General features: G+C 36.2%; 51 protein-coding genes and 4 tRNA genes (1 of these 55 cut by a window edge). 44 read left to right on the top strand and 11 right to left on the bottom strand.

Annotated features, from left to right (window positions below; genetic code table 11):
* Positions 1–81: 81 nt before the first annotated feature.
* The 24 genes from tnpA to I6U49_RS08085 all read left to right on the top strand — a co-directional run bounded on the left by tnpA (position 82) and on the right by I6U49_RS08085 (position 28,192).
* The gene (tnpA, locus tag I6U49_RS08200) at positions 82–513 is read left to right on the top strand and encodes an IS200/IS605 family transposase (protein ID WP_150314237.1); all 432 of its coding nucleotides are present in this window, start codon (positions 82–84) and stop codon (positions 511–513) included.
* A gap of 176 nt (positions 514–689) precedes the next feature.
* On the top strand, positions 690–1,652 hold the full coding sequence (locus I6U49_RS08195) for a glycosyltransferase family 2 protein (protein ID WP_198628291.1): 963 nt from the start codon (positions 690–692) through the stop codon (positions 1,650–1,652).
* Between the two features lie 107 nt (positions 1,653–1,759).
* Entirely contained in the window at positions 1,760–2,701 is a 942-nt protein-coding gene (locus I6U49_RS08190) for a glycosyltransferase family 2 protein (protein ID WP_198628290.1), read from the top strand.
* Between the two features lie 5 nt (positions 2,702–2,706).
* Positions 2,707–3,504, top strand: coding sequence for a glycosyltransferase family 32 protein (locus I6U49_RS08185; protein ID WP_198628289.1), 798 nt, complete (start codon positions 2,707–2,709; stop codon positions 3,502–3,504).
* A gap of 102 nt (positions 3,505–3,606) precedes the next feature.
* Positions 3,607–4,515: a glycosyltransferase family 2 protein gene (locus I6U49_RS08180; protein WP_198628288.1), complete on the top strand. Its 909-nt coding sequence runs from the start codon at positions 3,607–3,609 to the stop codon at positions 4,513–4,515.
* Positions 4,512–5,618, top strand: coding sequence for a non-hydrolyzing UDP-N-acetylglucosamine 2-epimerase (wecB, locus tag I6U49_RS08175; RefSeq protein WP_198628287.1), 1,107 nt, complete (start codon positions 4,512–4,514; stop codon positions 5,616–5,618). Before I6U49_RS08180 ends, wecB begins: the two co-directional genes overlap by 4 nt.
* Positions 5,619–5,977: 359 nt before the next feature.
* Positions 5,978–6,964: a glycosyltransferase family protein gene (locus I6U49_RS08170; RefSeq protein WP_198628286.1), complete on the top strand. Its 987-nt coding sequence runs from the start codon at positions 5,978–5,980 to the stop codon at positions 6,962–6,964.
* A gap of 159 nt (positions 6,965–7,123) precedes the next feature.
* The gene (locus tag I6U49_RS08165) at positions 7,124–8,368 is read left to right on the top strand and encodes a glycosyltransferase family protein (protein ID WP_232804668.1); all 1,245 of its coding nucleotides are present in this window, start codon (positions 7,124–7,126) and stop codon (positions 8,366–8,368) included.
* A complete protein-coding gene (locus tag I6U49_RS08160; protein ID WP_232804667.1) occupies positions 8,369–9,514 on the top strand; it encodes a glycosyltransferase family 4 protein in 1,146 nt (381 codons plus the stop codon).
* Positions 9,514–10,602: a glycosyltransferase family 2 protein gene (locus I6U49_RS08155; RefSeq protein WP_198628285.1), complete on the top strand. Its 1,089-nt coding sequence runs from the start codon at positions 9,514–9,516 to the stop codon at positions 10,600–10,602. The genes I6U49_RS08160 and I6U49_RS08155 overlap by 1 nt, the downstream gene beginning before the upstream one ends.
* Positions 10,599–11,219, top strand: coding sequence for a class I SAM-dependent methyltransferase (locus tag I6U49_RS08150; protein WP_198628284.1), 621 nt, complete (start codon positions 10,599–10,601; stop codon positions 11,217–11,219). Before I6U49_RS08155 ends, I6U49_RS08150 begins: the two co-directional genes overlap by 4 nt.
* A 60-nt stretch (positions 11,220–11,279) precedes the next feature.
* Positions 11,280–12,149, top strand: coding sequence for a methyltransferase domain-containing protein (locus I6U49_RS08145; protein ID WP_198628283.1), 870 nt, complete (start codon positions 11,280–11,282; stop codon positions 12,147–12,149).
* A gap of 346 nt (positions 12,150–12,495) precedes the next feature.
* Positions 12,496–13,500, top strand: coding sequence for an N-acetylneuraminate synthase family protein (locus tag I6U49_RS08140; protein ID WP_198628282.1), 1,005 nt, complete (start codon positions 12,496–12,498; stop codon positions 13,498–13,500).
* A 246-nt stretch (positions 13,501–13,746) separates the two neighbouring features.
* The gene (locus I6U49_RS08135; protein WP_198628281.1) at positions 13,747–15,282 is read left to right on the top strand and encodes a glycosyltransferase family 2 protein; all 1,536 of its coding nucleotides are present in this window, start codon (positions 13,747–13,749) and stop codon (positions 15,280–15,282) included.
* A gap of 7 nt (positions 15,283–15,289) precedes the next feature.
* A complete protein-coding gene (locus I6U49_RS08130; RefSeq protein WP_198628280.1) occupies positions 15,290–17,137 on the top strand; it encodes an asparagine synthetase B family protein in 1,848 nt (615 codons plus the stop codon).
* Positions 17,127–18,104 (top strand): glycosyltransferase family 2 protein, encoded by a 978-nt coding sequence (locus tag I6U49_RS08125; RefSeq protein ID WP_198628279.1) that lies wholly within the window; start codon positions 17,127–17,129, stop codon positions 18,102–18,104. The genes I6U49_RS08130 and I6U49_RS08125 overlap by 11 nt, the downstream gene beginning before the upstream one ends.
* Positions 18,105–18,144: 40 nt before the next feature.
* Positions 18,145–18,879, top strand: a complete 735-nt coding sequence (locus I6U49_RS08120) for a hypothetical protein (protein ID WP_193710476.1) — start codon at positions 18,145–18,147, stop codon at positions 18,877–18,879.
* Between the two features lie 28 nt (positions 18,880–18,907).
* Positions 18,908–19,975 (top strand): glycosyltransferase family 4 protein, encoded by a 1,068-nt coding sequence (locus I6U49_RS08115; RefSeq protein ID WP_198628278.1) that lies wholly within the window; start codon positions 18,908–18,910, stop codon positions 19,973–19,975.
* 13 nt (positions 19,976–19,988) lie between these two features.
* Positions 19,989–20,798, top strand: a complete 810-nt coding sequence (locus I6U49_RS08110) for a class I SAM-dependent methyltransferase (RefSeq protein WP_198628277.1) — start codon at positions 19,989–19,991, stop codon at positions 20,796–20,798.
* Positions 20,795–23,323 carry a glycosyltransferase gene (locus I6U49_RS08105; protein WP_198628276.1) on the top strand — a complete coding sequence of 843 codons (2,529 nt, stop codon included), beginning with the start codon at positions 20,795–20,797 and terminating at the stop codon, positions 23,321–23,323. The genes I6U49_RS08110 and I6U49_RS08105 overlap by 4 nt, the downstream gene beginning before the upstream one ends.
* Entirely contained in the window at positions 23,307–24,671 is a 1,365-nt protein-coding gene (locus tag I6U49_RS08100) for an O-antigen ligase family protein (protein ID WP_198628275.1), read from the top strand. The genes I6U49_RS08105 and I6U49_RS08100 overlap by 17 nt, the downstream gene beginning before the upstream one ends.
* Complete coding sequence (locus tag I6U49_RS08095) at positions 24,625–25,641, top strand: glycosyltransferase family 4 protein (RefSeq protein WP_193710483.1); 1,017 nt, start codon at positions 24,625–24,627, stop codon at positions 25,639–25,641. Before I6U49_RS08100 ends, I6U49_RS08095 begins: the two co-directional genes overlap by 47 nt.
* Positions 25,638–26,648 (top strand): glycosyltransferase family 4 protein, encoded by a 1,011-nt coding sequence (locus I6U49_RS08090; protein WP_198628274.1) that lies wholly within the window; start codon positions 25,638–25,640, stop codon positions 26,646–26,648. The genes I6U49_RS08095 and I6U49_RS08090 overlap by 4 nt, the downstream gene beginning before the upstream one ends.
* A 149-nt stretch (positions 26,649–26,797) precedes the next feature.
* A complete protein-coding gene (locus I6U49_RS08085; RefSeq protein ID WP_198628273.1) occupies positions 26,798–28,192 on the top strand; it encodes an exopolysaccharide biosynthesis polyprenyl glycosylphosphotransferase in 1,395 nt (464 codons plus the stop codon).
* A gap of 304 nt (positions 28,193–28,496) precedes the next feature.
* Here the strand turns inward: I6U49_RS08085 and lnt are convergent, their stop codons facing one another.
* On the bottom strand, positions 28,497–30,089 hold the full coding sequence (gene lnt / locus I6U49_RS08080) for an apolipoprotein N-acyltransferase (RefSeq protein WP_198628272.1): 1,593 nt from the start codon (positions 30,087–30,089) through the stop codon (positions 28,497–28,499).
* Between the two features lie 159 nt (positions 30,090–30,248).
* Between lnt and I6U49_RS08075 the strand changes: the two genes are divergently transcribed.
* Positions 30,249–31,001, top strand: coding sequence for a CDP-alcohol phosphatidyltransferase family protein (locus I6U49_RS08075; protein ID WP_198628271.1), 753 nt, complete (start codon positions 30,249–30,251; stop codon positions 30,999–31,001).
* Positions 31,002–31,409: 408 nt separating this feature from the next.
* Here the strand turns inward: I6U49_RS08075 and lptB are convergent, their stop codons facing one another.
* From lptB to I6U49_RS08055, 4 genes are read right to left on the bottom strand one after another with little or no spacing between them, the layout of a single operon-like run.
* Positions 31,410–32,150 carry an LPS export ABC transporter ATP-binding protein gene (gene lptB / locus I6U49_RS08070; protein WP_193710488.1) on the bottom strand — a complete coding sequence of 247 codons (741 nt, stop codon included), beginning with the start codon at positions 32,148–32,150 and terminating at the stop codon, positions 31,410–31,412.
* A gap of 43 nt (positions 32,151–32,193) precedes the next feature.
* Complete coding sequence (locus I6U49_RS08065; RefSeq protein WP_193710489.1) at positions 32,194–32,547, bottom strand: carboxymuconolactone decarboxylase family protein; 354 nt, start codon at positions 32,545–32,547, stop codon at positions 32,194–32,196.
* A 2-nt stretch (positions 32,548–32,549) separates the two neighbouring features.
* Positions 32,550–33,377 (bottom strand): twin-arginine translocase subunit TatC, encoded by an 828-nt coding sequence (gene tatC, locus I6U49_RS08060; protein WP_193710490.1) that lies wholly within the window; start codon positions 33,375–33,377, stop codon positions 32,550–32,552.
* Complete coding sequence (locus tag I6U49_RS08055) at positions 33,377–34,342, bottom strand: KpsF/GutQ family sugar-phosphate isomerase (protein ID WP_198628270.1); 966 nt, start codon at positions 34,340–34,342, stop codon at positions 33,377–33,379. The genes tatC and I6U49_RS08055 overlap by 1 nt, the downstream gene beginning before the upstream one ends.
* 84 nt (positions 34,343–34,426) lie before the next feature.
* On the opposite strand from I6U49_RS08055, the gene recQ reads away from it, so the two are divergent.
* Positions 34,427–36,622: a DNA helicase RecQ gene (gene recQ / locus I6U49_RS08050; RefSeq protein ID WP_193710492.1), complete on the top strand. Its 2,196-nt coding sequence runs from the start codon at positions 34,427–34,429 to the stop codon at positions 36,620–36,622.
* Between the two features lie 131 nt (positions 36,623–36,753).
* On the opposite strand, the gene I6U49_RS08045 is transcribed toward recQ, so the two are convergent.
* Both I6U49_RS08045 and I6U49_RS08040 read right to left on the bottom strand, forming a co-directional pair.
* On the bottom strand, positions 36,754–37,533 hold the full coding sequence (locus tag I6U49_RS08045) for a zinc metalloprotease (RefSeq protein WP_198628269.1): 780 nt from the start codon (positions 37,531–37,533) through the stop codon (positions 36,754–36,756).
* A gap of 30 nt (positions 37,534–37,563) precedes the next feature.
* Entirely contained in the window at positions 37,564–38,298 is a 735-nt protein-coding gene (locus I6U49_RS08040; RefSeq protein ID WP_198628268.1) for a class I SAM-dependent methyltransferase, read from the bottom strand.
* Between the two features lie 35 nt (positions 38,299–38,333).
* On the opposite strand from I6U49_RS08040, the gene I6U49_RS08035 reads away from it, so the two are divergent.
* A complete protein-coding gene (locus I6U49_RS08035) occupies positions 38,334–38,828 on the top strand; it encodes a YkgJ family cysteine cluster protein (RefSeq protein WP_198628267.1) in 495 nt (164 codons plus the stop codon).
* Here I6U49_RS08035 and I6U49_RS17280 read toward each other — a convergent pair.
* Together I6U49_RS17280 and I6U49_RS08025 are read right to left on the bottom strand one after the other, a co-directional pair.
* Positions 38,825–39,010, bottom strand: a complete 186-nt coding sequence (locus I6U49_RS17280; protein WP_353956832.1) for a PLDc N-terminal domain-containing protein — start codon at positions 39,008–39,010, stop codon at positions 38,825–38,827. The genes I6U49_RS08035 and I6U49_RS17280 overlap by 4 nt on opposite strands.
* Positions 39,011–39,191: 181 nt before the next feature.
* A complete protein-coding gene (locus I6U49_RS08025) occupies positions 39,192–40,421 on the bottom strand; it encodes an exo-beta-N-acetylmuramidase NamZ family protein (protein ID WP_198628265.1) in 1,230 nt (409 codons plus the stop codon).
* Between the two features lie 9 nt (positions 40,422–40,430).
* Between I6U49_RS08025 and I6U49_RS08020 the strand changes: the two genes are divergently transcribed.
* From I6U49_RS08020 to I6U49_RS08010, 3 genes are all read left to right on the top strand, one after another.
* Complete coding sequence (locus tag I6U49_RS08020) at positions 40,431–41,663, top strand: ABC transporter permease (protein ID WP_193710498.1); 1,233 nt, start codon at positions 40,431–40,433, stop codon at positions 41,661–41,663.
* Between the two features lie 80 nt (positions 41,664–41,743).
* A complete protein-coding gene (locus I6U49_RS08015) occupies positions 41,744–42,724 on the top strand; it encodes a PLP-dependent cysteine synthase family protein (protein WP_198628264.1) in 981 nt (326 codons plus the stop codon).
* Positions 42,725–42,821: 97 nt separating this feature from the next.
* The gene (locus tag I6U49_RS08010) at positions 42,822–44,927 is read left to right on the top strand and encodes an amino acid carrier protein (protein ID WP_198628263.1); all 2,106 of its coding nucleotides are present in this window, start codon (positions 42,822–42,824) and stop codon (positions 44,925–44,927) included.
* Positions 44,928–44,986: 59 nt separating this feature from the next.
* Here the strand turns inward: I6U49_RS08010 and I6U49_RS08005 are convergent, their stop codons facing one another.
* Both I6U49_RS08005 and I6U49_RS08000 read right to left on the bottom strand, forming a co-directional pair.
* Positions 44,987–45,334 (bottom strand): hypothetical protein, encoded by a 348-nt coding sequence (locus tag I6U49_RS08005; protein WP_193710501.1) that lies wholly within the window; start codon positions 45,332–45,334, stop codon positions 44,987–44,989.
* 279 nt (positions 45,335–45,613) lie between these two features.
* Complete coding sequence (locus I6U49_RS08000) at positions 45,614–46,171, bottom strand: hypothetical protein (RefSeq protein ID WP_198628262.1); 558 nt, start codon at positions 46,169–46,171, stop codon at positions 45,614–45,616.
* A gap of 59 nt (positions 46,172–46,230) precedes the next feature.
* Here I6U49_RS08000 and I6U49_RS07995 point away from each other — a divergent pair, with 59 nt between their 5' ends.
* The 14 genes from I6U49_RS07995 to tuf form a co-directional block, all read left to right on the top strand.
* Positions 46,231–46,935: an SGNH/GDSL hydrolase family protein gene (locus tag I6U49_RS07995; RefSeq protein WP_198628261.1), complete on the top strand. Its 705-nt coding sequence runs from the start codon at positions 46,231–46,233 to the stop codon at positions 46,933–46,935.
* Positions 46,936–46,978: 43 nt separating this feature from the next.
* A complete protein-coding gene (locus tag I6U49_RS07990) occupies positions 46,979–48,259 on the top strand; it encodes a DUF2851 family protein (protein ID WP_198628260.1) in 1,281 nt (426 codons plus the stop codon).
* Between the two features lie 18 nt (positions 48,260–48,277).
* Positions 48,278–48,508 (top strand): PspC domain-containing protein, encoded by a 231-nt coding sequence (locus I6U49_RS07985; RefSeq protein ID WP_193710505.1) that lies wholly within the window; start codon positions 48,278–48,280, stop codon positions 48,506–48,508.
* A gap of 170 nt (positions 48,509–48,678) precedes the next feature.
* Positions 48,679–50,757 (top strand): amino acid carrier protein, encoded by a 2,079-nt coding sequence (locus tag I6U49_RS07980; protein WP_198628259.1) that lies wholly within the window; start codon positions 48,679–48,681, stop codon positions 50,755–50,757.
* A gap of 14 nt (positions 50,758–50,771) precedes the next feature.
* Positions 50,772–51,638 (top strand): ComEA family DNA-binding protein, encoded by an 867-nt coding sequence (locus I6U49_RS07975; protein WP_198628258.1) that lies wholly within the window; start codon positions 50,772–50,774, stop codon positions 51,636–51,638.
* Between the two features lie 118 nt (positions 51,639–51,756).
* Entirely contained in the window at positions 51,757–52,926 is a 1,170-nt protein-coding gene (locus I6U49_RS07970; protein WP_198628257.1) for an acyl-CoA dehydrogenase family protein, read from the top strand.
* Between the two features lie 165 nt (positions 52,927–53,091).
* Complete coding sequence (gene rpsU, locus I6U49_RS07965) at positions 53,092–53,286, top strand: 30S ribosomal protein S21 (RefSeq protein WP_070055026.1); 195 nt, start codon at positions 53,092–53,094, stop codon at positions 53,284–53,286.
* Positions 53,287–53,386: 100 nt separating this feature from the next.
* On the top strand, positions 53,387–54,280 hold the full coding sequence (locus I6U49_RS07960; RefSeq protein WP_198628256.1) for a tyrosine-type recombinase/integrase: 894 nt from the start codon (positions 53,387–53,389) through the stop codon (positions 54,278–54,280).
* 29 nt (positions 54,281–54,309) lie between these two features.
* Entirely contained in the window at positions 54,310–54,612 is a 303-nt protein-coding gene (gene hpf, locus I6U49_RS07955) for a ribosome hibernation-promoting factor, HPF/YfiA family (RefSeq protein ID WP_193710510.1), read from the top strand.
* 100 nt (positions 54,613–54,712) lie between these two features.
* Positions 54,713–54,786: transfer RNA gene (locus I6U49_RS07950), tRNA-Thr, on the top strand.
* A 200-nt stretch (positions 54,787–54,986) separates the two neighbouring features.
* A tRNA-Tyr gene (locus I6U49_RS07945) sits at positions 54,987–55,069 on the top strand.
* Between the two features lie 75 nt (positions 55,070–55,144).
* A tRNA-Gly gene (locus tag I6U49_RS07940) sits at positions 55,145–55,217 on the top strand.
* A 138-nt stretch (positions 55,218–55,355) separates the two neighbouring features.
* Positions 55,356–55,427: transfer RNA gene (locus I6U49_RS07935), tRNA-Thr, on the top strand.
* Positions 55,428–55,483: 56 nt separating this feature from the next.
* Positions 55,484–56,234, top strand: the 5' portion of a protein-coding gene (tuf, locus tag I6U49_RS07930; protein ID WP_193710511.1) for an elongation factor Tu. 437 nt of this gene lie beyond the right edge of the window; only the first 751 of its 1,188 coding nucleotides appear in the window; the start codon lies at positions 55,484–55,486; the stop codon falls past the right edge of the window.

The raw sequence follows: 56,234 nt of genomic DNA, 5'->3' as shown, positions 1-56,234 counted from the left end.
ATTGGTCTCAAAAAAGGGATTTAAACCCTGCAATTTTATTGCAGTACTTTAGTAGTGCGAAAAAATCTATATTTTGGTACTATGAGTTATCAAAGAAAAGGCTCTCATACGGTAAGTTATTTAACGTGCCATATTGTTTGGGTTACAAAATATCGGTACAAGGTACTTCGAGGAGATGTTCAAACTCGTTGTCGTGAACTTTTAATCCAAATATGTGAAGCTGAAGGTATAGAGATACTGAAAGGAGTAGTGAGTTCGGATCACGTTCATATGCACATTGAATATACTCCAAAATTGAATGTAAGTAGCATATTGAAAAAACTCAAAGGACGAACTTCAAGGAAACTTCAACAAGAGTTTCCAAAACTGAAAGAGCGTTATTGGGGGCAACATTTTTGGGCAAGCGGTTATGGAGTTTGGAGTACTGGGAATATTACGGATAAAATGGTCAATGAATATTTGGAACATCACCGTCGAGATTCGAGTGATAATTCCAATTTTATATTGGAATAGTAAAAGGGGACTTTCAGTCCCCAGTATTAATAAACCTCTGCACTTTTAGTGCAGAGTTGTTTAGTTTAGAAAATTAATAAAGGCTTATGTTCAATTTTAAATGATGATTTTTTGAAAATTCATTGAAGCGTAAAAAAATGTTTCCACATAATATTACTACCTAATTTAAATATATAATGATTAGCCTGACTTCTATAGTCATCCCAAACTTTAACAGGGCACATTTAATTGGAGAGACTTTAGATTCTATTATTTCGCAAACTTACCAAAACTGGGAATGTATTGTAGTAGATGATGGCTCTACTGATTATACCGATGAACTGATGGAATTTTATTGCAATAAAGATCATAGAATCCAATACCATCATCGACCCGAAAATCGCCCCAAAGGAGCCAATGCCTGTAGAAATTATGGCTTTGAATTAAGTAAAGGAGACTTTATTCAATGGTTTGATAGTGATGATTTGATGGCTCGGGATAATCTTCTGGAAAAAATAAATTTTTTGTTATCCAGTCCCAAGTACGATTTTTGTATCAGTAAGCTAATTAAATTTGAAGGAAATTTTAGAAGTAAAAAATTTGTTGCTAATGAAGCCCAAATAAGGCTTCCAAATAACCTATATGAGGCTTATATTACCGGGAGAATCTCTATCTTAAATGTTAACCCGCTTTGGCGGAGAGAAGTTTTTAATGTTAACGAGCTTTATGATGAAAAAATTCTTCAATTCCAGGACCTTGAGCTGTATTCCCGGGTAATTTATAAAAATAATCGAATGGGTGTTATCAATAAAAACCTTGTTTTTGTAAGACGCATGAACGATTCGATTAGCACTAAAGATAATGGATTTGTTCTGAATGTAGATTCTTTTTTAAAGGTTAAAAAAAGAATTATGGATCGAACCCCTAACAATAAAGTAATAGGGGAATATATAGTTAGGGACTTGTTATGGGCTATGCGATGGTATATGGCCAAAAAGGAATATGTAAATGCAAAACGATGCTTAAGCTTAGCCTTAAAATATAAAGGTTTTTTACCTGCCAATCTCCAACAAAATCTTTTAAAGGTTGCCGTTTTTTTTAAATTATTTAAGACTATAAAAAGAGGAGATACACGTTTTAGAAAATTTTTAAAATTATAAGTTCTTGGATAAAATAAACTTATACTGTATTTATAAGAGGAAGTCTACTATCATATTGCCTAAATCTAAAAAAAGATGCTTACTTTACCCATATAAAAAGAATTTTTATGAAACCTTTGGTTTCCATTATTATTCCCACTTATAATCGTTCCCACTTAATAGGTGAAACTTTAAATTCAATACTGGCGCAAACCTATCCTAATTGGGAATGTATTGTGGTAGATGACGGTTCCAGTGATTATACCGAAGAATTATTAGAGTTTTATTGTGAAAAGGATTCTAGAATAACTTTTTTCAAAAGACCAGAACATTACAAACCAGGGCCAAATGCCTGCAGGAATTTTGGTTTTAAGAAAAGCAAAGGAGACTGGGTGAAATTTTTTGATAGTGACGATATTTTGGTTCCCGAAGCTTTAAGTCTTCATGTAGAAAAACTTAAAGGAAAGGATGTAATAATTACAAAGGTGAAGTATATTGATGGAAAAGGACATGCATTACATTTTGAACACAATTATTTGTCTAAAAAAAACCTTATTGAGGATTACTTTGTAGGTCGTCTTACCTATTATACTTTTGGACCTTTATGGAATAGGAATTTTTTACAAAAGCAACCATTTCTTTTCGATGAAAAAATCAGGAATTTTGATGACTGGGATTTTAATATGAGAATGCTTTATAAAAAACCTAGAATGGTTTACATTCATGAAGCGCTTATATTGTATAGGTTACATGAAGATTCATTATCACGGGAACTAATAAAATTAAATTATGAGGAAGTGAAATCAGAGTTTTATGCCAGGAAAAAACATCTGAATATTCTCAAAAAGGATCTACAAGTAGATGTTTTATCGTTAAGGAATTATGATAAAAATAGATGTAAAGCTCAATTAAAAAAAGCTCTGATTTTAAACCATAAAAAAAAGTTTGCCTTGTACTGTATGTTGAGTAAAAGACAATACGAACTTTTTGAGATGAAAGAATTTATTAAAACCACAATTGGTTATCTTTCATATTCTTTATTTGGTAAGGGAGAGAGATTTTTTAGATAGGTTATATGGTAGAAAAACAAGACATACCAATTCCTAAAATTCTTCATTATTGCTGGTTTGGTCAAAAGAAGATGGATAACATCCATAAAAGATGTTTAAAATCCTGGAAAAAAAATCTGCCAGGTTTTAAAATTATGCGATGGGATGAGACCAATATTGATATTTCTGAAAACCCTTTTCTAGAATCTGCATTTACCTTAAGAAAATGGGCCTTCGTATCAGACTACATAAGGCTAAAAAAGCTTTATGAATATGGCGGCATTTATTTAGATACGGACATGTTACTTTTAAAGCCACTGAATGAAATTCTAACCCAGAAAACATTTTTTGGTGCGGAGAACTCAAAATTTATAAATGCTGCTGTAATAGGTACACAGCACAAAAATCACTTTATAAAAAGATGTTTATTAAAATACGATAAAGTTATAGTAAACGAAAATACTAATTTTGCTCAAATATCTATTCCTCAGATTATTACCTCTGAATTTCGTTCGGTATTTAATTATCAAGGAGACTTTTCTAAGATTGTGAATGAATCTGGAATATTAATTTTTCCTCCAAGTTACTTTTATAGTTTACCTTATAGAGAACGCCATACGGTAAACAAAAAGAAATATGTAAGTGAAGATTCATTTGGACTCCACCTGTGGGATGAATCCTGGAAGGAGCTTAGTGAATTTAGTTACCTAAGAAAGGGTCAATATTTAAAAGGCTTTAAAAGAATTTTTAAGAACAAGGGATCAGACGGTATATTCAAATACTTTAAAAAAATTATAGGAGCCATAATAAAATCTAGATTTTGAGGGTATGGATTTAAGTTATTTTGTAGTACCATTTTTAGTCGATTTTTTAAAGAGAATTATGAAGTGAATTTCAATGAAAAGCAAATAAGGATAAGCATAATTATGGCTACCTACAATAGGGGTCATTTGATTAAGGAAAGTTTAGAATCTATTCAAAATCAAACTTTTTCAAATTGGGAGTGCCTAATTATCGATGATGGGAGTGAGGATAATACAGCTAATGTTGTTGATAAGTATACTTCCAAGGATTTGCGCTTTACTTATCTTCCCAGATCACAAGATTATAAAAAAGGTTTGCCGGGGTGCAGGAACCAGGGCTTAGACCTGGCTAAGGGAGAATATATTATCTTCTTTGATGATGATGATATTGTTCATCCGGAGAATCTTCAAACCTGTTATAATTTGTTAAAAGGAAATGATTTTCAATTTTGCCGTTATGAGAAAAAGCCTTTTTGGAAGACTACCGATGAAATTGATTTTAAGCCCATTAAAGATCCAGAATTTAAAATTTTCAAATGTAGCGACCTGGATAAAATGATTATTGGAAAAATTCCCTTTGCCTCTTGTTGTGTTCTTTGGGATAAAAAGTGTTTTGAAAATATAAGGTTTAACGAAAACCTGATGTATGCTGAAGAATGGGAATGCTATAGTCGAATCCTTTCAACAGCATATAAAGGGCTTTTAATAGATGAGGTGTTATATTATAATAGGAAACATCGAAGTTCAAATACGGGAGAGTTTCAAAATAGAGAACCTATTAGAGTTGATTCACAGCGTAAAGCTGCTTTTTTAATAATTCAAACATTAATATCAAAAGGACGATTTAGCAATTCTTTAAAAAAGTATTTTCTCCGCCTGGGATTTGAGATAAAATCTTATAAAATAATTAAATTAACTTTAAAAGCTGCTAATGCCGGACTAATGGAAAAATGGAAATATAAAATAGGTTACCATATTTACCCGGTTTTAAAACCCATTTTTTATCTTAAGGGCAAAATTTTAAAAGATTGAAAACCCTCCTCTGTTTTGGTACCCGGCCGGAAGCCATAAAAATGGCTCCAGTAATTTCAGCATTAAAAAATAATCATCTCGACTACGAGGTTTATGTTACCGGGCAACATCGGGAAATGCTAGACCAGGTTCTGGAATTTTTTGAGATCAAGCCCGATTATGATTTAAACCTTATGCAGAAGGAACAAAGTTTAAACTCCCTTAGTGCATTAATTCTTGAAAAAACAAATGTAGTTCTACAGGAAGCTAAGCCTGATCTTATCCTGGTACAGGGAGATACTACTACTGCATTCATTGCTGCCCTTGCTGCTTTTAACCGCGGAATAAAAGTAGGGCATATTGAAGCTGGTCTGCGTACCCAAAATTTACAATCACCATTCCCCGAAGAAGCTAACCGCCAATTGCTTAGTAGAATAGCTGATTTTCATTTTGTTCCCACCCCTTCTAATAAAGTTAACCTTTTAAAGGAGGGAGTTTCTGTAGATAAAATTTTTATCACCGGTAATACGGTAATCGATGCCCTTAAAATGGCGGAGAAGAAACTTAATAGTGGATTTGAAAATGATGAGTTGATTAAGCTTAAAAAATTGTTGATTAAAAATAAAAAATTACTTTTAGTTACCGGGCATCGTAGGGAGAGTTTCGGTGGCGGACTCGACAAGGTATGTAAAGGCCTACAGAAGTTCGCCGAAAGGAATGATGTTCAAATCATCTTCCCGGTGCATTTAAACCCCGAGGTTCGTAGAAAGGTTTTTAAAATATTAGATAATCATCCAAACATTCATCTCATCGAACCTGTGAGCTACCCCAGCTTTGTTTGGTTGATGATGCAGGCAAGTGCCATTATTTCAGATTCGGGTGGTGTACAGGAAGAAGCTCCATTTTTAAAAAAACCTGTTTTGGTGACCCGGGAATTTACCGAGCGGGAGGAGACAGTGATTGCAGGGTTTTCAACGTTGGTGGGTACTTCGGGAGAAATGCTTTTAAAGAAATTAAAGGGAATTCTGGAAAATCCTCCGAATTTTACAGGAATTCAAAACCCATATGGAGATGGTGTTGCAGCCCAAAAGATTATAGAAATCATAAAATGCCAAAATGCCTGAAGCTATAAAAAAATACTGATCGTTGTCGAGTCGATTTTTAAAGAATTACTAAGATATTATGGATTTTTGTAAAAAAGGATAATTCTTAATGAAATTATAGAAAAAAAAGTAAAGTGTGTAGGATTTTTTGATAGGTTTCCGGTGGAATGGAGTTATATTTCCTAAAAGGAATTTAAACTCCACGTAAATATCCGTATTAAGAAGTTAGGATTATAAATAGTTTTATATTTCATTTAAAAATGAAGAAAACCAATGAACAAAAATAAGATAAACCTTTTAAGATTATTTTTCTCTCTTGCTAATAATAATTAGCTTTTATGTTGAAAAAATAGAATTTATTTTTCCTAAATTATTTAGTTATGAAAATTCTCTATATCAATGCAAGTCTAATGGATTATCTGCAAGATATAATTTATGGAGGGCTGGTTAAAATACTCGGTACCAACAACGTGCATCCAGTCCCTTTCAATTATTCATTTTACTTTAATTTAAGAAAATACCCTAAAAATATAGGTTATCACAAGTGTGGTTTATTTGCCTATTTGAAAAATCGATTTTTAAGTTTCAATTATGATTGTGTAATAGTTTCCTCAACAAAGCATCAATCTTTTGATTTCTATTCCAAAATTCTAGATATAATCCCAGATTCTTGTCCTATAGCCTTTCTTGATGGTGGAGATTGGGCTGAAATAGGAGGTGATTTAGCTAGATTGGGTTATCCTAACCTTTACCAAAATACCATAAAAAAAAGGCCTTTTGACCTGATTTTTAAGAGAGAAATGCTTAAAAATGTTGATTATCCATCAAATGTTTATCCTTGTCCTTTCGCCTTTAATATGGATAGTATTAAAAATACTAAAAAGGTTACGGCAAAAAAATATGATGTTTCTTTTTGGGCAAATGAATCACATATATCAAGAACGAAAATATTTTCTCTACTCAAAGGAAAATATGATTGTGAGGAGAATGGAACTTCCAGGGAATGTTCTTTTGGGTCTTTTAATAGGAAAGGGAATTTTTATTTTGAGGAACTTAAAAGATGTAAAATAGTTCTAAATGTAAGAGGTATGGGATGGGATACTTTACGATTTTGGGAAGTGCCTGCTCTTGGTACGTTCATGTTATCTCAAAAACCCAGTATAGTGATTCCGGATGATTTCACAGATAAAATGAATATAGCTTACTTTGAAAATGATTTTTCAGATCTTTATGAAAAAATAGATTATTATCTGCAAAATGATAGCGTTAGAGAAAAAATAGCATCTGCTGGGTACGAACACCTTTGTAAATATCATACAGACATTGCCAGGGCTAAATCAATTATCAAAAGGATAAATAACCTGTAGAATATAATCTTGAACAAAGATATTAAAGTGTGATCTTTAAGAGGGTGATTATAGGATTTAGAGGGTGTGTTTGAGGCTCTCTTGGATTTTATAATGGTTCTAAACCGCGCTGTAGATGAGGCTATAGCATAAAAGATTACGGATTTACAAAAAGAGGAAATGTCTAATTTGATAAAAAAAATACTGGTCGTTGTCGAGTCAATTGATATTGATGACAGTAGCGGCTCTAAAGCCAACGTAGCCCTTATAAAGAATTTATATAAAGCCGGCTTTAAACTGCAGGTATATCATTATACACGAAAGAACATTGAGCTGGAGAATATTCCCTGCCATGCGATTAAAGAGAACCGAAGAAGTTTGCTGTTTTTTTTAAGTAGGTTAGAACGCTATTTGCGCTATTGGTTTAACCTAAAAGTTTATAAACAGATAGAACAGGCATTCGGATTTTCTTTTACCCTTTTTAATGATAGAAACAGTATTGTTAGGGCATTAAATAAAATAACTGATTTTGATCCAGACCTGGTATTAACTTTAAGTAAAGGAGGAAGTTATCGCCCACATCATGCCCTGTTAAAGCTTCCCGGGTGGCATTCTAAGTGGGTAGCTTATATTCATGATCCTTATCCTTTTGCTTGCTACCCAAGACCTTATGACTGGGTGGAGCCGGGTTACTTAAAAAAGAGGAAGTTTTTTTTGAAGCTTGGGGAAAAGGCTAGCCATATGGCTTACCCCAGTAAGTTATTGGCAGAGTTGATGGAAAGTTACTACGCTCCTATGCGGGGAAAAAGGCTGATAATTCCGCATCAAACTTTTGAAAGTGACACCACAGCTATAAATTTACCTGCTTATTTTAAAAATAATGCATTTTCATTGGTACATGCGGGAACCTTGCTTGGTCCAAGAAATCCGCGTAGTTTAATTAAGGCTTTTCAAAAGTTTATTCAGGAAAATCCGGAAGCAGCAGATCATAGCCAATTAATTTTCATTGGTAGGAAATCCAAATATTCAAAAGAGTTTAAGGAAGTAATGCAAGTATTTCCGCAGTTTTATAGTAGTGAGGCGTATATTCCATTTTCTAAGGTACTGGCTATTCAAAATAATGCCGCGGTAAATATAATCCTTGAGGCAAAAAGCTCTATAAGTCCTTTTCTGCCGGGAAAATTTCCTCACTGTATTCAGGTAGGTAAACCAATTTTGTTATTGGGCCCTTATTACAGCGAGTCTAAAAGATTACTGGGAAATGATTATCCCTGGTGGAGTGAGATTGATGATGAGGATAAAATATTTGCTATGATAGAAGAACTGTATAGTAATTGGAAATCAAATAATAGTCAATGCGATTACCATAGCCTGGGTAAATATCTTTCAGAAATTTATCTAAGCGATCAAATTTCAAGCTTATAAATGAAAATCCTAATGCTCTCTATCTTCGCTCCGCATTTTTTTAACTGGACCAAACAGTTGGAAGATTCGGGGCATGAGGTTTATTGGCTGGATGTTTTCGATTCTAATACCAAAGTTAGGCAGATAGATTTCGTAGAGCAGATCACTGGCTGGCGTTATAAATGGGATTTCCCCGGAAGGTATTTTCTTAAAAGCAATGCACCCAGTATTACCCGATTTATTAATATTTTTAATGAAAGAAATTTTGAGAAACAACTGCAAAAAGAAATTAGAAGGATAAGACCCGATGTGGTGCATAGTTTTGTGATGTACCTTGCCGGCGTGCCGGCCTTGCCGGTAATGCAGGAGTTTTCCCGAATAAAATGGGCCTATACCGCCTGGGGTAGCGATATGTATTATTACAGGAATCAACCTAAACACCTGGCCGGAATAAAAAAAACACTGCCGAAAATAGATTATATGTTTGCTGATTGCAATAGGGATTATAGTATTGCAAAGGAACTTGGCTTTAAAGGAAAGTTTCTAGGAGTTTTTCCCGGCGGAGGTGGTTTTGATTTCAGTAAAATGGATACATTTATTCGCGAAACCGATAAAAGAAATATTATCCTTATAAAAGGCTATCAGGGCTTGCATGGTAAATGTATTGAGGTATTAAAGGCCATTCAAACAGCAGAAAAACACTTAAAAGATTACAGGTTGGTAGTGTTTGGGGCAGCTCCGGAAGTTTTTGATTTTGTAAAAAATTCCTCTCTTAAAGAATTTGGGAATCTGGAGATATATGGAAAATTAAACTATCAGGATCTTATGAAATTGATGGGCCAGGCTTTAATTTATATAGGAAACAGTAGTTCAGACGGAATGCCTAATACTCTATTAGAAGCAATTGTGATGGGAGCTTTTCCCATTCAATCCAATCCCGGTGGAGCTACAGCAGAAATATTGGAGCATGCAAAAAATGGATTTTTAATTGAAGAACCTGAGGATACTAAGGAAATTAGTAGCTTGTTGCTGGAATCTTTAAATAATTCAGAATTAATAGAAAAGGCCGTTTGCTGGAATTCACGAAACATCAAACCTAAGCTGGAGAGGGAACGGGTTAAGGAACGGGTTTTACAAGCTTATAAATTAATAGAAAAAGATCTGTAATGGAGCAGGTAATTTCAATTCTATATGCCCATCGTAACCGCGACACCAAAAGAATAAAAATATCTTTTGAGTTTTTGCAAAGGCAGGAGTTGCAAAATTTTGAGGTGATCTTTGTAGATTATGGAAGCAAAAAGGCACTTGTAGAGGAACTGAAAGTGCTTGCCGCCGAATTTCCGTTTGTTCGTTTTTTTCATTTGCCTGTACCCCAGCTTTTATGGAATAAAAGTAAAGCCCTTAACTATGGGATTTTAAAGGCAAAAGGAGATTATGTCTTTATCGCCGATATCGATCTTGTTTTTCATCGGCAAACAACTGTTTTATGGAATAAGCTATTGAATCCCGATAGGTTTTATTTGTTTCAGTTGGGATATTTAGAAAAAGAAGAATCAGAAAAACTTTTTGGGAATAATGAATTCGATGCTTTAAAACCGGGCAGAACAGGAACGGTAAACGGCATGATCTTAACTTCCCGCGAAAGCCTTCTCGAGGTGAGAGGTTTGGACGAATTTTTTCATTTCTATGGGTCTGAAGATGAAGATTTATTCGCCCGATTGGAAAATGCGGGCTATCACAGAGAACTAAGAAAGGAAGCATATGTTTACCACAATTGGCATCAAAGTTTTTCAGGTTCAGAAGATAAGCTGCTTACAGGGAATCCACGGGTAAAAAATATTATGCGTATTAATCAAAGGCATTTTCAACGTAATAGAGATCGGGGTATAATAAAACCATTACAGCAGGAAAAAATAGGGGAATTTATAACTATCGAAAGATCTGCAGTTTTAAATAATCCAGATATAATACTTGAAATTCCCAACATACTTGCCAGGGTAGAGCATTTTTTAAGAGAAGAGCTGCCTTCCCGAAAAGGAGAGGTGGTAAAGGCTGTATTTTTTGAGGAAGATTACTATAAGTCTACCAAATACAAATTAAAGTTAAGATTAGGAAAGCAAACACAGCCCTATATCTCTATGAAACAGGTGAATGATATGATCTTAAAAGAGATTTTATATAATTATAGAGATCATAATTATTCTTTTCGGGTAGATGAAGAATTGAAAAATATTATATTTTGCCTTGAATCATGAATCAGAAAAACTTAGTTCTTAAATCCTATAAAAAGTTTTGTCAGGCTGAGGGCAACGAGCATATTGCCAGTGAATTTGCTGTTTTGAAAATACAGGAATTAATAGAAAAATTTGATATTAAAAGTATTTTGGAAATAGGTTTAGGTATTGGTGCAATTGCTGGTAGTATTTTATCAGTCGATAGAAATTTAATCTATGCCGGAACGGAGAATAATGAGTTTTGTCTTGCGGCTTTAAAGAAAAATCTTGGCACAAAATTTCAGAATTTAAAGGTTTTCTATGAACTTTCGGAAGTACCTATAAGTAATTATGATTTGATCATAATCGACGGAAAAGACCCCGAGCTATCAAAAATTAAACACTTATTAAACTCATCGGGAATTATTGTTATAGAAGGCGACAGGCTTCCACAGCAAAGGCTACTTAAAAAGTATATTCCGGCTCATAAATTTGTTCACGCAATAAGTAATAAAAAGAATGCTATTTACAGTCCATTTTCACAAGCGCATTGGCAAGGGGGGGTGAAGATTATTTTTGCAGACCCTGGTTTTAATCAGTTAATATGGTGGGGAAAAGAAAAATTTAAAACTAAACTGAAATATTATTTTAGAAAATGAGGTTTCGTAAATTTTTAAAAACGGAGTTAAGATTTTAAATCTTAGAATAACCAATTGAGTATGTCCCTAAAGTTAAAATTTAAAGAAAGCTTATTTCACCTATTGGAGCTGCTGCCCGCGAAACAGGGCTATTATGCTTATCATACAATTCAAAACCTCGCTAACAGGCAGAATATGTTAGATCGGCTAAAAACCAACACTTTCAGTTTTCGTGGTCTGCAAAGATTGTTACAGGAAAATAAGCTATCCTTAGAAGGGAAAAATGTTTTAGAAATCGGTTCGGGATGGGCACCTGTTATGCCTTACCTGATGCTTTACAAGGGGAAAGCAAAATCGGTTTCCAGTTTCGACCTAAACCGGCATTTTAGCAGGAAACGGATTCGCGAATTGAACGAGGTTTTTCTATCGGAATATGGTATTAATGTTAGCGCCGCGCCTAAAAGCGAATGGGATTTACCAAAAGAGATTGCGTATTATCCCAATACCAACCTAATAAATATAGAATTGCCGGAAACAGACCTGATATTTTCCCGGTTTGTTCTGGAACACGTAAAGCCGGAAGATCTTTGGTTAATGCACCAAAAATTTAAAGCCGATTTAAAGCCGGGGAGCATAATAGTACATTTAATTTCTCCAAGCGATCACCGTGCCTATGTAGATAAAAAATTGAGTCTGCAGGACTTCTTGCAATACAGCGAAGCCCAGTGGCGAAAGAAACAAACCAGATTTGATTATCATAATCGATTAAGGCTTCCACAATATAAAGCTATTTTTAAAGCCGCAGGCTTGGAGCTGTTGCATATTGAGTATGATCAACCCGGTGTCGACTCTTTTAAGAGGTTCAAATCTTTAAACATACATACAGATTTTAAAAAATTTACAGATAAAGAATTGACGGCAGGATCCATTAATGTGGTTTTGAGGGTGTAAGGGGAAATAAAACCTGTTCCTTTCTCCAGGTAACCGGTGTATCAAAACTAATTCCGTTCTAACAAGAATTTCTATAATTACCAGGCACTTCAACTTTCAACTCCTGCGTCGTCGACTCAGTGTGACAGCGCGTTTTAATAATTAGAGCAATGTCAGGCTGAGCGCAACTGAAAGGAGGATTGCTATCACCAACCAACGAATCCCGAATTAACTAATCACGAATCAACCAATCACCAATTAACGAATCCCGAATTAACGAATCACGAATCAACCAATCACCAATTAACTAGTTAACTAAATAACCAATCAAATTAATTAACTTGCTTCTAAAATTTGAAAACTATTTATGTTTATAATCGCTGAAATTGGGCAGGCCCACGAAGGAAGTCTTGGAATGGCTTTATCTTATATAGATGCACTGGCAGAAACCGGGGTAGACGCCGTTAAATTCCAGGTGCATATGGCAGCGGCCGAAAGCAGTGAGTTCGAGCCTTTCCGTGTAAAGTTTAGCCAGCAGGACAAAACCCGTCTCAATTATTGGAAACGTATGGAGTTTTCCCCGGAAGAATGGAAGCTATTAAAGCAAAAATGCGAAGAAAAAGCAGTGGAGTTCCTTGCTTCACCTTTTAGTAATGCTGCCGTAGATCTTTTAGAGGAACTAGGGGTAAAAAGATATAAGCTTGGTTCTGGAGAAGTGAATAATTTTTTGTTACTGGAAAAAATAGCCGGAACCGGGAAGCCAGTAATTCTTTCCTCTGGGATGAGCTCTCTAAAAGAATTGGATAAAACGGTAGAATTTCTTAAAAGTCGGAATGTTGAATTTTCTGTGCTTCAATGCACCACGGCTTATCCTACTACAGCTCAAAATTATGGGCTCAATGTGATTAGGGAATTAAAAGAGCGGTATGATGTGCCAATTGGTTATTCCGATCATTCTGCGAAAATAGAAACCTGTATTGCCGCTACGGTCCTTGGTGCTGAAATTCTTGAATTTCACGCAGTTTTTGATAGGCGTAGCTTTGGACCCGACGCAACTTCTTCACTTGAAATTGATGAGGTAAAAACCCTGGTACAAGCCGTAAATAACATTCAAACTTCTTTGCGTTGTAGGGTAGATAAAACAGACAACTCTCAGTATAAAGAACTGAAAAATATTTTTGAAAAATCCCTGGCTGTAAATAAGCATTTACCTGCTGGCCATAAATTAACTTTTAATGATCTGGAAGCAAAAAAACCAAAAGGCTATGGTATAGATGCTTCAAAATTTGAACAGATATTAGGCAAAGAATTAAATAAAGAAAAGAGGCAATGGGAATTTTTAAATTGGGAAGATGTTGGGGGTAGTCTATAGTCTTTAGAAGATGATTTTTTGTGACAGCGCGTTTTAATAATTAGAGGAATGTCAGGCTGAGCCCGACTGAAAGGAGGATTGCTATCACCAATCAACCAATCACCAATCAACCAATCACCAATTAACCAATCACCAATTAACTATTCTCCACGCTCTCCACTCTTTTCTATAAAGCCAAAAACTATAGTCGCAGTCTACCGACTACCGACTAATTTATTTACATTTGTTTGAACCTGAAAATCACCTATGCTTCAAATTGTTCACCAGCGTGCTGAAAAGATTATCTGTGTAAATTATAAAGGAACGCCTTTGGAGATTGAAGAAACGAATCTTTGTAAGGCTTTTTGGGTTTTAGCCGAAAACTATCCCGATGAGTTGATTTGCTGGTGTGAAGAAACCTATACCCAGGAGTTTGACGAAAGTTCTTTAAAGGAAATATTTGGCCACAATCTTATCATGGCCTCCTATGCTTTGGAGCAGTCTTATTTTTCCGAAAAGATTGGCTATATAGACCAACATCCATCTATAAATATTAATCCCGAAGTGCCTTATGGTACCTGGAGGATGAGTACAGATGCCGGTGGTATAAGGGGGGGCATATTGTCTAAATTTCAGCAAACATTTGGGAACATAAAGGATTTTGGATTTTTATTAAATGCTATTGCTAAATCTGGACAACACAATGGGCTATTCTGTTATTCAGACCCTCGTTTTTTTATTCCCAAACTGAAAAAAGACTATAATCTGCGGCCTGTAGCAGGTGTTTCAGAGCTATTTTCTTTTGTGTATGTTCATTATAAAACAGCAAGACTTTGGTTATTGTTTTGGTGTTTTGTAAAGTTTGAAGGCTCTTTTCCTATACTTTCTCTTCTGCGATCATTGTTTAGAAAAAAAGTTTTTCTAAAGGAAATTGATTTTGGAAAGGTAGGGTTCAAAAGAATAGAAAAGACAGTAAAGCCTTATAGTCTGGATGTGATTATACCAACCCTGGGACGAAGAGAATATTTATTACAGGTTTTAGACGATTTAAAAAAACAAAGTGTATTACCGAAAAAAGTAATCGTCGTAGAGCAAAATCCCGATCCTAATTCTCAAACAGATTTGCCGGAACTTACTGCTGAAGAATGGCCGTTTAAACTGATACATCATTTTATACACAAAACAGGCGCCTGTACAGCCAGGAATATGGCTCTGGAAGAAGTAGATGCCGATTGGGTCTTTTTTGCCGATGATGATAACAGGATGGAAAGTGATGTTCTGGAGAAATCTTTAATTGAATTAGAGACATATAATATTAATTGTTTAACCCTTAATTATATTCAACCCGGGGAAACTTTATTTTTTGATAAAAGAAAACAATGGGGAACCTTTGGGGCCGGAAATAGTATAGTTAGAGGTGTGTTTGCGAAAAAAATAAGGTTCGATGCGGCTTTTAACTATGGCTACGGTGAAGACATGGAGTATGGTATGCAACTGCGAAATGCCGGCTGTGATATTATTTATCATCCAGATATAAAAATTGTTCATTTAAAAGCTCCCAGGGGTGGGTTTCGGGAAGTATCGTTGCCGCCCTGGAAAGAAGATGATCCAAAACCGGCACCTACCATTATGTTGTTTGCTGAAAAATATTATACTTCTATACAGAAAAAAGGTTTTAAGACAGAACTTTTCCTACGTAATTATAGTCTAAGCAAAAACCTTAATCCCATAAAGTATTGGAAAAATATGCAACTGCGTTGGCTTAAAAGCGAGACCTGGGCTAAAAAACTAATGCTAAAATAACTTTGGAATGAAGTTTTTAATAAGTCAGAGAGCCCTTACCGAAAATGATTTCCAGAAACTGGAGCAAAAATATAAGTTTCAGGAAATAGCAATTGGCCCCTACAACATTTTGAAAGAAAAAGAAACCGAAGTGTATGATGGGAGCGAATGTAAAGCTTTTATAGATGGGTATATACGGGATTTTAATGTTTCCTGTTCGCAGCTGGGATTTCAAATTGAAAGTGCTATTGACTTAATTAGCAAACAATGGCCCGTTCCCAACTCAATAAGTGGCTCTTTTTCTGCTGCGATTATACAAGAAAGCAGTGGGGAGCTTATTATTTGTAATGATGCCATTGGCGTATATCCGCTATATTATTTAACCGGGGAGAAAGGTTTTTATATTTCTAATAGCCTGGCCTGGTTAGGAGCATTATCGGAAACGGCCGGAGATGAAGTGGGTTTATTTCAACGCGCTTATTGCCCTGAATTTGCAAATATTGGATCCAGAACAATCTTAAAAGATGTAAAGCGCCTTTTACCCGGCGAATGGATTAGGTTTGGTAAGTTGGGGAGCATCCTGGAAAAAAAATACGATAATGAATTATACCGGGAACTTTCTAAAAATATTTCGCCTTCAAATTACTGGCAAGCTTTTAAAAAGGAGCTGTCTTATTGTTTAGCAGAAGAGAAGAACCTACATATAGCCCTTAGCGGAGGAATGGATAGTAGGTTGCTAATTGGTGGTGTTCCGAAGAATAAAAAAGTCTTTTGTCATACCTATGGTGATAAAGATTTTTATGAGACCCGTATCGCCAGGCGCATTGCCGGGATTTACAAGGCTGATTTTAAGAATTATTCCTGCCCGCAATTAAACTTTCCGGAGAAAAAAATTATTGAAAAATATACCCTTGAAACAGAGGCCGTCTATATAAATAATTGGCTTGAAATTTTAGAAGGACAAGATCTAAAGAAAAAGGAAAGTATTCTGGTAGGGGATATGACAGAGTCTTTACAGGGAAGAAACCTACCGATGAAAAAAAGCTGGAAAAATTTTAATCATTATTATCACGGGCGAAAGGAGTATTCTTTAACCGGGAATACCAGAGAAAAATTTCAAGACTGGAAAAGAACTATAATAGGGAAATATACCGGTTTGGCTTCTCAAAAGCATATTGATAGGTTAAAATTAAATATATCGGAGAAAAATCTCAAAGACGAAATTATAAAGGATATAGAAAAGCTAATAGATAGAATAGAAGCCCATAACCTTGCTTATATGGAGCTTGTTGCCGAATTATTTTCCTGGTTTACACATTCCCGAATTCCTATGGGAAAACAAATACTTATCTTAAATTCTAAGTTTAAAGCCTATTGTGTACCTATGTCTATTCAAATACTTCGCTTAACCAGTAATATACATCCGGGTTTAAGAGTAGGTGGCAGGTATATAAAATCTTTGTTTACTTCGGTAGCAGAATTAATGCCCGGAGCGAGTGTGCCTACAGCCCAAATACCATTTGTAGCTTTTAAATCGCCGGAAATATTCAAGTTACCAATTTGGTTTTTAAGATCTGAAATAGACGATTTTCTTATTAAACGCTTAATGAAGTCTGCCAACCCAAAGAAAAGATATCGCTTGTTGAAATCCTTTAATTGGGTAAAGGTGTATCAGCAGCCCCAAATGGAAACAAGATTACGATCTTATTTTAAAAAGTCTTATTTAGGGGAAGAATATACCAATGCTATAATTGCCGGGGCTTTGGCGAGAAAAGACCTGAAGCAATGGCCCCTTAGTAATACCAATATAATTAATGCTGCAGCATTAAATGAAGAATTAGCTCTTATAAAACTTCTTACAAAGAATGAAATTTAACTTAATTGTTTGTACATACCGGCGAAATAAAGCAATAGAGCGGTTAATGCAATCGGTAAAAGAGCAAACTTTATATCCCGATGAGATTCTTGTGATTGATGCTTCTCCAAACGATTTAACTAAAAAGCTTTTGGAGGTAAAGAAGTATCCGGCTTTAAAGTATTTTAAGGTAGGAAAGGAAAACAGTGGCTTAACCCGGCAGCGCAATTATGGGATAAAACATTCCGCTAAGGCTATGGATGTGCTTTGTTTTCTTGATGATGATATAGTGCTGGAACCTAATTATTTTGAGAAATTAATTGCTAGCTACAAACAATATCCTGATGCCATTGGAGTTGGAGGGCAAATAAAGGATGATGTTAATTGGAGAAAAGTGCCGGCGAATTATAAAGCTCAATTTAAAGAATTTGTAATTGATAATTATGTAAGGCCCCTGGGACAAAGAAATGTGCTTAGAAAAAGCTTGGGATTACTTTCTGATAAACCTCCGGGTTTTATGCCCGATTTCTCCCATGGTTTTTCCACTGGCTTTTTACCGCCTTCAGGAGAAATATATCCGGTAGAATTCTTTATGGGTGGAGTGGCCTCATATAAACATCAACTTTTTTCAGAAATAAATTTTTCAGAAAGGTTTATAGGATATGGCCTATATGAAGACATGGACTTTTGTTTACGAGTTTCGCGATTAGGCCAATTATATGTAAATACAACAGCTAGAGTAGCACATTTGCACGATGAGGCTGGTAGGCCTAATCATTATAAATATGGAGAAATGGTGGTTAAAAATGGCTACTATGTTTGGAAATTAAAAAATCCAAACCCCTCAGCTAAAGCAGCCATTAAATTTTGGGGAATCCATATTTTGTTGTTATTGATTAGATTTGTTAATGGATTTAACAAAGATAAAAGTGGGTTTGATGATGCCAGGGGAAGATTTAAAAGTCTTATCGCTATGATTAAACTCTAATATCCAATGATAGAAATTAGAACTTATTTGCCGTAATTCAATGAGTGGTCAAAGAACAGATATTATTTTATTATTAACGGGTACTATTGAGAGAAACTCTTCAGATGTCCTTGCAGTAAAGGATCCGGAGATAAGAAAGCAACAATACCTGGATGCTATCTCGTTCTATTTAAATCATACATCTTTTAAAATTATTTTTGCTGAAAACTCGGGAAATTCCCTGGCCAACGATTTTCCGGAGTCTGATAGATTGGAATTTATAAGCTTTAACTCTCCAAAAATTTCACCGGATAGGGGGAAAGGTTATAAAGAATTAGAGATTATGGATTATGCCATTAAAAATTCAAGGTTTATTAAGAATTCCAGTTTAATTGTTAAGATAACAGGTAGGTTAAAGGTTTTGAATATTAATAAGTTAGTTGGTTTTACTCATAATTTTGATTATTCAAATAATGGATTAATACTTTCTAATATTTACAAAAGACTAAAAATGGACTCGAGATGTTTTTTGTTTTCTATAGATTTCTGGCCTTACCTTCAGGAAAATGGAAAGGCAATTAATGTAGGTTTTTCATTTGAAAAAGCTTTATGGAAGGCAATTGTAGACTTTAAAAATAAAGGCAGTGGAACATATAGACAATTTTCTCAACCTTTAAGGATTAAAGGTATTAGCGGTGGCTTTGGAATGCCATATAAACATGGGGTATTAATAATTTTTGCTAAGAAGCTAAAGCACTATCTGAATTTTTATACCTATTCAGAAATTTTAAAATAAGTAGTTAAAAATGACTAATGATTAACTAATGCAAACCGTTTTTATAGCTTTTACCTTAAAGAATTCTTCGGTGGCCGAATTTTTTGTGAGCCTGGCAAATAAACTATCAAAAACGCATAGGGTATTTATTTTTACGTACGCCACTGAAGCTCATGATTTAAATTTGGATAGTTCTATAAAAGTTTTGGAGTGGCCTTCCAAAAGACCTACAAAACTTGCAGATTTTAGGTTTTTAGTGAAAAATATCCAGGAATATAAACCCAAAACTTTAATTGCCAGCTTTGGAGCGGTAAATCTGTTTATGCTCGCAGGTTTTCTATTAAAGGTGAAACACCGGGTGGCCTGGTACCATACCCTAACCAGCCAGTTAGAATTTAAGCGCCTGCTTTTTTGGAGAAAAAAAGCTATTTATAAACTTGCAACACGAATAATAGCCAACTCAGCATCGGCAGAATTAGATGTGATAAAGGCCTTTGGTATTAATAAAAATAAAGTAGAAGTTATTTCGAATGCTGTAAATAATCCTTGTATTACTGCTGAAACAAATAGGCATAAACTGGTTTATGCAGGAAGGTTACATAGTATAAAAGGAATTAAAGTACTTTTTAAGGCCCTGGAAATTGTTAAGGAAAAATATCCGGATATAATATTGGAAGTTATAGGTGGGGAAGATGAGCCAGGAATGAAAAGTGAACTCCTGCAGCTTACAAAGAAATTAAAATTAGAGGAAAATGTTCAGTTTGCCGGTAGCCGCCAAAAAGACTATGTACTGCAGGCCTTTTCAACAGCTTATTGCAGTATTGTTCCTTCTTATTTTGAAGCTTTTGGATATGTTGTAATTGAAAGTTTTTCGGTGCGTACGCCGGTAATAGGGTCTAATACTACAGGGATAGCCGAAATTATTCAAAATGAATCAAGCGGCTTATTGTTTGAACCTGGAAACCATGGGGAGTTGGCATCGCAAATAAATAGATTATTAACACGGCCGCAATTGAGGGGTAAACTTTCAAAAAAGGCATATGAGCAGTTTTTGAAGAAGTACGAATTAAACCGGGTAATAGGTGATTTTGTTGGGCAATCTATTATCTTTAAATAAGGTTTTTGGTTAAATGAACAGGGAAAGGGAGGAAATAAATAAAAGGCAAAGAGATTTTTATCAAAATTTCGATAAGAATTTACCCAGTAAGGCCTGGTCTTATTTTAGAAATAAGGCTTTGAATAGCCTTAAGAAACAAATTGGTGTAGAAAAAGATATTTATAATTTACATAAAAGCTGGTTTGGAGATCTTTCACAAAAAAAAGTACTTGATCTTGGGTGTTATGCCGGAAATGTTTTGAGCCTTCACCTGGCCCAACATTCTAAGGAATACCTGGGAATAGACCTTAGTCCTAAAGGGATAGCAGTTCTGAATAAAAGACTGGAAGGTATTGAAGGCGCCAACGCAAAAGTTATAGATTTTCTTTCAGAAGATTTTAAAGAGAAAGATTTCGACCTGATCTATGCTTACGGTGTTTTACATCATTTTAAAGATGTAGAGGAATTGATAGAAAAATTACAGGAAAAGCTAGCTCCCCGCGGAGAGATTATTGGTTATGATCCCCTTCAAACCAGCAGGCCTATAAAACTTTTAAGGAATCTATATAGACCTTTTCAAAGCGACCGGGATTGGGAATGGCCTTTTTCAAAAGAAACTTATTATAAATTTGAAAAGGCTTTTTATGTAAAAGAGCGGAGGGGAGTTTTGGGAAGGGCCAAATGGAGTGCCCTTCTAAATCTTTTACCTATTTCCGAAGAAAAAAAAATAACAAAGGCCAAAACCTGGCACCAGGAAGATTGGGAAAAATCTGTTAATAATGATAAACATTTGTTCTCCTGTATGCATATAAGTTTACGCCTTGTTAAAAAGCCTGTAAAATGAAATTTGCTGTTTTTACTCACGTAATTCATGGCATAAAAAACGGCAGATTTTATGCTTATAGTCCTTATATACGGGAAATGAATTTATGGCTGAAATATGTAGATGAAGTAGAAATTGTAGCAGCTTTAGAAGAAGAGAGTAATGAAGAAGGGGAGAATAGCCCACAAGGAGAATATTACAAGCATTCTAATATTACTTTTACCGAAATTTCACCTTTTCATCTACTAAACTTTCTTGCGGTTTTAGATACTTTACTAAAAATCCCATTTATTTTCTTTAGAATCCTGGGCGCGATGCACAGGGCAGATCATTTACATATACGCTGCCCGGGCAACATTGGATTATTGGCTGCAATTGCCCAAATTTTTTTTCCAAAGAAGCCCAAGACGGTAAAATATGCCGGGAATTGGGACCCTAAAGCTACCCAGCCCATCACCTATAAACTTCAGAAGAAAATTTTAGGAAATACTTTTTTAACCAGGAATACAAAAGTTTTGGTGTATGGTGACTGGCCACAGCAGTCTGATAATATTTTTCCTTTATTTACAGCGAGTTTTTCTGAAAAAGAAAAAGAACTTATTAAGAAAGACTTTAAACCACCTTATAAGTTTATTTTTTCCGGAAACCTTGTAGAAGGGAAAGGGGTTGACAAGGCAATTGAATTCATTAAAATTTTACGCACTAACAACCTGGACTGCCGGTTGGAGATTTATGGAGATGGTATCCTTGAAAATGACTTAAGAGAACTGGTCGAAAATGAAAGTTTAAAAAAACATGTGCATTTTAAGGGACGGGTAGATTTAGCAAATTTAAAAGAAGCTTATCGCGATGCACATTTTACGCTGCTTTTGTCCAAAAGTGAAGGCTGGCCTAAAGCAATTGCTGAAGGAATGTGGTATGGATGTATTCCAATCGCTACTTCTGTAAGTTGTGTGCCATGGATGCTAAATTACGGGGAGCGCGGTGTAATTATTTCGGATATAGATCAGAGAATAAAGAATAGAGAAAAAAGAGAAGAGAGAAGAGGTGATAAAGAAAATTTTCTGAGTAAACAACTACCGGATAAATTTCAGAGAGGCCGTCAGTTCGAGTGTTCCGACGAGAGTAGGGATGTATCGAGAACAGGTTTTTCTGAAAAAGATTTGTTAGAAATACTAAGCCTAATAACAAATCTGGAAAAATTAAAACAAATGTCTATTGCCGCCCAGAAATGGAGTCAGCAATATACACTGGAGAGGTTTGAAAGGGCAATCCGGGGAATTCTAGGAAAGCGCAACCCACAACCCTCAACTCACAACCTAAAATCAGGAACAGAGAACTCACAATCGACGGCCGATACAAAACAACAAACCTCAAACAACAAACTCCACTTACAACTCACAACTGACAACCCACAACTGACCACTGATAACCCCAAACAACAAACCCCAAACTATAAACAACTTCGGGTTTTACAACTAACCGATACCTTAAACCCCGGTGGAGCAGAGCGTATGGCAGTTAACCTGGCTAATTCCCTGAAGCTGGAAGTAGAGGCTTCCTATATATGTTGTACCAGGCAGGAAGGAATGTTAAAAAGGGAGCTGAAAAATGGAGTTGGATATTTGTTTTTGAACAAAAAACACAGTCTCGATCTACGAGCATTTTTGAAATTAAAAAGCTTTGTAAAAAAAGAACAAATAGAACTTGTTCATGCCCACGGGACTTCATGGTTTTGGGCTGCGCTTTTAAAATTATCTGGATTAAAAATAAAGCTGGTTTGGCATGATCACTACGGGGAATCGGAGCATCTGGAGCAAAGGAATATTAGAATTTTAAAACCTCTTTCCCGATATTTCGATGGAATAATTTCGGTTAACGAGGCCCTTAAAAATTGGGCGCAAGTAAAATTAAAGTCGCAAACAGTAGTGCAGCTGAACAATTTTATTTGCGTTTCAGACAGATCAAATACTGATAGTTCTTTAAAAGGCAGTTCCACTGATTTTAAAATTGTATGTGTCGCTAATCTCCGTCCACAGAAAGATCATCTAAATCTGCTTGCAGCTTTTGAGAAAATTAGTATAAAAGGGGTTAGTTTGCATCTTATTGGAGCCGATCCGGGTACTGCTTATTCAAAAATGCTTAGGAAAGAAATCCTGAACTCTACGAAGCCAATTTATTATTACGGAAGCATTACAGAAGTGGCAGGGCTACTTCATCAGGCCCATTTAGGAGTGTTGAGCTCCCGTTCTGAAGGTTTGCCGCTAGCACTTTTGGAATATGCTTTTGCCGGGTTGCCGGTAGTTTATACCAATGTTGGCCAATGTAAGGAGGTTATGGCAGAAAATGCTTTGGGAGTTCCTGCAAAAAACGCAGATGCCCTGGCTGCAGCTATTGAAAGATATTATTCGAATAATGAATTTGGAGAGCAGGATGCGAGATGCCTACAAAAAAGGATTAAAAAATTATATTCAAAAGAAGAGGTTCTTCCATTATTTTTAAAATTTTATAATAACTTGATAAAAGATAATGGCCGGCACAAGTAGATATCAATTTAATTATGTAGAACTGCTCCTGATTCATTTGGGAATGGCTTTGGCCGTATATTTTTTTCGACCTTCATCTTCATTTATTCTGTTAGGGGTTATTGTTTATTTCTTGTTTTTAACCATTGTAAATGAAAACAAGAATAACGAAGCACTCATGGGAGCGGCGTATATTGCCGGAGGAGAAGTGTTCTTTAGACAAACTGATGCCATGTTTTTTTACGAAACGGGAAAATATATGGTAATTGTTTTCTTACTAATAGGGATGTTCTTTAAAGGCACCTCTTCCCGTACCGCACCTTATTGGACCTATCTTTTTATACTCATTCCGGGAATAGTGGTGGCATCTATAACTATGAGCTATGATTCTGAAGTTAGAAAATTAGTTGCATTTAATTTAAGTGGCCCTGTTGCTTTAGGTGTCAGCGCAATTTATTGTTACTATAAAAAAATTCAAGAAAGGGATTTTAAGTCGGTTATTTCTTTTCTGTTAATGCCATTAATTGCGCATATGTTTTACTTATATCTTTATACACCCAGTATGATGGATGTAGGGATTAATCTTCAGGCAAATTATGCTGCTACCGGTGGGTATGGCCCTAATCAGATTTCTACGGTTTTTGGTTTTGGGGCTGTTTTGTTGGCTATGCGTTTATTTGTGGTTAGGCATAAACTTATAAACTTAATAGATCTGGTTTTATTAGGGATGATGGGGTATCGGGCTTTGATAACATTTTCTCGTGGAGGGGTGTTTACTGCTGTTATCTGTATAGCTGCATTCCTTATTTTCCTATATTATAAAAGAGCTGCTCGTGAGAGGAATCGTTTAAATTTTAAGATCTTTCTTCTTGGAGGTACAATTTTACTATTATGGTTGTTTTCATTAGTCCAAACCGGAGGGCTATTGGGAAATCGTTATACCAATAGGGATGCTGCCGGAGAATTAAAGAAAGATATAACCACCGGTAGGGCCGAATTGATAGAAACCGAATTACAGGCCTTTATTAATCATCCGGTTACCGGAATAGGAGTTGGAAAGGGATATGAATATAGACTGGAGAACCAGGGCATATCTATTGCCACCCACAATGAACTTAGTAGAATGCTATCTGAACACGGCTTGTTGGGGCTGGTTGCTATTCTTATTCTTATCCTGGTTCCTATAATTTTCTGGACAAAATTTAAGAACAATTATTATTTTTTGGCGTTCTTAGCCTTTTGGTTTTTAACCATTAATCATTCGGCTATGCGAATTGCCTTACCGGCATTTGTGTATGGATTGGCCTTATTATATATAGTAGATGACAAAAAGCATCCTGTACATAGGAAACGACTTACAAATCAATAGCTTTACAGCTACTTATATTTCTTTTTTCAGCAAAATGTTGCGTAAGGAAGGTTATAAGGTAAAAACTGCTTCTACCCGAAGCAATAAAGGACTGCGGCTTATTGAAATGTTGGGGCTGATTGTGCGCTATCATAAAACAACCGATGTGGTGCTTATTGATACCTATGGTGCTATGAACTTTTACTATGCCTATTTGGTTGCCAAAACCTGTCAGGCTTATCATGTAGATTATATTCCCATTTTACACGGTGGGAACCTTCCCGATCGTTTACGTGCTTCTAAAAAATTTAGCCAAAGCCTGTTTGGAAGGGCAAAGGTTAATATAGCACCATCTAAATTTTTGTACGATATTTTTAAAGCTGAAGGCTTTATTAATACCCAAATTATTCCAAATGCAATTCAAATGGAGAATTATCCGTTTAAAAAGCGAGAGGAATTTGCGCCTAAGTTGTTGTGGGTTAGGCGTTTTCAGAAGCGATATAATCCTATTATGGCTTTGGAAGTTTTGTTATTACTTAAAAAAGATTATCCAAAGGCAGCACTTTGTATGGTAGGGCCAGATAAGGATGGAACTATGAAAGCCTGTAAAAAATTTGCAGAGAAACACCAACTTAATGTGCGGTTTACGGGGAAGCTAAAGAAAAAAGATTGGGCAAAGCTTTCAAAAAATTATAACTTTTTTATAAATACCACCAATATAGATAATACCCCTATTAGCGTTATTGAGGCTATGAGTCTTGGATTGGCAGTGGTTTCTACCAATATTGGTGGTATGCCCATGCTTATTGATCATAATAAAAATGGGATATTGGTGCCGGTTAAGGATGCAAAAACCATGGCTTCCGAAATAAGTAAACTTGTTGAGGATAGTGAAAAGGCACAACTCCTGTCTAAAAATGCCAGGGATAAAGTAGAAGCTTTTGCCTGGAAAAAGGTGAAAACCGATTGGAATGAGATCCTAAACTCATGAAAAACTTGCTTTATATTGGTAATGAGTTACAGCCCAGGGGAGGTAGCCCAACTACAATAGATAGATTAGCTCCACTCTTTAAAAATGAAGGTTTTCAGGTGAAAACATCTTCCTCAAGAGAAAATCAGTTGTTGAGATTGGCAGAGATGATGACTTCTGTTATCAGCAATAAATCCTGGTTAGATGTGGTGCTTATAGACACTTATAGTACCAGAAATTTTTGGTATGCGGTGCTTACCGCAGAACTTTGTAAAAAACTCGCTTTGGATTATATTTTGTTGTTACATGGGGGCGAGCTGCCAAAAAGAATAAAAAAAAGCCCGGGATTATCGGCTTCTTTATTCGAACGTGCAAAACTAAATATTGCTCCTTCTTCCTATCTTTTTCAAAAATTTAAGGAAGCGGGTTTTAGAAATATTAAATACATACCTAATTTCATTTGTCTTGAAGATTACCCCTATAAAATAAGAAAAACTGTAGCTCCCAAATTACTATGGGTTCGGGCTTTTGCAAAAATTTACAATCCGATATTGGCCATAAAAGTTTTAGAAGAAGTTTTAAAAAACTATCCTAACGCACAGCTTTGTATGGTGGGGCCAAAAAAAGATGAATCTTATAAAGAATGCCTAACTTATGCAGAAGAGAATAACCTACCCGTAAAGTTTACCGGGAAATTATCAAAACCTGAATGGATTGAGCTTTCTAAAGATTATGATATTTTTCTAAACACCACGAATGTAGATAATACCCCTGTGAGTATCCTGGAAGCCATGGCTTTGGGGTTTCCTATTATTTCTACTGAAGTAGGAGGAATCCCTTATTTAATTCAGGATAAACAAAACGGATTGCTCGTGCCGCCAAAAAATAAACTGTCTATGGTAAATGCCGTTAGAAGCCTCTTAGGAAATTCGGTTTTAGCCGAAAACTTAAGTCAAAATGCAAGACAGAAGGCCGAAAAATTCGACTGGCAAATAGTAAAAAAAGATTGGAATGAGGTTTTAAAATAAATATGGAGGAAATAAGAAGGTGGTTTGTAATAACAGTAAAAAAATAGGAAATATTGGAAACTCCCGCAGCGATGATTTTTTCCATTTTATTTGATAATAAGAGGTAGAAATCAAAAAAAATATATCTTTAATCCCTAAGTAGGTAAACCATGTCTCAAAGGCCACTTTTACATTTTGAAATCTCTGAGCGTAAGGTATTACTACGCTTGTTAGACTCTGTGTGTATTTTAACCAGCCTTGGTTTAATAGGAGTTATCTTTGAATTCGATTACTTTAGAATAAATTCTGAGAACTGGTATTGGACCCTTGTATTGCTGCTTTATTTTAACTTTTTTGCAAGTATATTTGAACTCTACGATCTGCAAAAGGCTTCTAAGTTTGACAGTGTTTTGCAAAATTCTATACTTTGTTCTGCAACCACTGTGGGCTTCTATATGCTTACACCTATTTTAACACCAAGCCTTCCAGACAACAGGTTACAGATTCTTTTTTTCTTTCTTGCCATTTTGTTGCCATTGTTATTGTGGCGCTTAATTTATATCACTTTAATTTCATCTCCACGTTTTTATAAACGAGTATTGGTAGTTGGCAATTCTTTTGATATTAATCGAATTAGCTCCGATCTTCAAAAGACCGATCCAAACTATTTAGTGGTAGGTTATATTAAAACCGAAGATCAAATTCCATTAGAAATTAAGGAAGAAAAGTTAATTAGGTTTGAAGTTGAAGATATCAAGGCGGCTATTAAAAAATACCATATCAATGAAATTGTGGTAGCCAGTGGATATAAAAGGGGCTTAATGTTGTCGCTGTATAATCAATTAAGTTATTTATTAAAAAAGGGTTTTCCTATTAAGGATTATACCCAGGTTTATGAAGAAGTAACCCAAAGGATCCCGGTGCAACACGTAGACAAAGACTTTTACAGATATTTTCCTTTTAGTAGAAGTAATAAAAATACGTTTTATCAGGTTTTTTTTAGAATATTTGATGTGGTTATTGCCGTTATGGGCTTACTGTTTTTCGCATTCATTCTTCCTTTTATCTTATTGGCAAATCTATTAGGTAACCGTGGTTCACTTTTTTACCGACAGGAAAGAATAGGTAAATATGGCGATGTTTTTAGGATTTTAAAGTTAAGGACTATGGTTAAAGATGCTGAAGTGAATGGGCCACAATATGCCGAAAAAAATGATTTACGAACCACGCGCTTCGGAAAATTCTTAAGAAGATCGCGAATAGATGAAATTCCTCAGTTTTATAATGTTTTAAAGGGAGAGATGAGCCTGATAGGCCCCAGGCCTGAAAGACCTGTTTTTGTTGCAGAATTATCCAGGGCGATTCCTTTTTATGAAACCCGCCATATTGTAAAACCCGGTCTAACGGGTTGGGCCCAGGTAAAAGGTGAATATGGCAACGGCCAGGCCGACAGCCTGGTAAAATTGCAATACGATCTTTATTATATAAAACACCGAAGCATTTTTTTGGACCTAAGTATTTTACTAAAAACTTTTAGTACCGTAATTTTCTTTAGAGGGCAGTGATCCAGTATCCAGTATTCAGTATCCAGTTTTTAGTGGCCGTAAGCAGTTTTTTAGTTCCCGGTTTTCAGTTTATTAACGGACCACAGTTAATTTGAGAAGATATTTCGAGCCTCCTAGATAAAAATTTAAAAACGGCAGTGTTCAAAGTAAATTAAGAAGTGAAGTCTCACTACAATCTTCTCCCATTTTTTTAGGGTAGGTGGCTAAGGCGGAGGGGGTTCTTGTTGAAAACTATTCTTGTGTCAATTAATTATAAAATTCGTTATTGATATAGGAAGGTAGTAATCTATTGTTGTTTGCTGCTTTAACCTGGTCTATTTCGTTTATATTTTACAACTGCAAATAAGAAAATAAATAAAGCCAGAAATTGAGCAACCCGTGCTAAATAATCTCCATGTTTTACATAAAAAGTTTTATCGGTATTCAAATGGATAGTAGACTTTATGCTTCCCTGTTTTTCATAGCCGAGGCTTTTAGTGATCTCTCCTTTTTGATTGATAAAGGCTGAAATACCGGTATTGGCGCTACGTACTACATCACGCCTGGTTTCAATAGCCCTTAATTTTGCATAGCTTAGATGTTGGCGGTGGCCCTGTGTATTTCCCCACCAGGCATCATTGGTGATGATACTAAGGAAATTTGAACCATTTTCAATATAACCTGTAACAAATTCACCATAAACTGATTCATAACAAATAATAGGACCTGTATAATTCTCATTGTTTAGAGCAAAGGCTTCTCGTTCTTCCTGTGTGGTTTTCATGGCTACTGTGCCGCCAAGATCAATCATTACGTCCCCAAGAATAGGTTTTAAAACTTCCTGATACGGGAAATTTTCTACACCTACAACAAGCTTCGATTTATGGTAGAGCTCAGGTTTATTTTGGGCATTCATTAAAAAAGCCGAATTATAATCGTCGTACCAGTCGTTGGGGCCTATTTGATTGCTTTGTTCCCTAACTTTTGCCGGATCATTGAACCGTTCGTAGAAAGAGATTCCACTAAGGAAATTAACCTGTGGGTGGCTGTTAATAAGTTGTCTTGCAAAAAATGCCGCTTCAGATTTTTCAAAATTTGATAATACCGTGCCATCGGCAAAAACAGTTTCCGGGGCCACAACCAATTGTGTGTTTTCGCTAACTTTTTCTTCGCTTAGTTTTAATAATAATTCTCCAATTCGGGTATCGGTAGTATTGTATTTTTCGGTGTAAGGGTTAATATTGGGCTGTAAGATTACCACTTCCATGGTATCTCCTTTTTGCTCTATTTGGCTTAATAAAAGGTAAGAAATACCAATAGGAATTATAATAATAAGGCCTAATTTGAAAATGCCCCTATAGATTAAGTTTTTATCTTTAAACTCGTTATAAAGCAATACGGCTTTAAAGACGGCAATGTTGCCTAGCCATACCCAAAGTGTACCGCCAAAAGTCCCGGTATATTCATACCATTGTACCCAGTTTTGAAATTCTGAAAAGGCGTTTCCTAGATTTAGCCAGGGCCAGGAAAATTCCCAGGCAAGGTGTATTTTTTCAAAAACCATCCATATACTTACCAAAAAGGCTGCAGCCGCACTAAATCCGGTTCGTTTAGCTACAATATGATACAACATAAAGACCAGTGCCATTAGAAGGGAATTCACCAAAATCGCAAAAGCTCCACCAAAAGGTGTAGAGAAGTAGATCCAATAGGTTGTGATGAGGTTCCACAAGAAAAAGCTTAGGTACGCAAGGCCAAAAACTTTCCACTTTATATATTTTTCACCGGAATTTCGAACTTTAAATTCTGCATAAAGCAGAGGAACAAAAGCAAAAAATAAAAGTAAAGGAAAACCATAAGTGGGCCAGGCAAGTGCTAATAAAAGTCCGCTTGATACTGCGTAAATAAGATTTTTCATAAAAGGAAATTCTGCTCAAAAATAGCAAACTATTCTCTTTTAAAGAGGCTTCTGGCATTTCTTTGAAGTTAAAGCTTTTGTAATTGTTATTTCAGAAATTGAAAAAACTTGTAAAAACAGGTGGCAATTGCTTAGTTTAGTATTTTAGAAAACCAACCTATGACTATAAAAAGACATATTCCGAATTTTATAACGCTTTTGAATTTACTCTGCGGAACTATTGCTGTTATTTTTGCTGTGCAGGGAAGCCTCATTATGGCTGCCATATTTGTAGCAGCCGGGATTTTCTTCGATTTTTTTGATGGCCTGGCGGCAAGAAGTTTAAATGTGGCCGGCGAGCTTGGGTTACAATTAGATTCGCTGGCCGATGTAGTAACCAGTGGGGTTGTTCCGGGAATAGTGATGTATCAATTATTGAATAATGCGCTTCCGGGAGTTCCTCTCGCAGAAAATACCGGTTGGGATACAAACCAGGGCTGGTGGGAATGGAATTTTAATACGCTTGCGTTAATAGGCTTGTTAATAAGTTTAGCTTCGGCATATAGGTTGGCAAAGTTTAATGTGGACGATCGCCAAACCGATTCTTTTATAGGGGTGCCCACCCCAGCCAATGCTCTTTTAATTTTAAGTTTTCCGCTTATTTTAACCTATCAGCCAGATAGTTTTATCACCGATTTGATTTTAAATGAATGGTTTTTAATAGGGCTAACTTTTTTAAGTTGTTACCTTTTAAATGCCGAAATAAAGTTATTTGCGCTTAAATTTTCCAATTGGGGTCTTGCCGATAATAAACTACGTTACTTTTTCTTGCTTTTATGCCTGGTGCTTATCCTGGTTTTTCAATTTGTAGCTGTACCCTTAATTATATTAAGCTATGTACTTTTATCAATAGTATTTCCGAAGAAAGAGTAGGTGGGGTAATTGATTTATTGGTACCGCCAAAGGATGTAATACCCAAAGGCTTGCCTCGAAATTAAAAATTTGTTTCCAACGAATGTCTCTTGGGCTTGCCCCAAGTTAGTTTACTGTTTAGATAAAACCGCATTAGATCGTCGAGGCTGTCTGAAATGTCTGGTTTCGTCAAACTGAACTTGTTTCAGCTTCTAAGATATTTTTTTTATATCCCCGATAAAGAATCGGGGCAGGCTCTGAAATAAATTCAGGATGAGGATTTTAGGAAGTTTTCAGACAGCTACTTTTGTATTTGACTCCAGAACAAAATTCGGGATAGAGTCTGAAATAAGTTTAGCATGACGTCTTTTAGGCTCTTGTCTGGAAAGTAAAGCTTTTAAGGAGCAGCAATTATCTGTAATTTATTAATTACTTAAATATTTTTTTCTTTCTAAGTTCGAAGTTTTGGCCCAGGTAAACTTTTCGAACCATTTCATCTTCGGCAAGTTCTTCGGGTTGCCCATGTTTTAGGATACTTCCTTCAAACATAAGGTAAGTACGATCTGTAATAGCAAGGGTTTCCTGTACGTTATGGTCGGTAATAAGAATCCCTATATTTTTGTTTTTTAATTGGGCAACAATTCTTTGAATATCTTCTACTGCCACGGGGTCTACTCCCGCAAAAGGTTCATCCAGAAGAATAAAATTTGGGTCGGTTGCAAGTGCGCGTGCAATTTCAGTACGTCTTCTTTCCCCACCACTTAAAAGGTCACCTCGATTTTTACGAATGTGGTTTAATCCAAATTCTTCAATAAGGGTTTCCATTTTTTCATGGCGTTCTTCTTTAGAGAGATCGGTGAGTTCGAGTACGCTCATTATGTTGTCTTCAATACTTAGTTTCCTAAAAACCGAAGCTTCCTGGGCAAGATAACCAATACCATGTTGTGCCCTTTTATACATTGGATATTTGGTGATATTCACTTTGTCTAAAACAATATTGCCCGAATTTGGTTTAATAAGCCCAACAATCATATAAAAAGAAGTGGTTTTTCCGGCACCATTGGGCCCAAGCAAACCAACGATCTCCCCCTGGTTAACTTCCAAAGAGATACCCTTTACAACTTCCTTTCCTTTGTAGGCTTTAACTAAATTTTCGGCACGTAGTTTCATTTAAAAAAGTGATTTACAGCTAAGGTACATTTTTTATGCCAGCCTATTTCTGGTTAGCATCTTCTAAGGCGTCCCAATATTCATGGGCTCTTCGCAGGTGTGGAATAACAATAGTACCACCGATTAGAGTACCAATGCTTAAGGTTTCCATTACCTGGTCACGACTTAAGCCTTCTTTATAACTGGACTCCAGGTGATATTTTACACAATCGTCACATCTTAAAACCAACGAGGCTACCAGGCCAAGCAGTTCCTTTGTTTTTTTATCTACAGCGCCCTCGGTGAAGGCATTAGTGTCTAAATTGAAAATTCTTTTAAGCACCTTATTGTTTTCGCCAAGAATTTTATCGTTCATCTGCTGACGGTAAGCATTGAATTCGTCAACTTTATTGCTCATAGCTATCTTTTGTTAATTCTTCTTTGTTCTTGTTTATAGATTACTTTTGAAATAAGAATACTTACTTCATAAAGAATCAGTACCGGAATAGCGACAATTATCTGGCTCACTATATCGGGAGGGGTTATTATAGCTGATAGAATCAGTACAATTACCAAAGCATACTTTCGGTATTTTTTTAAGAATTGCGGTGTTACTACCCCAACCCTGGTTAGGAAATAAATCACGATGGGCAATTCAAAAATAAGTCCGCTGGCAAGCACTGAAGCTCTAACCAGGCCTATATAACTACTTAAATCGAAATCGTTAAAAACGGCTTCACTAACCTGGTATTTTCCGAGGAAATTTATAGATAGAGGAGTTACTACATAATAGCCAAAAACAACTCCGATAAAAAATAGTAGGGAGCTTATAAAAATAAATCCTTTGGCGTGTTTTCGCTCGTTATCGTGCATGGCGGGAGCCACAAACTTCCAAAATTGGTAAATAACATAAGGAAACGCAATAATAAACCCAGCCGTTATAGAGGTCCATACGTGGGCAGAGAATTGCCCGCCCATGGTTCTACTTTGAATTCTAAAAGGCATTTCATCAAAACAAAACCCGGCATCCAGGCCAAGTGATGTAGAAATTCTACATAGCATGTCGTAAGAAAAGAAATCGCCTCTACTTGGGCCAAAAAGTAATACGTCAAAGATAAATCCTTTTAAAAGAAAGGCTATAGAGCCGGCAATTACTATAGAGATAACCGCTCTTATTAAGTGCCATCTTAAATCTTCTAAATGGTCCAAAAAGGACATCTCTGGTTCAGGGGTGCCAATTTGCTTCATTATAAAATTCCTTCTCTAATTAAATTATGGATATGTACAACACCTGCGTAAGTATTATTTTCTACGGCTAGTAATTGGGAGATTTTATTTGCCTCCAACAATTCTAAAGCGTCTACCGCCAGGGAATCCTGTTCTATGGTTTTTGGTTTTGGGCTCATAATGTCGATGGCCTTAAGGTCTTTAAAGTTGGTGTTGTTTTTAAGCATTCGCCTAATATCACCATCGGTTATTATTCCTATAATTTTATTGTTTTCAACCACTGCGGTTACCCCTAACATTTTTTCAGATATTTCAATAATCGCATCGGTAACCGAAGTCTCGGGAGTTACCTGGGGTTTCAGGTTTTGAGCCGTAATATCGCTTACCCTTAAATACAGTTTCTTCCCAAGGGAGCCACCGGGATGGTATTTAGCAAAGTCTTTTCGGGAAAAGCCTTTCAGCTTTAAAAGGCAAATAGCCAGGGCATCGCCAATAACCATTTGTGCAGTAGTGCTGGTTGTAGGGGCAAGATTGTTTGGGCAGGCCTCTTTTTCAACAAAAGAGTTTAACACAAAATCAGATTCTTTACCTAGAAAAGAATCCTTATCTGCCGTAATTCCTATAAGCAGGTTTTGGAAATCTTTAATATAAGGTACCAGTACTTTTATTTCTGGACTATTTCCACTTTTAGAAATGCAAATTACCACATCGTCTTTTTGAATGGTACCAAGATCTCCATGAATAGCATCGGCTGCATGCATAAAAATAGCCGGTGTTCCGGTAGAATTTAAGGTAGCTACTATTTTGGTAGCAATAATAGCACTTTTTCCTATCCCCGTAAGGATTACCCTGCCTTTAGATTTGTATATTTGTTCTACGGCTGATGCAAACTCATGATCAATAACATTTTCCAGGTTTGCAATTGCTTTGGCCTCTATGGAAATGGTTTCTTTAGCTGCGGTAAGAATTTTTTCCTTCAGTTTCAAATTTTGATAAAATTAAGGATTGTGAGTTTAAAGAAATATGTATCTTTAGTTATGCAAATGTATGTAAAATTGTAAGACAATTGAATGAGTTTGACGGAAATTGATTTATACCAACAGCTAAAGAAGTACTTTGGATTTAGTCAGTTCAAAGGGCTTCAGGAAGAGGTGATTACCAGTATTGTAAAAGGAAATAATACTTTTGTGGTAATGCCCACCGGAGGGGGGAAATCCCTATGTTACCAACTCCCTGCGTTGATTGAAGAAGGAACAGCCATTGTGGTCTCGCCCCTTATTGCTTTAATGAAAAACCAGGTAGATGCTATTCGTAGTGTTTCTGAAGCACATGGCGTAGCCCATGTACTTAATTCGTCCCTCAATAAAACTGAAGTGAAGCAGGTGAAAGCCGATATCGAAAACGGTGTCTGTAAGTTGCTTTATGTAGCTCCTGAATCGCTTACCAAGGAAGACCATGTTGAGTTTTTAAAGCAACAAAAGATATCTTTTTTGGCCATAGATGAGGCTCATTGTATTAGTGAATGGGGGCACGATTTTAGACCCGAATATCGTAATTTGCGAAGTATTATTAAACGTATTGGGGATAACATTCCTATTATAGCGCTAACGGCTACCGCAACACCAAAAGTTCAGGAGGATATTCTAAAGAACCTGGGGATTCCTGATGCCAGAACATTTAAAGCCAGCTTTAACCGTCCAAATTTATACTACGAGGTAAGACCCAAAACAAAAAACGTAGATGCAGATATAATTCGGTTTATTAAACAGAATAGCGGAAAATCGGGAATTATCTATTGCTTAAGCAGGAAGAAGGTAGAAGAGCTTGCGCAAACCTTACAGGTAAATGGAATAAATGCTGTGCCATATCATGCCGGGCTGGATGCAAAAAAACGAAGTAAGCACCAGGATCAGTTTCTTATGGAAGATATTGATGTAGTTGTGGCTACTATTGCATTTGGTATGGGGATAGATAAACCTGATGTTCGTTTTGTTATTCATCATGATATTCCCAAAAGTATAGAAAGTTATTACCAGGAAACCGGTCGTGCCGGTAGAGATGGCGGAGAGGGGCATTGCCTTGCTTTTTATTCTTATAAAGACATAGAAAAGCTTGAGAAGTTTATGAGTGGCAAACCTGTGGCCGAACAGGAAATTGGTCACGCCCTCTTACAGGAAGTAGTAGCTTATGCCGAAACTTCAATCTCCCGAAGAAAGTTTATTCTACATTATTTTGGAGAAGAATTTGACTCAGAGAACGGTGAAGGGGCTTCCATGGATGACAATGTTAGAAACCCCAAGAAACAACATGAAGCCGGGGAAGAAGTGGAGCTTCTTCTAAAAACTGTGAAAGAAACCAAACAGCTATATAAATCTAAAGAAGTGGTAAAAACACTAATTGGAAAATCTAATGCTGTGATTTTATCACATAAAACCGATTCACATCCTTTATTTGGAAAAGGAAAGAATAGGGACGGAAAATATTGGATGGCCTTAATTAGACAGGTTTTGGTCGCGGGATATCTAAAGAAAGATATTGAAACTTATGGTGTGATAAAACTTACACCTAGGGGGCAAGAGTTTTTAGATAATCCGGGGTCTTTTATGATGACAGATGATCATATTTTTGACAGTACTACCGAAGCCGTTCCGGCAGCAAATCAAGCCGGTGGAGGCGTAGATAAAACGCTGGTAAAAATGCTTAAGGATTTACGAAAAAAAGTTGCCGTAAAAAATGAGGTTCCTCCGTTTGTTGTGTTTCAGGACCCTTCCCTGGAAGATATGGCCATTAAATATCCTATCTCTATAGAAGAACTAATCAATATTTATGGGGTAGGTGAGAATAAAGCGAAAAAGTTTGGAAAAGAATTCGTGGCTTTAATTCAGCGTTATGTTGAAGAAAATGAAATTATTAGGCCAGATGATTTGGTAGTCAAATCTACCGGGGCAAATTCGGCTTTAAAACTTTATATTATTCAAAATGTAGATAGAAAGCTGCCTTTAGATGATATTGCTTCGGCTAAAGGAATGGAGATGCCCGAGTTTATTAAGGAAATGGAAGCTATTGTTTATAGTGGCACCAAATTGAATATTAACTATTGGATAGATGATATTTTAGATGAAGACCAGCAGGAAGAAATCCATGAATACTTTTTAGAAGCTGAAACCGATAAAATTGATGAAGCTATTGAGGAGTTTGATGGCGATTATGACGATGAAGAACTTCGTTTATACCGAATTAAATTTATTAGTGAAGTGGCAAACTAGAGGTTGAAGGAGCAGAAGCGTTCTATTGATTTTTAGAATCTTCACCCTGAACTTGTTTCAGCGTCTAAGAAACTTGTAGTTTTAAACATTTTAAAAGCTTGAAACAAGTTCAGCTTGACGGGAGGGTAAAATTATCTACCACCGGCGGCTTGAAGATCTCTAATACATTCGGGGCCTAATTCAGGAATTCGGCCGCCTTCAATCTCATCTAGAATACCACTTCCAAATTCAATAGAAGCACGCATCAGGCAATCTTCTACATTGCAATGTCCTTCGTTATCATCGTCTTTATGGTCAGATTGTGGCTCTGTACCAATATCAACCAGCCCAAATAAATGGCCAAATTCGTGATTTAATACTGCAGATTCAATATCGCTTTTAACAGGGGCATTTGGCCTGGAAGCAAAATCGTCTATAGTGGCACCATATAAAACCATGGATGTATTTCTAAATGCCGAGCCAAGTGTTAGTTTGTTTTCTTCATCTTTTTCACTTTTTCCATCGGCTATATAGATATACACGGCAATTTCATCTCCTGCATTATAGGCAGTGCGGGTTTCTTCTTCAATATCTACAATTTCCTCTATAGTGAACGGTGCTTTTCCGGAAGATGAAACTGCTCTCAGGTTAATTTTAATTCCATCGGGTTTAAAAGTACGTTCTTCCAGGAATTTTTTAAAATTGGCAAGGGCGGCCTGGCTGGGGGCAAATCCGTTTACATATACAATTTCTATATTCATAGAAGTAAATTCAGCGTCGCTTAAAAGCTGCGAAGCAGAATCACCAAGACCTTGTAAGTTTGCGGTTTTATCTATTCCCGGTGTTACATCATCTTCGGCATTGTCTGAAGAGCATGAAACACTTAACAGAGAAATAAAAATTAAAAGAAGTGTGTATTTATATTTAAACATTAAAAGGCATTTTTTTGTAAAAATAGAAATTTATTGATTTAAAGGCTGTAATTCAGCTAAATAATCGAAGTGCTTTCCTTTTTTTATAAGCTTGCAACTAAAATTATTGGTTTCGGCGGCAAAGTTAAGCGTCTGGAAATCTATATAAAGCCAGTCAAAGTAATTTGAGCTTTCTCCTTTATAGGAAACTTTAAATTGTAACTCACCATAATAAGCCGCTTCGGAATCTACCCAAATCCCACCATCTTCATCGCGGTCAAATAAATAACTGAGATCTGAAGAATCCAGCAGTATTTTACCACCGGTATGAAGTAGTTGCTTTGCTTTTTTAAAGAATCTATCTAAGTTTTTTAACTTCCCAATAATTCCGCTACCATTCATAAGTAATAATATGGTATCGAATTTTTCATCTTTTAATTCAAAAAAATCAATATTTCGTGCATCTTTAATTCCGCGAAGACGGCAAACTTCAACAGCACCTGCAGAAGTGTCGATAGCCGTAACTTTTAATTTTTTTTCTTGCTGAAGATAAATCGAATGGCTTCCTGCTCCACAACCTACATCTAAAACATTGCCGGTACAAAGTTGTAAGGCTTTTTGCTCTAAAGCAGGCATTTCGGCATACTCCCTAAACAAATAAGGAACCGGAATCACATCATCATCAAAATCTGGTGAATGTACCGTAATGTCGGTCGTATCTTTTTTGTGATAAAAAGCCGAGATAGCTTTTCCAAAAATATCTTTTATTGAAGTTTCCTGATTCATGAATTCGGTATTGCCTGGTTTTATATCTTTGCCCTATGGAAGAAATCCTGAAAAATCTCCCTGAAAAGGCCAAAGATAAGCATAAGGAAAATAAGAAGTTTTTTGCAAAGCTTAGAAAAAAGCCGCCTAAAAACCTGGATAGGCAAATGCAGGAAATGCACGAAGAGGAATTTTCCCGAACCAATTGCCTGGATTGTGCTAATTGTTGTAAAACTACCGGCCCTCTTTTTACCAATAAAGATATAGAACGCATTAGCAAGCATTTAAAACTAAAGCCTCAGCAATTTATTGAACAATATTTGCGTATAGATGAAGATAAAGATTATGTGTTACAGCAGGTGCCCTGTACATTTTTAGCAGCAGATAATTATTGTTTAATCTATGAGGTGCGACCAAAAGCCTGCCGGGAATTCCCTCATACAGATCGAAAAGATTTTCATAAAATATCTAATCTTACCTTAAAAAATACCGCAATATGTCCTGCTGCTTTTAATATTGTTGAGGAGATGAAGAGAAGGCTAAAAGTCTAATGTTTTTGCCTGAAATAACCTACTCTTCTCTTTACTAGGTTTACTTTTCGGTACCTTTTTATCATTAAAAAATACAAGATTGGTCCAAACAATGGCAAGAAGATAATTATTAGTAGCCAAATTAGTTGATGCCTTCCTTTTAAGTTCTTTCTTAATAAACTTACAATAGCTAAGACTGCCATCATTAGGACGGCCAGCATAAAAGCCGAAGCCCAAAAGCCAGAAGTATCTAAATTTATCACAATGAAATATTTACCCGATAATCGAGATTTATCCCGATAATTATCGGGACTCCGAGGCTTACCTCGAAATAATAAATGTTTCTATTTAATGCCTCGTTGATTTACCACGAGGTATCTTACCTTAATATAGTAAATATTTTTCTCGTTTTTCTGAAAATTTTGCTAATCCTTCTTGCCAGGATTCCCTTATTTTCCCTGCAGATAATCCTTCTTCTATTTGAGTCTGTAATTGTTTAGTTCCGGCCAGTTTGGTAAAAAAGGCGTTAAAGAATGTGTCTTTATTTTCGGTATTTTGATAAGCTTCAATGAGCCATTCTAAATTTATATTATCTATAGGTTGTATTTCGCTAAGATCTCTTCCATAACATTTTTTTCCTAAGTGTTTTGGGTTTTTTGCCCCGGCTTTAGATGTTGGCGTGTAGGTGAAATCAAAATAATCTTCAGCTAAATAGGGGGAGCCAAATACCTGGAACTGCTTATCGGTTCCACGACCGGCGTTTACATTGGTGCCTTCAAAGAAACATAAACTTGGGTATAGGTTTATTGCCTGGGCATTGGGTAAATTTGGAGAAGGTTTTATCGGAAGATCGTAAGCTTTGGAGTGGTCGTAATTTTCCATTTCTATTACCTTTAGCTTACATTGAATACCTTCTTTTAACCATTTTTCGCCATTTATCATTTTTGCGTATTCCCCCATAGTTAATCCATGAACTGTAGGAATAGGGTGCATACCCACAAAACTTTTGAATTCGGTTTCCAGTATTGGTCCATCTATATAATGGCCGTTTGGGTTAGGGCGATCAAAAACAATAAGCTCCACATCATTCTCAGCACAGGCTTCCATTACATAATGTAAAGACGAAATATAGGTGTAAAATCTTGTGCCTACATCTTGCAGGTCAAAAATTAAAACATCAAGATCTTTTAATTGTTCGGCTTTTGGCTTTTTGTTATCGCCATAAAGTGAAATTACCGGAAGACCGGTTTGTGCATCTTTACCATCTTCTACTGCTTCTCCGGCATCAGCAGTGCCGCGAAAACCGTGCTCGGGAGCAAAACCTTTTACCAGGTTAACCTCCAGGGCAAGTAACGAATCTACCACGTGCGTAAATCCTCCTTCTTTATTCTTCATAATAGAAGTTTGGTTTCCTACAATCCCTACTTTTTTTCCTTCCAGGAGTGGAAGATAGGCTTGGGTACGGTTGGCTGCCAGTATTATTTCCTGATCTTCAACTTCTTTATTAGTAATTGCAATATCTTTTGAGTTTTGCTCTTTCTTATTTTGGTTTCCGCAGGAAAGAATACCTATAAAAGCGAATAAAAACGTACTTTTGAATAACCTTTTAAGCATTGTGATAGATTGAATTTTGAATTTTTTGTTGTTAAACGCCTAATTGGCGGTAAAGATCATAAAAGTAGTATTTCTGCACCTATTATAAAAATAGCAATTGCAGCAATTGCTATTGGAGTGGTGATGATGTTGGTTTCTTTTGCCACAGGCCTTGGTTTGCAGGAAAAAATAAGGGATAAAATTGCCGCGTTCAACGGGCATATCAATATCTCTAATTACGATAATAATAGTTCGCAGGTTACCCTTACACCGGTAGATAAAAACCAGGAATTTTACCCTGAATTCAATTCCATAGACGGCATTGCCCATGTACAGGCGGTAGCTACCAAGTTTGGTATTATTAGAACTGAAACCGACTTTGAAGGGGTGGTGGTAAAAGGGGTAGGAACCGATTATAACTGGAGCTATTTTAAAGACTTTTTGGTTGAAGGAGAGCTGCCCAATGTTGAAGATAAATTAAATGATGAGGTTATTATCTCTTCTTATCTGGCTAATAGACTTCAACTAAGTGTAGGCGATAAAGTACCCACCTACTTTTTAAGGGATGGAAGTGAACGCCCTTTAACCCGTGGCTTTGTGATTACCGGAATTTACGATTCGGGTTTTATGGAGTTTGATAAGCTGTATGTATTGGCAGATATTCGCCATATACAACGCCTTAATCGTTGGGAAGCTAATCAGGTAGGGAATTTTGAGATTTTCCTGGATGATTTTAATGAAATTGATATAAAAGGCCAGGAGGTTTATGAAAACACAGGCTCGTTTTTAGACACCCAAACCATTACCCAAAATTATTATTCCATCTTTGAATGGCTCGCACTTTTCGATTTTAATATTGCGCTAATTATAGGAATTATGATTTTGGTGGCGGGAATAAATATGATTACGGCTTTATTGGTTTTAATTTTGGAACGTACCCAAATGATTGGTATTTTAAAAGCACTGGGTGGAAACGACTGGAGTATTAGAAAAATTTTTCTTTACAATGCGGGGTATCTTATTGTAAAGGGACTTTTTTGGGGGAATTTAATAGGGCTGGGGCTGTTGTTAATTCAGAAATATTTTAAACTAATTCCATTAAACCCGGCAACCTATTATGTTACTGAGGTTCCAGTATATCTAAACTGGGACTATATTTTTGCCGTAAATTTAGGTACGCTGGTTTTGTGTATGCTAATGCTGATTATTCCTTCAGTAATAATTTCAAAAATTTCTCCGTCCAGAGCCATAAAATTTGAATAAAGTTTAAAAAATCAAGAGATTTTGCTATTTCTGTTGAAGTAGATTCAATTTTTTACCTTTGCAAATTCAAAAATAGAGACATGGACTATGTAGATAATATATTGGGAACCATTGGGAATACCCCTATGGTGAAGATGAATAAGATTACTAAAGAGATTGATGCCCTTGTTTTGGCTAAATACGAAACTTTTAATCCGGGGAATTCGGTGAAAGATCGTATGGCTGTAAAAATGGTAGAAGAAGCTGAAGCTACCGGGAAATTGAAACCGGGAGGAACTATTATTGAAGGTACCTCAGGGAATACCGGAATGGGGCTCGCACTTGCTGCCATAGTGAAAGGTTATAAAATGATTTGCGTGCTTTCTGATAAACAGAGCAAAGAGAAAATTGATATTTTAAAAGCGGTAGGCTGCCAGGTAGTAGTTTGCCCTACCGAAGTAGCACCAGACGATCCCAGATCTTATTATTCGACTTCAAAAAGAATGGCCGAAGAAATACCAAATTCCTGGTATGTGAATCAATACGACAACCTGGCAAATACCAAAGCGCATTACGAAAGTACCGGCCCCGAAATTTGGGAACAAACCGATGGGAAAGTGACGCATTTTGTGGTAGGAGTTGGTACCGGCGGAACTATCTCTGGGGTTGGTAAATATTTAAAAGAAAAAAATCCCAATATTAAAGTATGGGGTATTGATACCTACGGCTCGGTTTTTAAGAAATACCACGAAACTGGTGAGTTTGATGAAAATGAAATCTATCCCTACGTAACTGAAGGGATTGGGGAGGATATTTTGCCCAAAAATGTAGATTTTAGTGTAATTGATGGTTTTACCAAAGTAACCGATAAAGATGCTGCTATTTATACCAGAAAGCTTGCCGAAGAAGAAGGTTTCTTTTTAGGAAACTCGGCAGGAGCGGCAGCAAAAGGTTTACTTCAGTTAAAAGAACATTTCACCAAAGACGATGTGGTGGTAGTTTTATTTCACGACCACGGTAGCCGCTACGTAGGTAAAATTTTTAACGACGATTGGATGAGAAAACAAGGCTTTTTAGATTAACCTATGAGAGCTAACTGATTTTAGGTGACCTATAAATTAGAAGGCTTGGTTAGGGAGAATATTTTAAAATTAAATACTAATATAACAGATTTATTTTATGAGGAATTTATGGCTTTTTACAAGTATATTTTTAATGCTAACAGCCATTACCAGCGCACAGGAAAACAAAAAAAATAATTCGGGATTTGAAATAGAGGTGATTTTAGAAAATCCGTCCCGTGAAATCAATAATGGCATCGCCGAAGTTAAAGTTACCGGAGGTAAAGCACCATACCAATACAAATGGACTAATCAATCTACCGCATTAGATGCCAAAAAATCTACAGGTCTTATAGAGGGTATGAAGCATACCGTTAAAGTGACCGATGCCAATAACAATACCCTTACTACTTCTTTTACAATTCCGGCAAAATCTATAACCGAAATATTCAATAGTAATGTTCAGCCTGCGGTAGATTTTCTTGGCGGAATTCTTTTTTGGGACCCATTTGCGTCTTTGGGTCTTTTTGATCCCATAGTTTACACACCCAGTAAACAGGTTCCCATCCCACAATGGGACGCCACAAATGAAAAAGCCTATACCCTAAAAAAATGGTTGCTAGACAAGGAAAGTGAGGTTAAAGAGGGTGATGAAATTGCGATTATTGAAAGCGATGCAGGAGAAGAGATTATTGTTTTATCTCCGGTTGAAGGGAAACTCAATTATTTGGTAGAAGAAGGGCAAATTATTTTTGACCCTAATAGTACCAGTGATGTTATAGAGCAGGATGCCCATATGCTTGCAGAAATAATCTATGCCGAACCACAACCACTATTACACCCAAATGGCGATAAAAAGAAAAACTCCATTCCGTTTATTGTAATGTGGTTAATTATTGGAAGTATATTTTTCACTTTTAGGTTAGGTTTTATAAATATTCGCGGATTTGGACATTCTATAGATTTGGCCAGAGGAAAATATGACGATCCAAACGCACCAGGAACAATTACGCACTTTCAAGCTATGGCAACTGCGGTTTCGGCCACAGTTGGGCTTGGAAATATTGCCGGGGTAGCCGTGGCTATTTCTTTAGGGGGTGCAGGCGCAACTTTTTGGATGTTTTTAGCCGGCTTTTTTGCTATGTCCTTAAAGTTTGTGGAGTGTACCCTGGGGGTGAAATACCGATTTATAAATAGTGAAGGCCGAATTTTTGGTGGCCCCATGAATTATTTACGCTATGGTTTAGAAAAAAGAAATATGAAGACCCTGGGGAAGTTCCTGGCTAGTCTTTTTGCAGTATTGGGAGTTGGAGCTTCGTTTGGGGGCGGAAATATGCTTCAATCTAACCAGGCGTTTAAAATTGTATCAGAACAAATGCCTTTTCTGGAAGGTCATGGTTTTTGGTTTGGTGTTTTCTTCGCTATTCTGGTTGGAGTGGTTATTATTGGAGGAATTAATAGTATTGCCCGGGTTACCGGTAAAGTAGTTCCTTTTATGGCCATGGTGTATATTATTGGTTGCTCTATTGTAATTGGTACACACATCGAAAACATTGGCGGAGCTTTTTCTGCGATCTATAATGGTGCACTTTCGGCTGATGCCATGAAAGGTGGATTTATAGGAGTTTTGATTATTGGTTTACAGCGTGCCGCTTTCTCCAGTGAAGCAGGAGTAGGTTCTGCCGCAATTGCACATAGTGCTTCTAAAACCAATAACCCTATTGCCGATGGTTTTACCTCTCTGGTTGAACCTTTTATTGATACCATGTTGGTGTGTACTATGACCGCCCTGGTTCTTATCTTTACGGGAATGCACGAAGTAAACGGACTTGGTGGGGTAGAACTTACCTCTGATGCTTTTGGTAGCGTAATCTCCTGGTTTCCGGCTGTGCTTGCCTTCGCCGTATTTTTATTTGCTTTTTCTACCATGGTTTCCTGGTCTTATTACGGAATGAGGTCCTGGACCTACCTTTTCGGAAAAAGCGTAAAGTCAGAAATGGTCTATAAAATTATGTTTTTACTATTTGTGGTATTAGGAGCTTCAACCAGTTTAGGTGCTGTGCTTAGTTTTTCAGATATGATGATTCTGGCTATGTCTTTTCCAAATATTATAGGGCTCTATATTATGTCTTCTGAAGTGCGAAATGATATGGCGGTTTATTGGGACCGACTTCAAGCGGGAAGTTTATATATCAGTGAAAAGTTTAGAAAAGCTGAAGCCTAGTTCGCAAAACTAAAAATCAGGATGGTTTTGATGAACCATCCTGATCTTTGACCTGTTTTTTAAGGTGCTTTTTGTAGAAAATAGAAAATGATACTTCCTGCTAAATAGAGTAAGACATCTCTATAATCGGCGGTATATCGCCAATGAATAGGAGGAAGTATCATTTCAAAATAAATACTGTACATTAAAAAAACCGATGATATCGTACTTATGTTTAAGCGAATGCTTTTATCTTTTTTAACTAGCTGTACCACAAAAAGACAAATGCTTAAAACAATAGGCATACAAAGAAAATCTGCCAGGTAATTTCTTATAAAACCAGGGATAGGTTGATCTAAAAAATAGAAAAGTTGAAGTATAGTAAAAACAATACAATATAAAACAAATACTGTTTTTAAGCTTTTCATAGTAAAAAGAGGGAAACTAAAAATGCAAGTACCCCGCCAACTACCATAACAATCATCCAGATGGAATACCCCAATTTTGAAAAGAATTTTGAAAATGAACTCTTGGGTTTATTCTTTTCAGAAGTTGAAGAAGGGGTGTTTGTAGTGTTTTTCTGGGTTGGTTTCATGTCTGTTCTGTAATTCACTTTTTATAAGTGATGGTAAATGAGTTTTTTAAGATTTGAGAACTTCGCCTAAATAATAAGCATTGTTTGGGGTTCCAGATAAAGATGATTAAAATTAATTTGTTTCCCAACCCCAGGGTGCTACAGGAGTGGCTACCGGATTTGAAAGATCAAATTTTACTGTGAAATGACCTTCCCTTCCTATTCTTTTAAGGTTGTAAGTGAAAGATTCTTCATCCAAGGTTATCCACCATACATTGGTTGCTGCGGCAGGAAGTAGTGTAGCGGTTTCCGTATCTGCAGGAAAAACCTGAACATTTGATAAGCCGGTATTGGTAGAAATACCACCATATTGTGTAATTTCTTCTTCACTTCCATCAGGTTTTCGATGATCGTGTTTTAGTTGAATTCTATTATTCTTAAATCTTAAAATCCATGTTCGGGACTTATTTTCCCCTACAAAAAATGGAATTTTAATTTCACTTTCATTACAAGACCTTACATGCATCAGTAATTTTTTATTGGCAAAATCATCATTCCCCAAATCTTTTGTAATAACACCCTCATAAGTATTTCCGCAATGTTGTTGAAGTTGCTTCCAAAAGCTTGCTGCGGGATTTTCCTGGGCAAATAATGAAACACTTAATAGAAGAAAAATGAACTTTAATTTCATGTCACAAATGCTGTAAATGTTTTAAATTGCTGCAAAATACGCTTTTTAAAAGTTTTACCATGAACAAATTTTACATCATATTTTTAAGCTTTATTATAATTGGCTGTGGCACTTCAAATGTTATTTCTGAAGATTCAGAAACCGGGAATTCCTATGCTATGGATTATAGTTATTTGGCGCTTGGTGATTCTTACACAATAGGCGAGAGTGTGCCAGAAAGTGCACGCTGGCCGGTACAACTTGCAGTGAGGTTAAGAGAGCGAGGATATAAAGTTGCCCCACCTAAAATTATAGCAAAAACAGGCTGGACTACCGGAAATCTTTTAAGCGTTATGCGGTCTGAGCTAAATTATACCAGGAAATTTGACCTTGTTTCTATACTAATTGGTGTTAATAATCAATATCAGGGAAAAAGTATTGAAGCTTATGAGAAGGAGTTACGTGAAATATTTAAGTTAGCCCTTAATCATTCAAAACAACGGGAAAAGGGTGTTTTTGCAGTGAGTATCCCAGACTATGGGGTAACCCCTTTTGGGCAGGAAAACGCTGAAACTATTGCCACGGAAATAGATCAATTTAATGCTGTATTTAAAAAGGTGGCGGGAGAATTTGAAGTTGACTTTTATAACATAACTCCAATATCTAGAGAAGCCGCCAGGGATGATGCACTTATTGCACCCGATGGTCTACATCCAAGTGAATTGATGTATCGTTATTGGGTGGATGAGATTATAGATGATATCCCCCAAATGTTGCCACAGTAGTCTAAACACTACATTTTGAACCGTATTTTTTTAATTTTAAAAGATGCGGGAAGACTTTTTACATTATCTCTGGAAATATAAGAAATTCGATTTTACCAATGCTGTTACTACGCAGGGAGAGAAGGTACTTCTAATAGATACCGGAACTCATAACTATAATTCAGGTCCCGATTTTTTTAATGCCCGGGTTAAAATTGGAGATCAAATTTGGGCTGGTAATGTAGAGTTGCATATAAAAGCTTCCGATTGGTATTTTCATCAACACGAAAACGATCGCAATTACGATAATGTAATTTTGCACGTGGTTTGGGAAGATGATGTTGAGGTGCAAAGGCGTAATAAGAGTGCAATTCCGGCTTTAAGTCTTAAAAATTTAGTAGACAGGAGCTTAATTTCCGGGTATCAAAAACTTTTTGTTTCCTCTCAAAACTGGATTAATTGCGGAAAAGGCTTCAAGAATACCAGTAGTTTCACCTTAAGGCACTGGCAGGAGCGCCTTTATATAGAACGCCTGGAAGAAAAGTCGGTGCTAATTCAGGACCTATTAAAAAAATCTGGAAATAATTGGGAAATGGTTTTGTTTCAGATGTTGGCTAAAAATTTTGGACTAAACCTGAATGGAGATGCATTTTTAAGTATGGCACAAAGCTTCAATTTTTCGGTTTTACAAAAAGCTTCGCAAAATAATTTACAGATGGAAGCTTTGCTTTTTGGGCAGTGTGGTTTGCTGGAAAAACAACTTAATATTCCCTATTTTCTAGAGCTTAAAAAGGAATATATTTATTTGAGCCATAAATATAAACTATCAAATTTAGGTGTGATAAGACCTAAATTTTTCAGGCTTAGACCAGATAACTTTCCAAACATAAGATTGTCTCAACTGGCTTCGCTTTACCATAAACATAGAAAATTATTTTCAGAATTAATTGTTTCAAAATCCCTGGAAGTAGTTTACCAAATTCTGGAGATAGAAACTTCTAATTTTTGGAAGACACATTTTACATTTCAAAAGAAACATAAAGAAAGAAGAAAATCTTTAAGCCTGGCTTATAAAAATCTATTGCTTATTAATACGATTATCCCACTACAATTTTGTTATTCTAAAGCGATGGGAAATGGTAAAGTGGAAGAGCTGATATCTTTAATGGAACAACTACCTCCCGAGAATAATAAAATTATTCAAAATTATAACAAGCTTAAAAAAGACTGTGTAGAAAATTCCCTGCACTCTCAGGCAATGGTACAGTTAAAACAACGCTATTGTGAATTCAATAAATGCCTTGATTGTGCTATTGGTATAAAATTATTACAGCGAAAGGCTTAAAGTATTATATTTGTAGGGATGACAAGAATGGTACATAATATTCGATATTATTTAGAAAAACATGGCTTCTACGTGTCGTCACGAGTGGCCGATAAATTAGGAATGCGTGCTAAAAGTGTGCGTTTGTTTTTTATCTATGCATCTTTTTTCACCCTTGGTTCCTGGTTTGTAGTTTATTTAATTCTGGCTTTTTGGCTAAAGCTTAAGGATCTTGTATATACTAAAAGAACTTCAGTTTTTGATCTTTAAGTTGTTTTTGGAGGATTTTTTTTAATAAAACAGGTATTAAGTAAAATTAATGAAATTATTATTTAACAATTTCTTTACAATTTAACTCCCAAAAATTTGAAAAAGCCTAATTTTTTAGCATCTTGCTTCGCGGAAAAAATTAATTCGAAATTAAACAACCAATATACTATATGAGAAAGTATCTACTTTCAATGTTCTTTTTGTTTTCGATTTTTGCAGGTAATGCACAAGAACTGGATGTAAAAGCCAAAGTAGGCAATCCGTCAAATATTATTAATGATGGATTTATAGACCTTGAGGTGACGGGAGGAGAGCCTCCTTACCAGTACAAATGGTCAAACCCTGAAACTTCTCTCCAATCTTCCCGGGCCGAAGACCTAACCGAAGGCGTCCCTTACGAGGTTACCGTAACCGATAGCCAAAATAACTCTGTTACCAAAACTTTTGAAATAGAAGCTAAGGCTATTACCGAACATTTTAACGGAACCTTTGTTCCTATTGTAGAAGCGATGACTGCAGTGCTTTTTTGGGATCCATTTACCGCAATTGGTGTTTATGACCCTAAAGTGTATGCCGAATTAAGTAATGTGCCTACTCCTGAGTGGAGTGCCGATGTTGAAGATAAATTTACTTTAAAAGAATGGTTGGTAGAAGAAGGTGCTCATGTAAATGAAGGAGATCTTATAGCAATAGTTAGTTCTGAAAATAGCGGTGAATTACAAGTTACAGCTAATGCTAACGGAACAGTAAAGTATTTAGTAGAGGAAGGTAAAACCATTTGGGATTATCAAAACAGTTCAGATCTTATTGAAACCAACGCGCATATGTTGGCGCAAATTCAATACGATGAGCCGCAGATTTTAACCAACCCCAACGGGACACCACAAACCCATAATATTCCTTTTATTGTGGTTTGGTTGATTTTTGGAGCAGCATTCTTTACAGTAAAGATGGGCTTCATTAATTTTAAAGGATTTAAACATTCTATAGATCTGGCGCGAGGAAAGTATGACGAGCCTAACGCACCGGGTAGTATTACGCACTTTCAGGCGTTGGCTACAGCTGTTTCGGCAACTGTTGGCCTTGGTAATATCGCCGGGGTTGCCGTTGCTATTTCCCTTGGAGGGGCAGGGGCCACTTTTTGGATGATTATTGCCGGTTTATTGGGCATGGCATCAAAATTTGTAGAATGTACCCTTGGGGTGAAATATCGTTTTATAAATTCTGAAGGTAGAATTTTTGGTGGACCTATGAATTATTTACGCTACGGATTGGAAAAAAGAAATATGCGTGGTTTAGGTAAATTCCTGGCTGCCTTTTTTGCAATTTTGGGTATTGGTGCTTCTTTTGGTGGTGGAAATATGTTTCAGGCCAATCAATCTTTCGAGATTCTTTCAGGACAATTTTCATTCCTTATAGGAAATGGTTTTTGGTTTGGAATAGCTGTAGCAATCCTTGTAGGGATTGTAATTATTGGTGGTATTCAAAGTATTGCTAAAGTAACAGGTAAGGTAGTGCCCTTTATGGCTGCGGTATATGTGCTTGGTGCTTTAACGGTAATCTTTATAAATATAGAAAATATAGTTCCGGCATTTGGGGCCATATATGATGGTGCTTTTAACGCTACCGCAATGAAAGGTGGTATTATAGGGGTGTTAATTGTTGGGTTTCAACGTGCGGCTTTCTCTAATGAAGCCGGTGTTGGTTCGGCAGCGATTGCGCACTCGGCAGCAAAAACAAATCATCCACCATCTGAAGGTTTTGTGGCTTTATTAGAACCTTTTATTGATACGGTGGTAGTTTGTACCCTAACTGCTTTAGTGTTAATTTTTACCGGAATGCACGAAGTAGAAGGAGTAGGTGGGGTTCAATTAACTTCAGATGCTTTTGCAAGTGTGGTGTCCTGGTTCCCGTATGTGTTGGCAATGGCAGTTTTCTTATTCGCTTTCTCTACCATGATTTCCTGGTCTTATTACGGAATGCGTTCCTGGACCTATTTATTTGGAAAGAGTAAAAAAACAGAACTGGCGTATAAAATATTGTTCCTTATTTTTGTTGTAGTAGGTGCTTCTATTAGTTTGGGAGCGGTGCTGGATTTCTCTGATATGATGATATTGGCAATGTCTTTCCCTAATATTATAGGGCTTTACATTATGTCTACCGAGGTTAGAAGAGATCTTAATGAATATTCCAGAAAGCTTAAAGCAGGAGAATTGTTTAAAAAACAACGGGAGGCTAAAGCCAGCTAATCTTATGCAATAATATGAAACCGATAAAATCCCATTTTGTGTTCAGCAGGAGCCAACAAAATGGGATTTTTCTTTTATTATGTATTATAATTATTCTTCAGGGGGTCTATTATTTTTTAAACTTTAGACCTGATGGTTCAACTGAAGAAATAACCACGGAAGAAATACAGGGTTTCCAGGCTAAAATAGATTCATTAAAACAGCTTCAGGCTGATGCAAATGAAGTGAAAATTTTTCCTTTTAATCCAAATTATATAACAGACTTTAAGGGCTATACGTTGGGGATGAGTGTTGCAGAAATCGATAGGCTGCACCGGTTTAGAAATAAAGATAACTGGATTAATTCTGCAGAAGATTTTCAAAAAGTAACCGGCGTTTCAGATTCTTTGCTCGCTTTGATTTCTCCCTATTTTAAATTCCCCGACTGGGTGGTTGATGCCCAAAAGCAAAAAAACAACACAAAAGTATTACCTGTAATACCTATTTCAGATTTAAATGAAGCTGATGTAAATGAATTGCAAAAAGTAAGTGGGGTAGGAGAGGTGTTGGCTAACCGAATAGTTAATTACAGAACAAGAATTGGCGGATTTAGAAGTGAAATTCAGCTTAAGGATATTTACGGTTTAAACTATGAGGCCCGCGAGAAACTTCAAAAACAATTTCGCGTTTCTAAAGATGTAAATTTCAATTTGATAAATATTAATAAGGCGAAAGTTTTAGATCTGGTAAGCGTTCCTTATATTAAATATGAATTGGCAAGGGAAATAATAGATTATCGCCAGCTTCATGAAGGGATTAAGTCTTTTGCAGAACTATCGAAAATAGAAAGTTTTCCTTCAGATAAAATCGATAGAATTCAATTATATTTGAGCTTAAATTGAATATTCGGAAATATTGAACTTCCATAATTTATCTTTCCGAATAGTTTAAAAAAAATAATATTGGTTGATTTGTAGGGCGATAGCTTTGCTATGAAGAAAAAGAAAAAAATAATTTAATATGAATTCATTGTATTTTACCGAGGAACATGAGCTTTTTAGGAAGAGTTTTCAGGACTTTTTACAAAAAGAAGTGGTACCGCATATTGATAAATGGGAAAAATCTGGAACCATAGACCGGTTTATCTGGAAGAAGTTTGGAGAGATGGGATATTTTGGCCTTAACCAACCGGAAGAATATGGTGGGATGAACCTCGATATTTTCTACACCGTCATTTTCCTGGAAGAACTGCAAAAAATAAACAGTGGCGGTTTTGCTGCTGCAATTTGGGCCCATGCATATTTAGCAATGACGCATGTAAACAAAGAAGGTGATGACCAGATTAAAAAGAAATATCTAGCCCCTAGTATAGAAGGTGAAAAAATAGGTTGTCTTTGTATTACTGAGCCTTTTGGAGGATCTGATGTGGCAGGAATGCGCAGCACTGCAATAAAAAAAGGAGATAAATATATCTTAAACGGATCTAAAACCTTTATTACTAATGGTGTTTATTCAGACTACCTGGTAGTTGCTGCTAAAACCGATCCTGATAAAGGGAATAAAGGAATGAGTATTTTTATTGTAGATAGGGATGCTCCCGGTATTTCAGCTTCAAAGTTAGATAAATTGGGATGGAGAGCTTCAGATACCGCCGAGCTTGCTTTTGATAATGTTGAAATCCCGGCTGAAAATCTTATGGGTGAAGAGGGGAAAGGCTTCTCTTATATTATGCAGCATTTTGCTTTAGAAAGACTTATTATGGGAATAAATGCCCATGCTCGTGCTCAATTTGCCTTAGATTATACGCTGGGTTATATGGCTGAACGGGAAGCTTTTGGGAAATCTATAGATAAGTTTCAGGCTTTAAGACATTCGGTTGCCGATATGGCCAGCGAAATAGAGGTGAATAGGGAGTTTAACTATTCTATTGCCAAGCGCCTTAATGATGGACAATATGTGGTAAAGGAAGCCAGTATGTCTAAACTGCTTTCTACCAAAATGGCCGATAGGGTTATTTATGACTGTCTTCAATTATTAGGGGGGTATGGCTATATGGAAGATTATCCTTTGGCCAGAATGTTTAGAGATAGTCGTTTAGGCCCAATAGGCGGAGGAACTTCAGAAATTCTTAGAGAGATTATCGCTAAAATGGTGATCGACAAAAAAGAATACAAGCCGGCGGCGAAGTAATCTTTTTAGATTGACATTTTTGCGAAAATTCCACTTTTATCGCTAAAATGGTGATCGATAAAAATGAGTATAAGCCGGTAGCGAAATAAATTAAAAATTGGTTGTGGGTTCTTAGATTTAGATTATCTTTGCAGCCTATTTCTAAAGAAAGGAGGTGATGACACTATGTTAATAATACCAGTAAAAGACGGAGAAAATATAGATAGAGCGCTAAAGCGTTTTAAGCGAAAATTCGACAAGACCGGAACAATGCGCCAGCTAAGAAGCCGCCAGCATTTCACGAAGCCTTCTGTTGCGAAGAGAGCTCAGCATCAAAAAGCCGAGTACATCCAGCATTTGAGAGATCAGGAAGATATCTAGTGAAAAGGATGTGATCGAATTTTCTGATTTTTTTCAGAAAATATAAAATTAACTGTTGATAGATTAAAGTTTGCTAACTTTGTTTGTCAACAGTTTTTTTATGTCTTTTTCCCAATTTTTAGATTATCTTCAGGTAGAGAAAAATTATTCTCTCAATACGCTAACAGCTTATAAAGCAGATTTAGAATCTTTTTCTGAGTTTATTTTTTATGAATTTGATGAAGAGGATTTAAGTAAATTACATTATTCACAAATAAGAAATTGGATTATTTGTTTGGTAGAGCAAGGAGTGTCTAACCGCAGTATAAATCGTAAAATTTCTTCTTTAAAGTCTTATTATCGCTTTCTTCAGAAAACCGGGGATATAGAATTTTCACCGCTAGCAAAACATAAGGCCTTAAAAACCGCTTCTAAAATTCAGGTACCTTTCTCTGAACTTGAAATTAAGAATGTCCTTGATCAAATTGACACCTCTGGTTTTGATGGATTAAGAGATAGGTTGATTGTAGAGCTTTTTTATACTACAGGGATGCGGCGTATAGAACTTATTGAAATAAAGCTTCAGGATCTTGATTTGGCAGGGAAACAATTAAAAATATTGGGTAAGCGACAAAAAGAGAGGATTGTTCCGCTCTTGCCGGGTGTAATTGCGAATCTGGAGAGGTATTTAGATGTGCGTGCTGGTATAATGGCTGGCCGGCAGGAATCTTCCCTTTTTGTTTCCCAAAAAGGTATTAAATTATACGAAAGTCTTGTTTATAGGATTATAAATAATTATTTTAGTAGGGTATCTGGTAAGATAAAAAAGAGTCCGCATATTCTGCGACACTCTTTCGCAACACATTTGTTGAACCAGGGTGCTAATCTTAATGCTGTAAAAGAATTGCTTGGGCATTCCAGTCTTGCAGCAACGCAAGTTTATACCCATAATAGTATTTCAGAGCTTAGTAAGGTGCATCAAATGGCGCACCCCAGAAATAAAAAAGCCAATTAAAATAATTGTTTAATTAAATTATACAGAATATGAAAGTAAATGTGCAATCTGTAAACTTCAACGCCGATCAAAAATTAATTGATTTTATTCAGCGTAAGCTGGATAGGCTAGAAAATTATTATGACAAAGTTATCTATGCAGATGTCTTTTTGAAAGTGCAAAATACTAGTGCGAAGGATAATAAGGTTACTGAGATTTTGTTGAGTGTTCCTGGAGATGATATTATGGTGAAAAAAACATGTAAAAAGTTTGAGGAGTGTGTAGATGAATGTGTTTCATCCTTGCAGAGGCAATTAATTAAGCGTAAGGAGAAATTAAGTGCGCACGTTTAGATATTTTTTTTAAAAATTGTTTTGTGAAAGAAATAATTTATATACATTTGCAGTCCGTTAGAAATAGCGGACTTTTTTATGCTAAAAAAGTAGTGTAAAAGCCGATGTAGCTCAGCTGGCTAGAGCAGCTGATTTGTAATCAGCAGGTCGTGGGTTCGAGTCCCTCCATCGGCTCTTGAAATTTTGAAATAAGTAGTTTTTAAAACTTAATTTGTTGAAAATTAAGTTGCTGAAAATTTTATAGAAAAAATTTTAAAAATGCTTTGGATGGTGCTGTTAAATTACGTTTATTTGCAGCCGTTAAAACAACAAGCCATCATAAAGCTTAGCTGTAATAGCAGCTACGGTTCTATGAAATAGTGGAAAAATAAATTGGGGAGATACTCAAGCGGCCAACGAGGGCAGACTGTAAATCTGCTGTCTTTCGACTTCGCAGGTTCGAATCCTGCTCTCCCCACTTATCAATTCAAAATTCCGAATTCTTGATTCAATGTTAGCTTTGAATTTTAGAATTTTAGATCTTGAACTCAATGCGGGAGTAGCTCAGTTGGTAGAGCGTCAGCCTTCCAAGCTGAATGTCGCCGGTTCGAACCCGGTCTCCCGCTCTTAATTGAATATAGGGTTTTGATCCTGTTTTAATTTATTTTTCCGGTTTGAGAGTAATTTAGATATCCGTAAGCCAGTTTTGGTTTATGGTTTTTCTTGTTTGAACCGGTGAACTTTGAAGGTGTAACTTTCGGCTTGCCGACGTAGCTCAGGGGTAGAGCGTTTCCTTGGTAAGGAAGAGGTCACGAGTTCAATTCTCGTCGTTGGCTCTAGATTGTATTAAATTGAACACTAATATATAACTAAGATTAAATAAGTATTAATTATGGCAAAGGAAACTTATGATCGTTCCAAACCGCACCTTAATATAGGTACAATTGGACACGTAGATCACGGAAAAACTACTTTAACAGCAGCGATTACTAAAGTAATGGCTGATGCTGGATATTCAGAAGCTAGTGCTTTTGATCAAATTGATAATGCTCCTGAAGAAAAAGAAAGAGGTATTACAATTAACTCTTCTCACGTAGAGTATCAAACTGCTAATCGTCACTACGCTCACGTTGACTGTCCTGGTCACGCCGATTATGTGAAGAACATGGTTACTGGTGCTGCTCAAATGGACGGTGCTATTCTTGTGGTTGCTGCAACTGATGGTCCTATGCCACAAACTCGTGAGCACATCCTTCTTGGACGTCAGGTTGGTATTCCAAGAATTGTTGTGTTCTTGAACAAAGTGGATCTTGTAGATGATGAGGAGCTTTTAGAATTAGTTGAAATGGAAGTTAGAGATCTTCTTTCTTTCTATGAGTATGATGGTGATAATGGTCCTGTAATTTCTGGATCTGCACTTGGTGCTCTTGAAGGTGATGATAAATGGTCTAAGACTGTTCTTGAGCTTATGGAGGCTGTAGATAATTGGATTGAGCTTCCTCAGCGTGATGTTGATAAGGATTTCTTAATGCCTATTGAAGATGTATTCTCTATTACTGGACGTGGTACTGTAGCAACTGGTCGTATTGAGACTGGTGTAGCTAACACTGGAGATCCTGTAGAGATTATTGGTATGGGAGCTG

Origin of the sequence: Salegentibacter maritimus (assembly GCF_016236915.1) — a bacterium.
GTDB lineage: Bacteria > Bacteroidota > Bacteroidia > Flavobacteriales > Flavobacteriaceae > Salegentibacter > Salegentibacter maritimus.
This window is presented reverse-complemented; position numbering and strand designations above follow the sequence as displayed.

What these genes read in the sequence shown, in the direction of transcription:
- I6U49_RS08065 (WP_193710489.1), bottom strand. Translation starts at nt 32,547, where the DNA reads ATGAGCAATAAAGTTGACGAATTCAATGCTTACCGTCAGCAGATGAAC.
- I6U49_RS08180 (WP_198628288.1), top strand. Translation starts at nt 3,607, where the DNA reads ATGGCTACCTACAATAGGGGTCATTTGATTAAGGAAAGTTTAGAATCT.
- I6U49_RS08025 (WP_198628265.1), bottom strand. Translation starts at nt 40,421, where the DNA reads ATGCTTAAAAGGTTATTCAAAAGTACGTTTTTATTCGCTTTTATAGGT.
- rpsU (WP_070055026.1), top strand. Translation starts at nt 53,092, where the DNA reads ATGTTAATAATACCAGTAAAAGACGGAGAAAATATAGATAGAGCGCTA.
- I6U49_RS07985 (WP_193710505.1), top strand. Translation starts at nt 48,278, where the DNA reads ATGACAAGAATGGTACATAATATTCGATATTATTTAGAAAAACATGGC.
- I6U49_RS08160 (WP_232804667.1), top strand. Translation starts at nt 8,369, where the DNA reads ATGAAAATCCTAATGCTCTCTATCTTCGCTCCGCATTTTTTTAACTGG.
- tnpA (WP_150314237.1), top strand. Translation starts at nt 82, where the DNA reads ATGAGTTATCAAAGAAAAGGCTCTCATACGGTAAGTTATTTAACGTGC.
- I6U49_RS08040 (WP_198628268.1), bottom strand. Translation starts at nt 38,298, where the DNA reads ATGAATCAGGAAACTTCAATAAAAGATATTTTTGGAAAAGCTATCTCG.
- I6U49_RS07980 (WP_198628259.1), top strand. Translation starts at nt 48,679, where the DNA reads ATGAGAAAGTATCTACTTTCAATGTTCTTTTTGTTTTCGATTTTTGCA.
- I6U49_RS17280 (WP_353956832.1), bottom strand. Translation starts at nt 39,010, where the DNA reads ATGGCAGTCTTAGCTATTGTAAGTTTATTAAGAAAGAACTTAAAAGGA.
- I6U49_RS08190 (WP_198628290.1), top strand. Translation starts at nt 1,760, where the DNA reads ATGAAACCTTTGGTTTCCATTATTATTCCCACTTATAATCGTTCCCAC.
- I6U49_RS07960 (WP_198628256.1), top strand. Translation starts at nt 53,387, where the DNA reads ATGTCTTTTTCCCAATTTTTAGATTATCTTCAGGTAGAGAAAAATTAT.
- I6U49_RS08010 (WP_198628263.1), top strand. Translation starts at nt 42,822, where the DNA reads ATGAGGAATTTATGGCTTTTTACAAGTATATTTTTAATGCTAACAGCC.
- I6U49_RS08115 (WP_198628278.1), top strand. Translation starts at nt 18,908, where the DNA reads ATGCAAACCGTTTTTATAGCTTTTACCTTAAAGAATTCTTCGGTGGCC.
- I6U49_RS08150 (WP_198628284.1), top strand. Translation starts at nt 10,599, where the DNA reads ATGAATCAGAAAAACTTAGTTCTTAAATCCTATAAAAAGTTTTGTCAG.
- tatC (WP_193710490.1), bottom strand. Translation starts at nt 33,377, where the DNA reads ATGAAGCAAATTGGCACCCCTGAACCAGAGATGTCCTTTTTGGACCAT.
- I6U49_RS08085 (WP_198628273.1), top strand. Translation starts at nt 26,798, where the DNA reads ATGTCTCAAAGGCCACTTTTACATTTTGAAATCTCTGAGCGTAAGGTA.
- I6U49_RS08195 (WP_198628291.1), top strand. Translation starts at nt 690, where the DNA reads ATGATTAGCCTGACTTCTATAGTCATCCCAAACTTTAACAGGGCACAT.
- recQ (WP_193710492.1), top strand. Translation starts at nt 34,427, where the DNA reads ATGAGTTTGACGGAAATTGATTTATACCAACAGCTAAAGAAGTACTTT.
- I6U49_RS08145 (WP_198628283.1), top strand. Translation starts at nt 11,280, where the DNA reads ATGTCCCTAAAGTTAAAATTTAAAGAAAGCTTATTTCACCTATTGGAG.
- I6U49_RS07995 (WP_198628261.1), top strand. Translation starts at nt 46,231, where the DNA reads ATGAACAAATTTTACATCATATTTTTAAGCTTTATTATAATTGGCTGT.
- I6U49_RS08165 (WP_232804668.1), top strand. Translation starts at nt 7,124, where the DNA reads ATGTCTAATTTGATAAAAAAAATACTGGTCGTTGTCGAGTCAATTGAT.
- I6U49_RS08015 (WP_198628264.1), top strand. Translation starts at nt 41,744, where the DNA reads ATGGACTATGTAGATAATATATTGGGAACCATTGGGAATACCCCTATG.
- I6U49_RS08095 (WP_193710483.1), top strand. Translation starts at nt 24,625, where the DNA reads ATGACAAAAAGCATCCTGTACATAGGAAACGACTTACAAATCAATAGC.
- I6U49_RS08170 (WP_198628286.1), top strand. Translation starts at nt 5,978, where the DNA reads ATGAAAATTCTCTATATCAATGCAAGTCTAATGGATTATCTGCAAGAT.
- I6U49_RS08125 (WP_198628279.1), top strand. Translation starts at nt 17,127, where the DNA reads ATGAAATTTAACTTAATTGTTTGTACATACCGGCGAAATAAAGCAATA.
- lptB (WP_193710488.1), bottom strand. Translation starts at nt 32,150, where the DNA reads ATGAAACTACGTGCCGAAAATTTAGTTAAAGCCTACAAAGGAAAGGAA.
- I6U49_RS08185 (WP_198628289.1), top strand. Translation starts at nt 2,707, where the DNA reads ATGGTAGAAAAACAAGACATACCAATTCCTAAAATTCTTCATTATTGC.
- I6U49_RS08140 (WP_198628282.1), top strand. Translation starts at nt 12,496, where the DNA reads ATGTTTATAATCGCTGAAATTGGGCAGGCCCACGAAGGAAGTCTTGGA.
- I6U49_RS08075 (WP_198628271.1), top strand. Translation starts at nt 30,249, where the DNA reads ATGACTATAAAAAGACATATTCCGAATTTTATAACGCTTTTGAATTTA.
- I6U49_RS08100 (WP_198628275.1), top strand. Translation starts at nt 23,307, where the DNA reads ATGGCCGGCACAAGTAGATATCAATTTAATTATGTAGAACTGCTCCTG.
- I6U49_RS08045 (WP_198628269.1), bottom strand. Translation starts at nt 37,533, where the DNA reads ATGTTTAAATATAAATACACACTTCTTTTAATTTTTATTTCTCTGTTA.
- I6U49_RS08105 (WP_198628276.1), top strand. Translation starts at nt 20,795, where the DNA reads ATGAAATTTGCTGTTTTTACTCACGTAATTCATGGCATAAAAAACGGC.
- I6U49_RS07975 (WP_198628258.1), top strand. Translation starts at nt 50,772, where the DNA reads ATGAAACCGATAAAATCCCATTTTGTGTTCAGCAGGAGCCAACAAAAT.
- I6U49_RS08000 (WP_198628262.1), bottom strand. Translation starts at nt 46,171, where the DNA reads ATGAAATTAAAGTTCATTTTTCTTCTATTAAGTGTTTCATTATTTGCC.
- I6U49_RS08005 (WP_193710501.1), bottom strand. Translation starts at nt 45,334, where the DNA reads ATGAAAAGCTTAAAAACAGTATTTGTTTTATATTGTATTGTTTTTACT.
- I6U49_RS07990 (WP_198628260.1), top strand. Translation starts at nt 46,979, where the DNA reads ATGCGGGAAGACTTTTTACATTATCTCTGGAAATATAAGAAATTCGAT.
- I6U49_RS08035 (WP_198628267.1), top strand. Translation starts at nt 38,334, where the DNA reads ATGGAAGAAATCCTGAAAAATCTCCCTGAAAAGGCCAAAGATAAGCAT.
- I6U49_RS08120 (WP_193710476.1), top strand. Translation starts at nt 18,145, where the DNA reads ATGAGTGGTCAAAGAACAGATATTATTTTATTATTAACGGGTACTATT.
- hpf (WP_193710510.1), top strand. Translation starts at nt 54,310, where the DNA reads ATGAAAGTAAATGTGCAATCTGTAAACTTCAACGCCGATCAAAAATTA.
- I6U49_RS08135 (WP_198628281.1), top strand. Translation starts at nt 13,747, where the DNA reads ATGCTTCAAATTGTTCACCAGCGTGCTGAAAAGATTATCTGTGTAAAT.
- I6U49_RS07970 (WP_198628257.1), top strand. Translation starts at nt 51,757, where the DNA reads ATGAATTCATTGTATTTTACCGAGGAACATGAGCTTTTTAGGAAGAGT.
- lnt (WP_198628272.1), bottom strand. Translation starts at nt 30,089, where the DNA reads ATGAAAAATCTTATTTACGCAGTATCAAGCGGACTTTTATTAGCACTT.
- I6U49_RS08155 (WP_198628285.1), top strand. Translation starts at nt 9,514, where the DNA reads ATGGAGCAGGTAATTTCAATTCTATATGCCCATCGTAACCGCGACACC.
- I6U49_RS08130 (WP_198628280.1), top strand. Translation starts at nt 15,290, where the DNA reads ATGAAGTTTTTAATAAGTCAGAGAGCCCTTACCGAAAATGATTTCCAG.
- I6U49_RS08090 (WP_198628274.1), top strand. Translation starts at nt 25,638, where the DNA reads ATGAAAAACTTGCTTTATATTGGTAATGAGTTACAGCCCAGGGGAGGT.
- I6U49_RS08110 (WP_198628277.1), top strand. Translation starts at nt 19,989, where the DNA reads ATGAACAGGGAAAGGGAGGAAATAAATAAAAGGCAAAGAGATTTTTAT.